Genomic DNA, 57,671 nt, shown 5'->3' with positions numbered 1-57,671 from the left:
TTTGGGTGGTAATTTTTCCTTTTTTATCCGAATTAAAGAGAGCAGAACGTTCCTTCTTATTGATCCAAAATCCATGAATCAATAATGCAACAATGACCAAGGACGCAACAACAATCAGAACAATACGTAAATTATCCATAATAACCATCTCAGAATTAAATTAAATATAGACTCAAATCATTCAAAAATATTATTGAACAAAAATGATTACGGAGTACAAATATATAAAATATTTACTATTTTTTAGTTAATTTAATCAAAATTAATTGACACAATCAACTTACAAGCTTTTAAGTATACCACTTTATTCAAGATACTTTTAACACTATAAATAAAATAAACGTATATTACTTTAATTTCCATAAATAATCATAATTATCAATATAATTTTTTCAAAAAGATAGCTGAGTTATTGAATTTTTAGAACTCTGTGCTATTAACATGTAAAGATACTTACAATCTATGCATAATTTTTGTAAAATCTTCGGTTACGTTTAAATAAGAATAATTCTTCTAGAACTAGAACAAAAATTATTATACTGAGGTCATTTGTATATGAGATTTAACAAACTATTACTAACAGTGCCTGTGGCGTTAACCAGCCTATTTTTATTAGCAAGTTGTGATAATAACAAATCGCAAGGTGGTAATAGTCAAATACCGAAAGTGACTGTATTCAAAGTGCAACCACTAAATTATACGTTAAAAATTGCGTTACCAGGCCGTGTTGTTGCTTCTCAAATTGCAGAGATTAGACCTCAAGTCGGCGGTATTATATTAAAACGAGAATTCGAAGAGAGTTCTAATGTTAAAGCTGGTCAGTCACTTTATCAAATAGATCCTGCTATTTATCAAGCTAACTATGATAGTGCTGTTGCAAGCGTAGCGAGTGCTAAAGCTAATGCAAATATTGCACAGTTGACTTTAAAACGTTACGCAGGTTTATTAACCACAAAATCAATCAGTCAACAAGATTACGATAAAGCAGCAGCCGATGCAAAACAAGCTGATGCCAGTGTACTTGTTGCGCAAGCAGCAGAACATACTGCCAAAGTAAACTTAGATTATACTAAAGTATATTCCCCTATTGATGGTTATATTGGTAAATCTAGTGTCACTGAAGGTGCTTTAGTTGCCGCAGGGCAATCAACACCGCTAGCTTTAGTGCAACAACTAGATCCGATTTATGTTGATATGACTGAGGCGGCAACTCGTTATAACAAATATCTGCAAGATGAAAATGTCATTTTTGAACCCGCTACGGGCAATAATGTAGATCTATTTTTTAATGACGGTTCTAAATATGCTTATCCTGGTAACATTAAATTCTCTGATATTTCAGTTAATGAAACAACAGGTACCGTTACGTTACGTTCAGAATTTCCAAATAAAGAAGGAAAGATTTTACCGGGTATGTTCGTTAAACCACAGTTAACGCTTGGTTATATTAAAAATGCGCTACTAGTTCCACAGCAGGGTATAACAAGTAACCAACAAGGACAATATACAGCCAAAATTCTAAAACCTGACAATACGATAGAATATCGTCAAAATATCCAAGTTTATACGGGTATAAGTGGTTATTGGATAGTAACTAAAGGTATTGATGTTGGAGAGCAAGTCATTATAACAGGATTACTTAATTTAACGTCTGTTGAATTGGGGCAAACTATTCAAGGTGAAATGGTTGGCGAACCGGCTACTCTATCTCAAGAACAGTTAGATAATATCACTAAAAACACTATGAAATAAAACAGGGGTAGATTGAATTATGGCTAAGTTTTTTATTGATAGACCTGTTTTTGCATGGGTAATTGCTATCATGATGATGCTGGGCGGCGCTTTATGTATTAAGCTTTTGGCCGTAGAACAGTATCCGGATATTGCACCACCAGCGGTGACCGTTACTGCTACTTACCCTGGCGCGGATGCGCAAACTATCGAAAATACTGTAACACAGTTAATTGAACAAAATCTTACTGGCCTTGATAACTTGATTTATATGAAATCAACCAGTAGCGCTCAAGGTGTGGTACAAACCACATTGACTTTTGCACCAGGGACTAATCCAGATTTTGCTCAAGTGCAGGTATTAAATAAGGTTGAGAGTATCAAATCTCGTTTGCCTGAAAGCGTGCAGAAAAATGGTGTGTCTGTTGCAAAAAATAATACTAACTTCTTGAAGGTTATTGGTTTTTACTCAACTAATCCACAAAAAACTCAGGCAGATATTGCTGACTTTGTTTATTCAACTGTACAAGATCCTATTCGCCGTGTGCAAGGTGTTGGTGATACTACTTTGTTCGGTTCTGAATATGCAATGCGTATTTGGTTAGATCCAAATAAATTAAACTATTTTAACTTATCCATTGAAGAAATTACGGCAGCAGTTCAAGCACAAAATGCGCAAGTAACAGCCGGACAATTAGGCGCATTACCTGCGACCAATGGACAATCGCTTAACGCCACTATCACTGCGCAATCTCGTCTAAAAACACCTGAACAGTTCCAAAACATCTTAGTTAGGGTTAATACGGACGGTTCAAATATTTTGTTAAAAGATGTGGCGAAAGTAGAAATTGGCGCATCGGATTATAATTTTATTTCACGTTATGATGGTAAAGCTTCTGCAGGTCTTGCGATTTATCTGGCAACGGGTGCTAACCAGTTAAATACTTCCGATCAAGTTGACCAAAAAATTGCTGAATTATCTAAAATCTTCCCGGAAGATATTCAATATGCATATCCATATGATACCACGCCATTTGTTAAGCTTTCTATCAGCAATGTGATCCATACATTGGTTGAAGCGATCATTTTGGTTGTTATTGTTATGTATGTATTTTTACAGAACCTTCGTTCAACATTGATACCAACCATAACAGTTCCGGTTGTATTATTAGGTACTTTTGCAATTCTGTATATTTGTGGATTTACCATTAACACATTATCAATGTTTGCTATGGTACTGGCTATCGGCTTATTGGTCGATGATGCGATAGTGGTTATCGAAAACGTTGAGCGAATTATGCATGATGAAGGGTTGTCCCCTTATGAGGCAACTGTAAAATCGATGGAGCAAATCACCTCAGCACTAGTCGGGATTGCTGTAGTGTTATCCGCTGTATTTGTGCCAATGGCATTTTATGGTGGTGCCGCAGGTGGTATTTATCGCCAATTCTCAATCACTATTGTAACAGCGATGTCATTGTCAGTAATTATGGCAATTGTGTTAACACCGGCACTTTGCGCTCAAATTTTAAAAGCACCATCTAAAAACAAAGTCCAGAAAAAATCATTTGCTGATAAGTTAGCATCAATTCCACCATTTAGTTGGTGTGCAAATTTCACTAAATGGTTCTTTGGTTTGTTCAATAGTTTTTACGAAAAAAGTCTACGTCTTTATGAAAAAGGTGTAATAAAAGTCATCCGTTATCCATTAATAACATTTGTTTGTTATGTATTAATTGTCGTTGGATTAGTATTTGGATTTAACCGATTACCTACCGGTTTCTTACCTGATGAAGATCAGGGGGTAATTATCATCATGGCAGAATTACCACCCGGTGCTACATTAGAACAGACTATGGGCGTTTTAAATAAAGCTTCTCAATATTACACCGAAAAAGAAAAAGACTCTGTTAAAGAAATATTTACCGTTGCTGGTTTCAGCATGGTAGGTCGTGGTCAAAACATGGGACTTGGATTTGTTCGATTAAAAGATTGGAATGAGCGACCACGAGCAGATCAAAAAGTGAAAGCGTTAGTTGGTCGCGGTATGAGGTATTTATCTACATTAACCGAAGCGCGAATCTTTGCATTGAATGTTCCAGCAGTACCATCATTAGGTATGGCTAATGGTTTCTCTTATATGTTAAAAGATAGTGCCGGTCAAGGTCATGATGCATTAGTACAGGCATTTTTCCAAATATTTGGTGAGGCCTCAAAACATCCTTCACTACAGCAAGTACGACCAGCTAGTATGCTTGATGTACCACAGTATAAAATTAATGTTGATTTTGAAACAGCTCAAGCTTTAGGTGTCTCAGTAGGTAGTGTAAATACGGTATTATCCACCGCTTTAGGTTCTGCATATATTGATGACTTTGTTTATAATAACCGAGTTAAAAAAGTCTATTTACAATCTGATGCACCTTATCGTATGTTGCCTGATGATTTTAGTTATTGGAATGTTAAAAACAAAAACGGTCAAATGGTACCTTATGATGCTTTTGCCACCACATCGAAAAGTTACGGTTCACCTTCACTTGTTCGCTATGATGGTGTTGCGGCAATGGGGATCAGTGGTCTAGCTGCTCCAGGTTTAAGTTCTGGTCAGGCTATGTCAATAATGGAAGAGTTGTCAAAAAAATTACCAAAAGGTTTTACTTTTGACTGGACTGATATCTCTTATCAAGAACGTCAAACTGGTTCACAAACAACTACACTTTACATTATTTCGCTTATTGTCGTGTTCTTATCATTAGCTGCATTATACGAAAGTTGGACGGTACCGATTTCGATACTATTTGTTATTCCACTTGGTATTTTAGGTACTGTGTTTGCAACTATGTTTAGAGGACTAGATAACGATATATACTTCATTGTTGGTCTATTAACGACTATGGGATTATCTGCTAAGAACGCAATTTTGATTGTAGAATTTGCAAAAGATGCTCTCGAAAAAGAAGGTAAATCTCTAATTGATGCTACTTTAGAGGCATGTCGTTTACGTTTACGCCCAATTTTAATGACCTCATTTGCCTTTATTCTTGGGGTATTACCATTAGCATTAAATAGCGGTGCAGGCTCTGCTAGCCAAAATGCAGTAGGTACAGGGGTAATCGGTGGAATGTTAACAGCTACATTTTTAGCTATATTCTACGTACCATTATTCTTCTTGTTTATTACTAAGATGTTCACTAAACATAAGAATAAGGTAGTCTTACCAAGTCAAAAATATTTACCTAAAGACTAGTAATTTAACGTGAAGATAGGTAATTAATTTTAAACAATGCGCTGATTTCGATTAGCGCATTTTTTTTAAGTAAATTCTTTAATTACTTGTTTGGTGTAGCTAAAAATAGCTACCTTGATAGATAAGATTGGTGTAATCAATTAAAGGTCAATAGCATATTAAAAGTGATTTAGTAAATAAATCATGAATCAGGTTATGAAGTGAAATTAAAGTCTCTGTTTTATTTATGAGATTTGATTAATTGTTGACTTATGTGAGCGTGAGTAATAGCAATAGCTAAGGCATCGGCAGCATCTGCCTGTGGACTTGCTGGTAATTTTAATAATAGCTTTACCATATGTTGGACTTGCTTTTTATCGGCAGCACCAGTACCAACGACACTTTGTTTGACTAAGCGAGCTGCATATTCAAAAACGGGGAGATCATTATTTACTGCAGCGACAATCGCAGCGCCCCTAGCTTGCCCCAGTTTTAAAGCAGAATCGGCATTATGAGCTAGGAAAACTTGCTCAATGGCAAACATATCTGGTTGGAATTGTAAAATAATTTCACTAACACCAGCATAGACACGTTTTAAGCGAGTAGGGAGATCTTCAACTGCGGTACGAATACATCCGCTACCAAGGTAGGTTAATTGACGTCCTGTTTGACGAATTACACCGTAACCCGTCAAACGAGAGCCTGGATCGATGCCAAGAATAATGGACATTAAAGTGTTGCTGCAACTTCGTCTGAAACTTCACCGTTATGGTAAACTTCTTGTACATCATCACAATCTTCAAGCATATCAATCAGACGTAATAGTTTTGGTGCAGATTCAATATCAAGATCAACCTTAGTTGCGGGGATCATTGATACTTCAGCCGCTTCAGCGACTAAACCAGCTGCATCAAGGGCATCTTTGATTTCGCCAAATGACTCAGGGGTAGTAAATACATCAATAGCACCATCATCATAGGTCACAACATCATCAGCTCCGGCTTCAAGTGCTGCGTCCATAACTTTATCTTCATCAGTACCAATAGGGTAAGAAATAACGCCTTTTTTGGTGAAAAGATAGGAAACTGAACCATCTGTACCTAAATTGCCACCAGTTTTGGTAAATGCATGGCGAACTTCAGATACCGTGCGATTACGATTGTCACTTAAGCACTCAACCATGACGGCTGTACCTGCTGGACCATAGCCTTCATAGATAATGGTTTCCATGTTGCTATCGTCTTCACCACCAACACCACGAGCAACGGCTCGATTCATGGTATCACGAGTCATATTATTCGATAATGCTTTGTCCATAGCTGCGCGTAAACGAGGATTTGACGCTGGATCGCCACCACCTATTTTGGCTGCTGTTACTAACTCACGAATAATTTTAGTAAAGATTTTACCGCGCTTTGCATCTTGTGCTGCTTTGCGGTGTTTGGTATTGGCCCATTTACTATGACCTGCCATAAAATTCTCCAGATTAAATAATTTAAAAATCATCGCATTTTAGCAAACTTTTACTAAAAATTCATTATCATTATAGTTATTCGTTTTTAATAAACAAATATCTTCAAAAAGAACAAGTAAATAGATTTAACAACTGGGTTAAAGATGCTTTTGTTAATTTAATTATGATCACCATTATTTGGACTTATAAAGGTTAGGGTATTGGGTTTTAATAACAGTTAATCACAGGCAATTTTTAACTCACCTCTTATAGATTAATAGAGAACGCTATCGATCAGAAGCTGGATAATCTATGTTGGGAAACGATTAAATCGATTAACTAATTAAACAGTTCTATGCCTGAATTGCTGTTAATTTTGGTAATTAAGCCTGTTTTGGCAGAGTACTTGACTCAAATGTAATTATCATCACTCATTATGTAATAATAAGGAGTAGGGAGATGTTAACATTAAGGTTGTCAGTAATATCATAAAATCATGGATAAAAATGAAAAAAATATTTGCAGTATTAATGCTAAAAGTTAACAGGGGTAACTAACACTTACTTATTGTTATTAAATGATATTTATGAAAGTAAAAAAGGTAACTATTAGTTAAAAATAAAAAGCACCATTTGAGTAAGGTGCTTTTATATATATTAACAAGATGTTAATAGTAATTAACTAACTCATTCCATATTGTTTTAATTTTTTGCGTAAAGTTCCGCGATTGATACCTAGCATATTGGCTGCTCGAGTTTGATTGCCACGTGTATATTGCATAACCATATCAAGGAATGGGTGTTCAACTTCAGCTAACACTAATTCATATAAATCAGTAGGATCTTCACCACTTAGTTGTGATAAGTAATTTTTTAAAGCCTGCTTTACTGAATCTCGCAAAGGTTTTTGTGTTATTTGGTCTTGTGAGTTTACAGTTGTAAATTTAAGTGCTGCAGCTGTAACGCGTTGTTCTGACATAGTATTTTTAACTCTTTTGGTTGTTTCTAATTTTACTAAAAAATGCTTTCAGTGCCTTAACTTGCTCACTTGTATCGCTAAGTACACTAAATAAGCGCCTAAATTGATCGCTATCAACATAATTCTTGGTATACCAATTTACATGCTTTCTGGCGATCCTTAATCCTTTGTATTCTCCATAAAATTGATAAAGATCTTCAAGGTGTGTTAACACGACTTGCTCTACTTCATCAATAGTTTTCTCTTTCTGTAACTTTCCATGTGTTAAATAGAATGCAATTTCTTCGAATATCCAAGGTCGCCCTTGAGCTGCTCGGCCGATCATTATAGCATCAGCTTGCGTATATTGAAAAACATCTTTTGCCTGTTCTGGGGTAGAAATATCGCCATTTGCAATTACAGGAATAGAAACACTTTCTTTTACTGCTTTGATTGACTGATATTCTGCCTTACCATTAAATAGGCATGCACGAGTGCGCCCGTGAATAGTAATCGCCTTTATTCCACAATCCTGCGCAATTTGTGCGATTTCAATGCAATTTCTATGATTTTTATCCCATCCAGTCCGCGTTTTTAAAGTTACTGGCACATCAACCGCACCGACAACTTTTTGCAAAATAGTTTCAATCAGTTTTGGATACTGCATTAAAGCAGATCCAGCCAATTTTTTATTGACTTTTTTAGCTGGGCAACCCATGTTGATATCAATCAACTGAGCGCCATGTTTGACATTAAATTCTGCCGCTTTAGCCATTTCGTCAGGATCAGAACCGACAATTTGTACAGCACGGATACCCACATCATTTGATGCAATCATCCTGAGCGCTGATTTATCGGTATGCCAAACATCTGAATTTGCTAAAAACATTTCTGAAATCGTCATGCCAGCACCAAAACGATAACACAAGTTACGAAATGGTTTGTCACTAATTCCAGCCATTGGCGCCGCAATTAAATTGTTAGTTAATGAGACCCCACCAATGCTTAGCAAATTGAGGCCGGCTATATTACGCATTTTTTCTCGAAGTTAAAAGGGGGTAATGTTAAATTTTTAATTTTTTTTGCCTGTAATCCGGCACCATTCTTGTTGTTCTATGACCGGATCAAGATCAAAATGTGGTTGATATGCGTTACAAACAGTCGCTGATTGCGTAGCTAAAATTCCCGATAATCCTAAATATCCTTGTGGTTTTACCAGTTTACTAATCTGAGGCTCTAACTCTTTAAGTGGTCCGGCTAGAATATTAGCCACGACCACATCAGCTTGTAAGTTATCAGGAATATCTTTGGATAAATAGAGCGCTAATTTTTCACTAACATTGTTTCGCTCAGCATTATCACGACTTGCTTGTATTGCCTGTGGATCAATATCAATACCAATGACTTGTTTAGCGCCAAGTTTTAAAGCGGCAATAGCTAAAATGCCAGAACCGCAACCATAATCTATGACTATTTTATTGGTAAGATCTAAACTATCGAGCCAGGTTAAGCATAAAGCTGTGGTTGGGTGGGTCCCAGTACCAAAGGCTAATCCGGGATCTAACATTACATTGACCGCGTTAGGATCCGGTACCTCACGCCAACTTGGACAGATCCAAAGTCGTTTGCCAAATTGCATTGGATGAAAGTTGTCCATCCATTCTCGTTCCCAATCTTTATCTTCCAATTGTTCAAATTTATAGGAGTATTGATCTAAGTTGAGTAGGGTCTTTAATTGATTGATATCGGTTTGTGCATCATATAAGCCGATAACATCAGTGTTGCCCCAAAGTTTCGTTTCCCCTGGTAATGGTTCAAAAACGGGGGTATCAAATGTGTCTTGAAAGGTGACAGAGACAGCACCAGATTCTTCTATTTGTTCACTAATTCGCTCAGCAAGATCGTTAGTAGTATTAATTCTGAGTTGGATCCAAGGCATAATTTTTTCCTGTTTTACCAAACATATTGGCAATAATAAAAACAATTAATCCGATGATTAAAGAGGGTACAATTGGGTGAAGCGAAAATAACTTAATGTTATAAACCGCTAATAACGTATAACTTATTGCACCGGCTAACATTGAACTAAGCGCACCAGTAGCATTAGCTCTCTTCCAATATAACCCCAATACAAGTGGCCATAAAAATACCGCTTCAAGCCCACCAAATGCAAGTAAATTTAACCAAATAATCATATCAGGTGGGTTTCTAGCGGCTAAAATGAGTGAACCACCAAAAATTAGCGTAACGGCTACAGATATGCGTGTTAAGGTTTTATCACTATATTTTGTGTGCGGTTTAATACTTAATAGTAGATCTTTAATAATCACCGATGATACTTGTAATAATTGAGCATTAATGGTTGACATAATAGCGGCTAAAGGTGCGGCTAAAAAGATACCTGCGGCTAATGGAGGTAATACCTTAATAATTAAAGTAGGTACAACTTGGTCGGGAATGGTCAGATCGCTTATAATAACTCGACCAAGCGCGCCAGAAAGATGCATAGTTAACATAATTACAGTGACCACAATGGTGCCAATAATTATGCCTTGATGCACCGCTTTGCTATCTTTGTAGGCCATACATCTTACGGCGGTATGGGGTAAACCAACCACACCAAAGCAGACTAATACCCAAAAGGAAGCCATAAATGGTACATCCATAAAGTCATTAGGACCTTGAGGCGTTAAAAGTGCAGGGTCGATCTCTTTCAAGCTTTCAATAATGGTTGTGATACCGCCGCCAGCATAAATGATTGCAGTTAAAAGTAAGATAGCGCCAATAATCATGACTAAGCCTTGAAAGGCATCATTTAAAATGCTTGCTCTAAATCCGCCGAAAGCTGTGTAGAGAACTGTGCCTACCCCAAAAATTAATAATCCAGTTTGATAAGGAATTCCCACAGAGGCTTCAAGTAATCGCGCGCCACCAATAAACTGAACGGTCATCGCGCCCACAAAAGCTACTACTAAAGCAATACTTGCAAACCAAACAATCATTCGGCTCTTATAGTGAGCATATAACATATCACTTAAGGTGATAGCATTATATTTGCGAGCTAAAATAGCAAATTTTTTGCCTAAAATACCTAGCGAAAGTAATACGGTAGGTACTTGGATCATTGAAAGTAATACCCAACCTAGTCCGTATTTATAAGCAGCTCCAGGACCACCGATAAATGAACTGGCACTTATGTATGTGGCAGCTAAGGTCATGGCAAGTAAGAAGCCACCCATTGTCCGATTACCAATAAAATAGTCGGTAAATTGATTTACCTTTTTCCTTTTTACATAAGCATAAATTGATAAAGCAAAGACAAAAATAAGGTAGATCACCAGCGGTGATATAATATCGTAGTTCATTGTCTGATCACTTATTTTATTCTAATGATATATTTTTGAATTGAAATTTCACAATAGCCCAGCATAGTAAAATAAAGCCAACTGGAACCATGATGCAAGAGAGTTCGAACCATAATGGTAGTCCTAAAAATCCTATTTTATCACTGACATAATAACCACTAATTACCCACGCAATGAAATAAATAATAGTTAACAATAATGAAATGATCGCTTCTTTATTAGCTTGTTTGTAACGTGTATCCATGTTGATTAGGTGAGTGATAATTTAAAGGTGTTCTAGAGTAAAAGAAACCGCAAAACATAGCAAGCATATTGCAATTTATGCAACATAATATTCTAAATATATCAATTTTAGCAATAATAGAATTACTATATAGTGTATAACAAATCGATTATAAATAACCCAAATCATGGAGAGAAGAATGTCAAACTATTTTAATACCCTAAATTTACGTGAAAAGTTAGACCAACTAGGTAAATGTCGTTTTATGGCACGTGATGAATTTGCATCAGAAGCGAGTTTTTTGAAAGGCAAAAAGATTGTCATCATTGGTTGTGGGGCGCAGGGGCTTAATCAAGGCCTTAATATGCGGGATTCTGGTTTAGATATTGCTTATACACTACGTAAAGAAGCGATTAATGAAAAACGAGCTTCTTGGAAAAAAGCAACCGAAAATGGTTTTAAAGTAGGCACGTATGAAGAACTAATTCCAACGGCTGATCTGGTAATTAACTTAACACCAGATAAACAACATTCAGCTGTTGTACAAGCTGTCCAACCATTAATGAAACAAGGGGCGGCTTTAGGTTATTCTCATGGTTTTAATATTGTTGAAGTCGGCGAAAAGATCCGTTCAGATATTACGGTTGTTATGGTTGCGCCTAAATGTCCGGGTACGGAAGTACGAGAAGAGTATAAACGTGGTTTTGGTGTACCAACCCTTATTGCAGTGCATCCAGAAAACGATCCTAAAGGTGAAGGATTAGCCATTGCTAAAGCATGGGCCGCGGCAACCGGTGGTCATCGAGCAGGGGTTTTACAATCTTCATTTGTTGCAGAAGTAAAATCAGATCTGATGGGTGAACAAACTATTCTTTGTGGTATGTTACAAACGGGATCTTTATTGTGTTTTGATAAGCTTGTTGCTGACGGTGTTGATCCTGCTTATGCATGTAAATTATTACAATTTGGTTGGGAAACGATCACTGAAGCGCTAAAACAAGGCGGTATCACATTAATGATGGATCGTTTATCAAATCCAGCTAAATTAAGAGCTAATGCATTAGCAAAAGAGTTAAAAGTGATCATGACCGATCTTTATCGTAAACATATGGATGATATTATCTCCGGTGAGTTTTCAGCTACCATGATGAAAGATTGGGCTAATGATGATGTTAATCTATTAAAATGGCGAAAAGAAACAGGTGAGACTGCCTTTGAAAAAGCGGCTGAATATCAAGGTAAAATTGATGAGCAAGCTTACTTCGATCAAGGTGTGGTAATGATTGCTATGGTTAAAGCTGGTGTTGAACTTGCTTTTGAAACCATGCTTGAATCAGGTATTTTACCAGAATCAGCTTATTATGAATCCCTGCATGAGTTACCGCTTATTGCTAATACTATTGCGCGTAAACGCTTATATGAAATGAACGTGGTTATTTCTGATACCGCTGAATATGGTAACTATCTATTTGCTAATGCCGCAGTGCCATTATTAAGAGAAAAATTTATGCCTATGTTACAAGCAGGTGATCTTGGTAAAGCTATACCAGAAGGTAGTGTTGATAATGCACAATTACGTGATGTGAATGAAGAGATTCGTCATCATCCAATTGAAGAAATTGGACGTAAATTGCGTAGTTATATGACCGATATGAAACGGATCAATGTTGCCAGTTAATAGACTCGGGCATTAAAAAATAAAAGGTGCTTTTAGCACCTTTTTTTATGCTTAAGATCTGTTGCAAAAATGTTTCAGGTTAACTATATGTTTTAGTATAAATTATTGAGCGATCTAAAAGGATCAAAAAGGCAAAAAAAGATTAAATTTAGATCTAAGTTAGATCGTTTTGATCTCACCAAAAAATTATTAAAATTTTTAAAAATTAAATAATTAAATCATTTTTATTTTATATTTTTATTTATTTTTTATCGAAGTTATGTTATCTTTTTGTGCAAATTTAATTCGATTTGCGAGGATAACATATCAATGAAAATGGCTTTTCGCCCAACCGATTGTTGGCGTTGGTATTTTGATAAGGAATATGACAGTTTAATGCTAGAAGTGTCAGATGATATGTTATTTCGTTCTAGTTATTCTAGTAAAATGTTAATCCCTGATGTATTTTGTGAGTTTCCTTTTTCTGTCAGTGATGCAACGGCTTACTATCTTTTTCATGATAGCAGTAGATCTTTGAACTTGACTGAACCACAACGAATTGAATTGTCAATTAATGCAATTATTGCCGCTAATTTTATTAAACCACAAATGCCTAAGAGCTGGTATTTCAGTCAACAATCGACGTTGTATGTGCCTAAAATTGCTGATATTGTCGAAGTTAATATGCAAGAAGGTGGGCAGAAAGTCTTTTTAATGGTGGTTGAGGCTGGTGATAACGCTTCACTGTGTATCATTGCACAACCTACATTTGTTGCGATGAATAAAACTTTTAATTTTGCTGAAGCTATCAAGGTGATGAATGATAGATTAGCACCAACAACATATAATTTTGTTGATAATATACAAGAAATAACCGATTTGAAGGCTATTCCCTAAAATTAAATCCCTATCTAATCAGCTTGGTAATTAAATAACCTAACCTGAAAAATTCATCGAACACATAAGCTCATACCTACGCTCATATCTATGGTAATACGATTTGGCTTCTTTATGACCTTGATCAGCTGCCAGTTTCAGATAATATAAGCCGGTAGTATATAATGCTACATCATCATATAGTATCTTTCCTAGGTTAAATTGTGCCTCCATATCGCCATTGTTAGCTTTAGTAATCAAATCGGAAGTTTCTTTTTCTTTTTCAATAAATGGGGAACAAGTATAAATGTAAGACTCATTTTCTTTAAACACATTACAATAACTGTTATACCAATATAGAGTTTTAGTAAAATCTTGTTTAATGTAACGTCCAGATTTATATTCGTCAGAGATTTTTAATTTTGCTAAAACATGTCCTGCTTCGGCTGCTTTTTCCAACCAGTACATACTTATCTTTTGTTTTTCTAAAACAGAATCGGAACTTCTTGATGAATAAAAGTAAAGTTCAAATATTTTATATTTAATTTCAGCATTATCAATATAACTATCATATTTAATATAGGTGTTAATTATTGCCATTTCTAGTTCTGACGAAAATTCTATATTCGCAGTTTCTAATAATTTCACCATTTTAAGTAATAGCTTAGGATCTTTATCCATAGCATATGAATAATAATAGATCGCGGTTAAATTTTTGCCTAAATCTTCATACCATTTTGCAATGGCTACACTCACCTTAATATCAGGATTATTCTTGTCAAATTTACGCAATAAAGAGTATATCTTATTTTTTTGGGGTTGTTTTAACTGTTGTTTATATAATTCACATGCTCTTGATGCTTCTAAAGTGCAAGCTATATCAAAATATTCGATCGCTCTATTTAACTTTTCATCCTCAGCATAATAAAAACTAAGCCTTAACATTGAAGGATAATCTTTAGGATCCAGATTTTCTTCGATTTGTTTTATAAGGTCATCATGGTTAGTCTTATTTTGATTTTCGTCATTTAAGAAAGAAATCTTACTAAGGCTTTCATCTTGTGATTCGATACCTTCTTCTATTTTTGCAAATGCAAGGTAATACCCTAAATCATGCTCCTGAATATCTCCAGCCGCTTTAAAATACTCTACGGCTTTTGTAGGATTTTTATTGACGAAGTAATCATCAATATATAATTGACCAATCAAAAATTTAACATATGGATTATCGTTTAAGTCTTTATCTTCCATTCTAGCGATTGTAATAAAATGACTTAAAGGAATTTCTTGTAATTTAAAGCGATTTAACAATATTGTCAGTGACTCAGTATCGCCACTTAATATGGCTGTTTTATATAACGAAACACCTTTACCGAATAACTTAGGTAATAAATTATAATTTATTTCATCATCCGTTAATGTATTACAACCAAATTTTTTATAATTACTAACTGAACCATCTTTTCCCTTATAATCGGAATAGGGGTCATAATCTAAGGCGAATGCTGTTTTTTTAGTTTTTACCAGATTATAAAGTTGTTTCAGCCTATTGCAATCTCTAGAAGAAAGGCTATTGGCTAAATTAATATAAGCGGTTGCTAATCTTCTAGTACTCTCTAAATTATCTTTACCTTTATTTGATTTGTTCTGATATCGGTTATTGTTACCATTGCCAAAACTACTCATTACGGTACTAAAATCATTAGACGAAAACGCGCAAGATGAAAATATGAATACAAAAGTAAACACACATATTTTTTGAATCATTAACACTAACCTTATATTTCTATTTATTTCTTTATTTCTTCATTTATTGTTATTATTTTTTTGTAAAACAATTATTACATAATGTCGATAATAAATGAATTTTTGTATCACTTCTTTAATAAGTTCAACTCAATATCACTTTTAGGTATACAGCTACAGGTTAAAATTCGATTTTTACTCTTTATTGCCGCTTGTGTCAGGGCTGTCACTTCTCCTTGTTTTAATATGACCTGGCAACGACCACAAACACCTGCTCGACAAGAGTAGGGAATAGGTATTTGATGTTGTTCTAACTGCTCTAAAATAGTTTGCTGATTGTTACCATTAAATGATTGACCTTCAAAGGTTATAATACAAGTTTGTTGCTGGTTATCTGTTTTTTTCGGAAAAGATTGAATATATTTTTTAGCGTTTTGGCGCTCTAACACTTCTATGTGATCTTTTATGCAAATAGTTCCAGAATTACGAGCAATCATATTCATGCCAAAATCGATTTTGCCTTGATCATCGGATCTAAAATAGCCTAAAGTGGTAAGCGGTTCGTTATTGGCTAAATAATTGGTTGAATTAACATTGATTGTAGTCAATACACAGCGCGTACAAGGTTTTACAATATCAAATACGACATCACCAATTTTAATAGTTTTCCAGCCATCTTCGGCGAAAGGTAATGCACCGTTTATAATGATATTGCCACGAAATTGTCCAATATCAAGTCTTTCCGGACACTGTTGTTGTAGGTAGTTGAATGATGCTTCGTTTAATAAAAGGTAAGGGTAACCATCGGCAAAGCTAACAGGGACATCAGGATAACGTTTAGTTCGTCGGGATAAATGACGACCAAGCCAACGTAACTGCACATCTTTATGTAAATATTGGCTAAAAAATTGATTTACTTTAATTGATGCAATATGCGATGTAAAGTTTGATCCCCATACGTGTGTTGATTCTTGACTACTGGAAAAATCGTCGAGATCAATACAGAGTGATTCGCCCGTAGGTAAACTAATATGTACTTGGTTGTCGCTAACCGATGTTTTAATCTTTAACAACTGAGGGAATTGCCTCGCTGTAATGAATGTTCCGTCAGGTTCACTAATCATCAAAATGCGATCGTGTTCAAATCCGCCTTGTGATACTGTTGCTTGTGTAACAGCAATGCCTTGCATTGATTTAATCGGATAAATAAAAAGCTGATTTACGCAGATCATAATAACTTAAGTTAATAAAAAAAGTTGGCATGATTATATACTAATTATTGCGTATTATAGAGTGCTAATTTAAGGCATTACTATTACTTAGTTATTTGTTTTTTCGATATAAAAATATCAACTATTTTATTAATAGGCATCTAAAAATAAGAGTGTAACTAAACACTTTTCTTTTTTTTGTTAAACAAACAGCATGAATCAAGCCGTGTTATAATCGACGTTCGATAATATTTTGGATTGGATGATATTCAGCTTTTATATATGAAACATTATGTTCGCATGGTGTATCGTCTTCCAGATAGGTGATCTCTTCAAGTTTCAATAGCGCTTTATTTTTATCTACATTTAATGACGTCTCAACTTTTTCATCATCGATATTGATCGCCATAATATTTTGTATTCTTTTTTTAACTTTTTTACCTGTCATCTCTTCAATATAACCAAATTTAGAAATTTCTAGTTGGCTAAATTCAAATTGATTGAACAAATTAGTTGGGATCAGTGTAAACTCAATCGATACGGGAATATCATCAAAAAACATAAGTCTAACAATTTTATAGACAAAATCAGTTCGTTTTAACCCTAATGAATTTGCAATTTGTTCATTAGGTACCGGAACAATACTTGCAGAAAGCACTTTTCTGGAGCCTTTATACCCTTGTTTTTTGGCTTGATAATCAAAATGAGAAATAACATTAAATTTTCCGGTTAAATTAATATTCCTTTCTGATGAACCCACATGCAAACCTGATTTTCTAACACGATAAACTAACCCTTCATCTAAAAGATGTCTGGTTGCTTCCCTAACGGTGGTACGAGTGACATCAAGAATTTTAGCAATATTAACTTCAGTATCAATTTTTTCACCCATAGAGAGATTTTTTTCCTCTATTAGGTTAGTAATATAATTAATAACTTGTTGTTGTTTAATTGTTACATTACCACTCATTTTTACCTCTCTACGGATTTAATTTATCATTTTGATTCAAGGATAAGCACATATCAACATTTCTGCAAGATATTGATGATTATTATCATTTTCGAATAATGATTTTAACTCTACACCAGTAACTATTCTCGCAAATTGTACAACAAAGCCCGATAAATTTGTTTTCACTAAAAAATATGTATATTCATAAAATAGTTAGAAAATAAAGTGTGATTTACTTAACATTATGAATAAAAATATATATACATATTGCCTCGATTAAATATTATTTAAATGCCATTTAATATGTGTACTCATATTAAATATGGCTACATATTTTAACTTTCGAGGAACTTTACGATGAATAAAAAACTATCATTGAGAGCTAAAATTCAAAGTTTTGGTGGATTTCTCACGGCCATGGTGATACCTAATATTGGTGCTTTCATGGCTTGGGGTTTTATTACCGCACTTTTTATTCCGGCCGGTTGGTTACCTAATGAACAGTTAGGTAGTTTAGTTAGTCCTATGATTACTTACATGTTACCGATGCTTGTTGGTTATACCGGCGGTGACATGGTGGGTGGCAAACGGGGCGCAATAATTGGCACCGTCGGTACTATGGGGATTGTTGTTGGATCGGATATCCCTATGTTGCTCGGAGCAATGGCAATGGGGCCATTAGGAGGTTTTTGTAGTAAAAAACTAGATAAATTGTTAGAAAACCGTTTACCAAACGGATTTGAAAATATTATTCAAAACTTTGCATTAGGCTTTTTAGGTATGGGGCTAGCTATTTTAGGCTACTATTTTATTGGCCCATTCATGCTGTCTATTACCAATATTATTGCTGCTGCTATTGATGCACTATTACAAACCGGATATTTGGCTTCTTTGGCGTTATTAATCGAACCAACCCGCGTTCTGTTTCTTAATAATGCCATCGATCAGGCTATCTTTTATCAACTGGGCATGAAAGATGCTTTGGCTAATGGTTCATCTGTTTACTTTATGGTATTTGCAAGTCCCGGTCCTGGATTAGGACTATTATTAGCATTCTGCTTTTTTGGCAAAGGGATGAGCAAAAAATCAGCGCCTGCCGCCACAATCATTCATTTCTTTGGTGGTATTCATGAAATGTATTTCCCTTATGTATATATGCGTCCACTTATGATATTTCCATTAATGTTAGGTTCTGCTGCCGGCATTATGGTTTTTTCATTAATGCATGCAGGATTAGTTGCTGGTGCAACACCTGGCTCTATTTTTGCTTTTCTAGCCTTAACTCCTCCGGGTAAACATCTTGCTACTATCTGCGGTATTGGTGCAGCGGCTTTAGTTTCTTTTATCGGCTGTAGCTTGTTACTTAAGATTAATCCAGGTACAGAAAAGGATGAGGATTTCTCTAGTTCAAAACAAGACGTTATCAATACTAAATTAGAAGGAAGCAGTGCTTCTTATTTAAAAGCGAAAGCTGAGATGAAACTGGGTAATAACACAGCAGAATCAACAGCAGATCTTGATCTAAAAAATATTCAATTTATTGCGTTCGCTTGTGATGCAGGAGCAGGTTCAAGTGCTATGGGGGCAACGCGATTTAAAAAATTATTAAAAGAGCGCGGTGTTGATAAAGACATCGTAGTGAAACATTTTTCAATAGAGAACGTACCGCCAGAAGCTGACCTAGTGGTTATTCAAGAAAGGTTAGTCGAACGAGCCAGTCATACATTAACGCAACCAATTATCAGTATTAAAAACTATATAGGTGATGCGAAGTTAGATGAACTTATTGACGATATAAAAACAGCTTTGTCTTAAATGTTTCCTGTTGAATTTATTAAAAAATAATTTTATCACTTTATTAATCAAGAGATGCGAAATGAAAGTACTAAAAATAACAGACATAAAAAAAGCTGAAGTGATGGAACAAAATGTTCCATCCTTAACTCAAGGACATGCCATTGTAAAAATTTTATATAGTGGTATTTGTGGTTCAGATACTCACTTCTATTTGGGTATGCACCCCTCCTTAAAACCGCCTACAGGCTTTATCCAAGGTCATGAAGCGGTAGGGATTATTGAACAGATTTCACCTAATCAACAAGGGTTGTCAGTCGGTGATAAGGTTGCGATTAATCCTTTAGTTGGTTGTGGCGAGTGTATTAACTGTATCACTGGCTTCCCTAATATTTGTCGTGTCAATCGCCGGGTAATGGGATTTAGGTTAGATGGCACATTAGCGCAATATATATCAATCGATATTAATCAATTAGTAAAATTAGATAGTAAAATTGATATGAAAATCGCTGCCACCTTTGAACCTTTAGCAGTTGGTTATCATGCTGTCAATTTGTTAAAACCTATTCCCTTGAAAGATCACCCAATCATTATCACCGGAGGTGGCACTATTGGAGTAGTCACTGGATTAGTTTTAAAACATCTTCATCATCTCAAACCAATAATTATTGAAAATAATCAATCAAGAGTGGCATTACTCAATCAGTTAGGTTTTAGTGTAAAAAGCAGTATTTCAGAAGTAGAAATATTAGATTCTAAAACAAGGCCGATTATTTTTGAATGTTCAGGTGTTAGAAAGGTACTTGATGAGATCATTGAAGCACCAAGAAAACCTGAATATTTAGTGATTATCGCCCAATACGCTCGAGGCAATAGTATTAATCTTCACGAGTTACAATCTTCTGAAATAGCAGTTATTTCTAGTCATATGTATACGCCTTGTGATCTACAAAATACAGCAAAACTATTAAGTTTGAGTGAGGTACAGGCAGACTTATCCAAAATTATCTATGAAAACATATTTCCTTTAGATGAAGCAGATAAAGCCTTTAAACAGGCTATATCTGGTGATCTCAATGGAAAACTAAAGGTACTCATAAAATGTTAAGTTTGATTGTTATAAAAAATAAGTGAGGAAATAATGAATTTAGAACAGTTATGTAAGTCAGCAAAACAAGCTAGGCGTGATATTGTTACGATGATATATCGCTCTGGAGCAGGGCATCCGGGTGGTGCATTATCGATTACTGATATCATGACCTATCTTTATCATAATGAAATTGATTTTAATCAATGGCCAAGATCGCGTTTAGTGATGAGTAAAGGACATGCCGTTGCCATTCAATATGTATTACTTCATCAATTAGGATTGATTAAAGATGATGAGTGTTACAGTTTTCGCAATATTAATTCGCGATTACAAGGTCATCCGAATATTAAAACCATTCCACAAGTTGATGCTAATACCGGTTTATTAGGACAAGGCTTATCTATTGCTTTAGGTATGGCGGCAGCTAAAAAATTAAATAAAGATCCTAATAAAGTTTATGCCATTATTGGTGATGGTGAAATGCAGGAAGGGCAGATCTGGGAAGCACTACAACAAGCCGCGCATATGAAAATGGATAATTTAATTGCGGTTATTGATTATAACAAACTATCCTCACATGATGAGGTCAATACAGTTTGTAACTTGGAGCCTTTAGCTGATAAATTGCGAACGTTTGGTTGGTTTGTTATCGAATTACTTGATGGCAATGATATGCAACAAGTTATAGACGGTTTCTCTTTTGCTCGTCATTGTAAAGGTAAACCGGTAGCTATTTTGGCTCATACCGTTAAAGGAAAAGGTGTAAGTTATATGGAACATAATGGTGATTGGCATTCTAAAACGCCAACAGATGCGGAATATAAACAAGCTATGGAGGAATTACAATGATAGAGATGAAAGCTCCCCGCGATCTTATTGGCAAGGCTTTAATTACTTTAGCTGAAAAAAATTATCCTATAACCGTTATTGATTGTGATTTAGCCAGTTCAACACGTGCAGATCAGTTTGCAAAAGTTTATCCTGAACGTTTTTTTGAAATGGGAATAGCTGAAGCATCTTCATTAAGCTTTGCTGCTGGTCAATCTTTTGAAGGCTTGATCCCTTTCTTTATTGATTTTGCTATTTTTTCAACAGGTACAGTATGGACACAGCTAAGGCAATCTTGTTATGCCAATGCCAATATTAAAATTGTTGGTACACATCCTGGTGTTGATGGCGGGTTTGATGGTGCATCACATCATGCTTTAGAAGATATCGCGTTGACCAGAGTGCTGCCTAATTTGACCATTTTATCTCCCGCAGATGCTGATGAAGTTTTTGCAGCTTTTGAACAAGCGACCAAAATTAAAGGGCCTGTGTATATAAGAGTAGCACGAGAACCAATGCCTGTTCGTGACAAAACAACAATACCAAGAATAAGTGATATAGGTGCAATTGCCGATGAAGGCGATGACTTTGCTATTATTTTTGAAGGGGCTAGTTATGAACAAGCTGATGATGGTTATCGTAAATTAAGCGCACTTGGTTATAAAGGTAAACTCATCCATTTAGCCTGTATAAAACCTTTCAATACCGATAAATTCACACAATTATGCCGATCAGCTAATGTTTTAATTACCGTTGAAAATCATAGTGTAAATTGTGGAGTTGGCGGGTTAATTGCTGAACAGAGCATGCAACATAAAATTCTTAAACCACTTATCAGGATTGGTATCCAAGATACTTTCACTGAATCAGGAAAGAGTAGTCAGTTAAAGGAGAAATATGGACTCAGTGGTGATAATATTTGTCAGCAGTTTTTAAAAACAATAGCTTAAAATATAAGTGGTTACAATAATGATTGTTTGTAACCACTTTTTTTTAGGTTATCCATGCACTGATAGCGAAATTGATAAATTAAACATGGAATGATTTTAATTAAAATTTAAAGGTTTATTTAAGTATGTCTAAATATGTACATCCTATTTTTGAACAGCATTGGCAATTTACAGAACAAACTTTAGATTGGAAAACGGCGATTGAATTGGTTGGAAAACCTCTAATTGATAGTAAATATATTGAACAAAGATATATCACTTCGATTATTGATAATGTCAATCAAATAGGCGCTTATTTTATTATTGCCGACGGCTTTGCTCTTCCTCATAGCAGATCGGAAAATGGTGTGCTGAGTATGGAAACTAAATTTTCATTATTGAAATGTAAAAATCCGGTTACTTTTCCGGAAGGTGAATCTGTATCTTTGTTGATTATGTTAGCAGCAGGTGATAATGATAGACACTTGGAAGCGATTACAGATCTGATCACTTGGTTAGAAGAGGAAAATCGATTAGACAATCTGGTTAATATCAAAACAGAGTCTGAATTTGAGCAATTATTATTTAGTGAGTAAATTAAGCAATGAGGTTATGCCATACATAACCTAAACCCATTAAGCTTAATGGGTTTTATAGCTTGAATTCAAGTACTAAGTGCATCATCTTAAATGAGTTAAATTATAATATAATCCTGTCAAGAAGTTTCAGGTTAGCTATATGTTTAAATATAAAGCTACACTATTTTTTAATACCACTATGATTTTAATGGTTGATAAGTTATTTCGGTAATGGAATATATTATTTAGTGAGTAAATTAAGCAATGAGGTTATGTATGGCATAACCTAAAGCCATTAAGCTTAATGGCTTTTATAGCTTGAATTCAAGTACTAAGATGCATCATCTTAAATGAGTTAAATTATAATATAATTCTGTAAAGAAGTTTCAGGTTAGCTATACGTTTAAATATAAAGTCGCACTATTTTTTAATACCACTATGATTTTAATGGTTGATAAGTTATTTCGATAATGGAATATATTATTTAGTGAGTAAATTAAGCAATTAGGTTATGCCATACATAACCTAAAGCCATTAAGCTTAATGGCTTTTATAGCTTGAATTCAAGTACTAAGCGTATCATCTTAAATGAGTTAAATTATAATATAATCCTGTCAAGAAGTTTCAGGTTAGCTATACGTTTAAATATAAAGTCGCACTATTTTTTAATACCACTATGATTTTAATGGTTGATAAGTTATTTCGATAATGGAATATATTATTTAGTGAGCCAATTAAGCAATGAGGTTATGTATGGCATAACCTAAAGCCATTAAGCTTAATGGCTTTTATAGCTTGAATTCAAGTACTAAGTGCATCATCTTAAATGAGTTAAATTATAATATAATCCTGTCAAGAAGTTTCAGGTTAGCTATACGTTTAAATATAAAGTCGCACTATTTTTTAATACCACTATGATTTTAATGGTTGATAAGTTATTTCGATAATGGAATAAAATGTTTTTCCATTTGGGGTCATAACGGAGATTTCATCATCAATTTTATGTCCAATTAAAGCTCTGGCTACAGGACTATTGATTGATATCCAATTTTTCTTGGGATCAAATTCATCGGCACCAACAATACGATAAACCTGCAAGTTACCATTTTCATCTTCGAGTTTAACCCATGCCCCAAAAAATACTTTGCCTTCTTGTCTTGGATCGGGATCGACAATGGTGAGTGATTCTAGTCGTTTAGTTAAAAAACGTACTCGCCTATCAATTTCGCGCAAACGACGCTTACCGTAAATATATTCGGCATTTTCACTACGATCGCCAAGAGCCGCAGCATCTGATACTGCTTGAGTTACGCGGGGTCGTTCTTCTTTCCATAGATATTTCAGTTCACGATCAAGTGCTAAATAGCCTTCTCTGGTTATGTAAATTGGTTTATCCATTTGCTTAATTCATATCTTAAATGATCACCTAGGCGCTTAGTATGGTTTATTCTCGCTTTTAACACAATTGCTATCTAAGATTTTTGTTTAGCATCAACAGAGCATCAAACCGGGTGACTAATAGTAACATTGATAATCTTTACTTTATTCTGTAACTCAGTGAATAGGCCTTTATTTTCGATTTTTCCCAAAAAAGTTAATAAATTTACTTAAAGATAGTTGCCCGATAAGATTTATTTTTTAATTTGTCAGATTGTAAATAGAGCTTAATTGCAACCGCAAACCAGATAGGTATATAATTACGTCCTGCTTAAAAATAGACAAAAAATTCATGATAAACAATCAAATTAGCCAAATTATAGCGGGTGAATTAACCGTAAAACCAGAACAAGTATTAGCTGCAATTCAGTTATTAGATGAAGGTAGTACAGTTCCTTTTATTGCGCGTTATCGAAAAGAGGTAACCGGCGCATTAGATGATACACAACTGCGGACACTTGATAGCCGTTTAAGTTATTTGCGAGAATTGGAAGATCGCAAACAAACAATCTTAAAATCGATTGAAGAACAAGGGAAACTAACCCCAGAATTAAAAAATAGTATCATCTCCACACTTAGTAAAACCGAACTTGAAGATCTCTATTTACCTTATAAACCTAAACGTCGAACACGCGGACAAATTGCCATTGAAGCAGGTCTTGAACCACTTGCTGATGATTTATGGCAAAATCCTACTTTAGATCCTGAAAGTGAAGCTGAAAAATATTTAAATGCAGACAAAGGGATCACCGATACTAAAACAGCCTTAGATAGTGCGCGTTATATTTTAATGGAACGTTTTGCTGAAGATGCAGGCTTGCTTGCTAAAATTCGTCATTACCTTTGGAATAATGCCCACTTAGTCTCGCAAGTTATTAATGGTAAAGAAGAAGAAGGTGCTAAATTCCGTGATTATTTTGCCCAAAGTGAGTTAATTGCTAAAGTACCTTCTCATCGTGCTTTAGCTATGTTTCGAGGACGTAACGAAGGCATTTTACAACTTTCATTAAATGCAGATCCTCAATATGATGAAGTTCCAAAAGAAAGTTATTGCGAACAGATTATAACCGAATATTTGGGTATACATTTTAATGATGCACCCGCTGATAAGTGGCGAAAAGCGGTGATTAATTGGACATGGAGAATTAAGATTTTAATGCACATGGAAACCGAATTAATGACCACATTGCGAGAAAATGCCGAACAAGAAGCAATAGATGTTTTCGCTGCCAATTTACATGATATGTTAATGGCTGCACCAGCAGGTATGAAAGTGACTATGGGTATGGATCCCGGCTTACGCACAGGTGTCAAAATTGCGGTGGTCGATGCAACAGGTAAATTAGTCGCGACTGAAACTATCTATCCTCATACCGGTCAAGCTGATAAAGCAGCAATGATTGTGGCAGCACTTTGTATCAAATACCAAGTGGAATTAGTGGCAATTGGTAATGGTACTGCTTCAAGGGAAACTGAACGTTTTTATCTGGATGTACAAAAAAAATACCCTGAGGTAAAAGGGCAAAAAGTAATTGTTAGTGAAGCTGGTGCATCGGTTTATTCAGCATCTGAGCTGGCAGCACAAGAATTTCCAGATCTTGACGTGTCGATTCGTGGTGCCGTATCTATTGCTCGTCGTCTACAAGATCCACTTGCGGAATTAGTTAAAATCGATCCTAAATCGATAGGTGTAGGTCAATATCAACACGATGTAAGCCAAACCTTATTGGCTAAAAAGCTCGATGCGGTAGTAGAAGACGGTGTAAATGCCGTTGGTGTAAATCTAAATACCGCCTCTATGATGTTATTAGCCCGGATTGCAGGACTGAATAAAGTCATTGCTCAAAATATTGTTGATTGGCGTAATGAAAATGGACAATTTGCGGATCGTAAACAATTATTAAAAGTCTCTCGTTTAGGCCCTAAGGCTTTTGAACAATGTGCTGGATTTTTACGTATTATGGATGGAAAAAATCCACTTGATGCTTCAGCTGTACATCCAGAAGCTTATCCTGTTGTTGAACGAATACTGGCAAAAAATCATAAATCATTAAAAGAGATTTTAGGTGATACTACCTATTTAAAATCACTTAATGCTGTAGATTATGTTGATGAACATTTCGGGGTACCAACCGTGACCGATATTATCAAAGAACTCGATAAACCAGGTCGTGATCCAAGACCTGAATTTAAAACTGCGCAGTTTGCTGATAATATCGAAACAATGGAAGATTTAAAAGTTGGTATGATCATGGAAGGGGCGGTGACCAATGTGACAAACTTTGGTGCATTTGTTGATATTGGTGTACATCAAGATGGTTTAGTGCATATATCAGCCTTATCAGATAAATTTGTAGACGATCCAAGAACAGTAGTAAAAGCTGGAGATATTGTTAAAGTTAAAGTTGTAGAAGTGGATATTGCACGAAAACGTATCGCATTAACGATGCGACTTGATGATAACGTTACAGCTACGAAATCAGGGCAAAATAAATTTTCATCAAACGGTAACGGAAAAGAAGCTTCATCTAAGCAACAAAGTGAACGTAATTCCCCATTCAATAGTGCAATGGGTAATGCATTTGCAGCAGCGTTTAACAAAAATAAATAGAAATTATAACTGATTAATAAGTAACAAATATGGTTCCGTTAATTAAGAGTAACGGAACCATATTATGTGATTAAGTTTAATGCCGTTTAATGTATATTAATCATCTGTATTTAATAAATATTGTAATCCTTCAGCCAATTCGCCTTGCCAATGTAAGTAATCGTGTCCGCTCGCAGTTTCATGATAAAAGAAGGTATAGCCTTTGGCTCTCAAAATATTACTAAAATGACGATTACTGGTTAGTAAGTTGCCTTCAAATAAACCTGCATTTAGGTAGAATTTAATTGGTTTAGTTGATTGTTGCGCAAATTGTTCACTGAGCCATTCACCGGTATGATTTTTAGGCGCCCACCCAAACGAACCTGACAAACTTAAGACATTGGGGAAATATTGTGGATATAAAAACGCAATATACGATGAGGCAAGTCCACCGAAACTAGAGCCAGCAATTACGGTGTGATTTGGTTTAACCTCAATATGGTTTTGCTTTAACCAAGGTAAAAATTCTGTTACCAGCATATCAGCCAGCTTAGTTGAGTAGGGGGGTAATTCTTGTGATCGGGTTTCACTATCTAAGGTATCAATCATCACCATAATAGTAGGCGCAATTTTTTTGTGAGCGATCAAATTATCCATGATCGTGATAATAGCTGTTTTTTGTTGATATTGTTTACTATCAAATAGAATGACTAAATTTAACTCAGCCGGTGGTAACGCTTGGCTATTTGCCGGCCAATAGATAGTAATATCTCTTTCATTATTTAAAATATGGCTATTAAAACGATGCTCAGTTAACTTGCCTTTAGGTGAACTAGCTTCAGGTTTAATACCAAATTGTACTTTTGCATCGGCTAATTCTACATAAGATTGACGATGAAATTTATCGCTACTATTTAGCGGATAAAAATGTGGATTAAGTGGATCTTGCTGTGCAGTAGCCACAATAGAACGCCTTTGTTCGGATAATGGTTTCGCTGTAATTGGGATATTAGGTGCAAGTTGGTAACTGTAGCGAGTTGTTTTAGGTACGATGTAACTACGAAACCAGACATCACTATTAGCTAAATGGTATAGATCATCGTGATCACCTGTTGGCGAGCCGAATATTTTGATATTTTGCAGTTGCCCACGCCATAAAAATGTCATTATCACATTATTTTCGTCATAAGGTTCGATTAACGGAGTACCTTGCTTAGCGATTTTTTGCCAAAAAATCGATGTATCTTTATTCGTTGATAGTGATTGCTCTAGTTTAATTAGTTCCGGACTAATTAGCGTATAAGCTTTAGGTATACCGGGAGGTGTGCTTTGCCAAATTAGCTCAAAAGGTTGTTTGGGTTTTCCTTTAGCAACAAATTGATAATTATCACTTTTTGGTACCGTAAAAAGGAATTCATTACCATTACCACTCAATTGACGTAAGTGTTCATGTTGGATTGTATAGAGATCTAAATTATCCAGTGAATCAAACTTACCTTGAATTAAATCGCCCTGATTAAAATAAAGTTGCAAACAAAACGATCCGCTTTCGTCCAAGTATTGGTTTGTCATCATCTCTCCTGTAGCAAGTGATGCACAAGATTGATCGGCATTACCGCAAAGCGGTAATGCCAATAAAGCAACTCCATATAAACAAAATTGCTTTATTTTGCCAAATGAACCCTTACCAATCATAATTTAAAACAGCTGAAAATTGACGTTCTACCCCATAGAAACATGCTGATTCACCTGCACATGAGGAAACATAATGTTTGTTAAATAAATTATTAGCATTAACTTGCAAAGATAATCCTTTCATACTTGGCATTTTAGCAGATAAATCATAGCGCAAAGTCCAGTCATATAATGTATAGGAAGATACGGCAAAACGATATCTATGACTATTATTATTTTCAAAGCCACTAGAACTACCCGTATGACGTATACCAAAACCACTGGATAATCCATTCAGTGCGCCATCGATAAATTTATAATCACCCCATAAAGATACTTGATGCTTAGGTGTCTGCTCAATAGGATTTCCTTTTAGACCAACTACTGTTGTTTTTTTGTATTCAGTATCAGCATAACTATAAGAAGCTATTAAGTCTATATTAGGTGTTAATTCAGAATGTGCTTCAAATTCAAAGCCTTGAGAACGTACTTTACCTGTTTGTACATTCCACCCATATTTTCCAACAGAACTATCATAGGTTAACACATCTTTTTCATTCAGATGATATATGGCTGCAGTTAATAAGGTTTTACTATTTGGAATTTGATATTTTATCCCAGTTTCAATTTGAGCTGATTTAGATGGTTTAAATGCTTTCTTATTAATATCAAGACTAGCATTAGGTTGGAATGAAGTACTGTAACTAACATATGGCGATATACCATTATCGAAAGCGTATAATATCCCTACACGTGTAGTAAAAGCATTATCGTCAATTGCTGTTCGTTTATCTTTACCAGTTGCAAGACGATTTTTGATATTTACTTTTGATTTATCATAACGTCCGGCTAATAAAATATTCCATTTATCTATTTCAAGTTGATCTTGTAGATAAATGCCAATTTGTTTTAATGCTTGTAAATTATCATTTTGAGCTGTAAATTTATCGCCAGCTTTAGGAACAGAAATATGATAACGCGGGTGTTTCCAGTCAATAACGTAATCTCTATGCTCGGGATCAATGCGATTTAACTGAGAATCATCGCGATTCCATTTATAATCGAAGCCTAAAGTAGCATTATGTGTCACTATACCAGTATCAAATAATGATTCAAGACGATTATCCATAGTTAATTCTTTGTTATTAATATGTTCTGTTTGTGGTCTACGGTGGATGCTAGTATTAGACTTATCATCATAAGTGTATAACATATATTTAAATCGTTGAGTATTTTTAGTGTAGCGTAAATTTTGCCTGAAGGTGAGATTATCATTAAAATCATGATCCAAAGCATACCCTACAGAATATTGTTCACGCCAAGAGTCAAAGAAATTAGGATCACTAACGGCAAAATCATAGGGGATTTTACCATGACTTTTATCAACAGTGCCACGTTTAGGTAAGAAGTTACGTTCGTTTGCATCAGGATCTTTTTGATAGTTAGTTAATAAGGTAAAAGTAGTATTTTCTGATGGCATCCAAGTTAGTGCTGGAGCAATAGCAATACTTTCTTCTCGCACAAATTTAGGTTGGGCATCACGTTCTGTACCAATACCATTTAGGCGGAATAATACATTATCGGTTATAGCCCCACCAAAATCGAACGCCGCTTCACGTAAACGTTGGTTACCAGCGCGAACTTGTACATGACGAATCGTTTCAGCTGTTGGGCGTTTACTGGTCATCCCAATTAACCCTGCAGGAGAGGATTGACCATATAATGCTGATGATGGTCCTTTGATTACTTCAACCCGTTCAAGTAACCAAGGATTTAGAGCGACATTACGAGAGTTTAATGTTCCAGAGTAATTAAGCCCATCTAAATAACGTGACGCATAACCAAAACCTCTAACTCTTACTTCATCCGCTCTATTTGAATCACCACGATATTCGGTAAATACACCGGGTGTATAACGCAACGCTTGCGAAACTGATGCGGCATTTTGCAGATCCATTTGATCGCGCGTAATGACAGAAACCGATTGAGGTGTTTTAATTAATGGAATATCACTTTTCGTCGCTAACATACTTCGTGTTGCTACAATACCTTTGACTCGGCCTGTGGCATATTCAGTTTTACCTTCCACATATATGGTATCGGTATTATTTGCTGAATCATCTACTGTTTCTTCTGCAACAGCAGGATTAACAAATATGGCTAGTACTATTAATGCTGAAATCTTACTAAATTTTAATGGCGATATAGACATTTTAGCCCCTCTCAATTTGATTAAATCTTGCGCAGTTTAAACTAAATGATAATCATTTACAATTGATTATTTGATAAAAAACAATAATTACAAAATTATTAATTTAATAACAATGAGTTAATTTATAGGTGTAGCGATTGTTTTTGGAGTGATGTCATAAAGTGAACTAAAATCGCAAAATGCAAGCGGTTAAATTTTTAAGAGGATTTAGAGATTATAGGTTATAGATTATAGATAAATAGTTGGTGTGGTTATCTGCTGTAAACCATACTGTTTTAATTCATTGGCAAAAATCTCAACTTGCTGTTGAGTCGCGGCTGGCCACTGTTTTGCCACTCCGTGAACTCCATGATTATGAAAGGCATTGATACGAATCCGTATTTTAGGATCTAACGCTATCAAAAATTTAGCGATATTTTCAGCATTGTTTTGTAGATCGGTTTGCTGGGGAATAAGTAAAAATCTAACTTCGTATAATTTGTTAACCTTGGCTAGATATTGAATGGTTTCCTTAACTCGTTGATTGTCGCGTCCGGTTAATTTTTTGTGAACACTACTATTCCATGCTTTAAGATCAATCATTGCCCCATCCATAACGTTTTCTACTTTTTGCCAACCTTTTTGCGATAAATAACCGTTGCTGTCGATAAAACAAGTAAGATGCTTTAAATCATCAGATTGTTTTATCTGGTCAAATAGCGATTGAATAAAAGGTAGCTGTAAGGTCGCTTCCCCACCACTAAAGGTAATGCCATTAAGAAAGGGGAGGTATTTGCGGATAGTTTGTAAAATATCATCAACACTATATTGGTAAGTCATTGGTATTGATTGATATTGGCATGAATTAATACAAGTATCACACTGTTCACAAATTGATGATTGCCAGATCACCTGATGATTTCGGAAAAGTAATGCTTGATGAGGACATTGCTCAACACAATGTCCACAATTTCGGCATAATGATATCGTGTAGGGATTATGGCAATTTAAACAGCGAAAATTACATCCTTGTAAAAAAATAACTAAACGGTTTCCCGGCCCGTCAACACAAGAGAAAGGTAAGAGCTTATTAACGATTGCCCATGACTTGCTCATGACTAATTACTCTCGGTGTTCGGCATAAATAGCTATTACCTTCAGTATCATCCGCTGCTTCACTACCTAAAAAGGTCGTATTAATTCGGGAACCTTCTTGTTTATATTTAGCAATATCTGATAATCTCACCATATAACCAGTTACACGCACCAGATCATTACCGCTGATATTGGCAGTGAATTCCCGAAAACCATATTGGAAGGCCGCTTTACAAATTTGTTGCAAGGCTGATTGGTTATTTACGATAGTTTGATCTATGGTTAAGATGTCGCTTATACCAGAGCTATAATATTTATGATGTTTGAATAAAGCCATAATATGACTGACTGGATCTGGTTCATGTCCATAAGGAATTCTCAATCCGGGCGTGGTTCCTCGATCGGTGCTAATTCCTGATTGGGCATGTAACATAGCTTTACCTTTCCAAGCATGTTTAATTGTATGGTTATCAACAAATTGAGCCAGTTGCTTAGAAATGGTTAAAGCAAGTTCATTGGCATCTTCGTCTTGTCCATAACGTCCGGCAAGGTTTGTTTTTTCTTGTAAAATATTGACTGCTTCAGCCATGGCATAAACCCCGAACATTGGCGCGAATCGATTCGCATCAATTAATCCTTCTTTAACCAAAAAACTACTATTAAAAAAGTTAGATTTTTCATAGAGAAAGTTAGATCTTGCTTGGATCAACTTTAATTGTAGCTGACAATAATAGGGGAGAGTGTTTTGTAAAAAATCATCAATATTTTTACTTCGTAGTGCCACTTCTTTTAGATTGATTCGAGAAAGCGTGCTTCCGCCTCCAGCAACAGGCAAAGAGTTATAGCAACTTACTACACCATAGCCTTTATCATCAAAATCTTTTTTGATCATCTGATTATTGGCAATATGAGGTTTAGCGGTTTCACAAATATTACCAATGGCTAATGATAATAAAGGTTCAGGTGTTAGATTTTCATCGTATATAAATGTTAAATTCGGTGCTACTTGCTTGAGTTCTTTATCAACGCGTAACACTAATCGACAAATAATGTTATCTGTCGGTCCAATATTGGCATGCATAAAGGCATCAGGTAAATTACGATCGAGCATGATCCAAAAATGTTTTAAGCGATCATAGAGTTCATTTTCACTAAGATCACCAACATAAGGGAGTAATAATTCATCTAAACAGCCTAAATAAACGGGCATACTTGTGACAGATGGAACATGATGATAAGCAATCGTCAGCATATTTATGGCATCATCAAAGGTTTTCGCTGGCTTAAGTTCTAACCATTTAGAACCCTGTTTTAGCAATTTAGCATAATCGGGTAAAACATAACGAGGTTTGTAGGGAGCATGTCCTTCGTACATATCACAAATGACTCGTTCATTTAAGGCTTTTTCTGTGTCGCTATCAAGCTCCACATAAGGCAAATTATTTTCAGCGGCTAAGGCGAGTAAATTGGCTTTTTGCTTAGGGGATAAATTGGGATCGGTGACGATTTTATAACAATCGCTTTGAAATTCTGTCATGTTCATAATAACCTCAGTGCTAACAGCAAATATCGATGAATTATTTTAAACTTAAATTCATTAGGTTTGTAAACAAAAAGAGATAAAAAATAGATTTAATTTATCTCTTTTATCCAGAGCTTTACACTCTTGGTTTCCATTTATGTTTGGAAAATCTTAAATCTTTTTTAACAATTAAAACCGTTAATTATCGAAAATAAATGGTACTGGCTCATATTCAGATGCATTAATTGGCGTGTGTGCCTCAAAATATTGTTTAACTGCATCTGCATCTCGATAACCGGTATCAACATAAGTTGATAAGGTATTGGTTACTGGGTATCCGTCTCCTCCCGCAGCTAAAAAATCTAATGTGGCTATGCGATAGCTCTTTTGTAAATCGAGCGGTTCATTATTAATTTTTACTTCAGCTATTTTATCACCAACTTTGGTTATGGTGAGATTTTTAAAGTGTGCATAAGCACCCGAACCCGGTTTTTTACTTATAGCTACATTTAAATAATCAATTAATTGCGCACCAGTTAAATCAAAATAGACAACACTATTACCAAAAGGTTCGACTTTTAATATATCGCGATAAGTAATATTGCCCTCTATTAAAGAATCGCGAATCATTCCACCTGACATTATGCCAATATCGGCATTAGTTTTTTCAACAAAGGCACTGAGCAAGAATTGCCCCATATTACTTTGTTGATATCTAACAACATTTCGATCACCTTCAAGACGACCGGTTAATTCTCCACTTTTGACCAGTAACTGTTGTTTACCTTGCTCTTGGTAAGGTTTCAAATGCTCTAATAGTTGTTTATTTTGGGGGATCTCTTGGGTGTAATATTCTAACCGCTTAGTACCATTACCATTATCGACTTCTTTTTTCAAATTGATTGGAATTAATTGGTAATTTTGTAAGGTCAGCGTTCCATTTAAAAAGATGAAATCGGCTCTACCGACATATTTACCCCATTCATGCGCTTGAACAATCCAAGTTCCATTTTGTTGATCCGGCGCACAAGGTGTACCCGGTACATATTCAGTAATTCGTTTATTGGAACTTGCCATGCAAACTGGATTTTGGGAATGTCCACCAACTATCATATTTAAATCTCCCGCGGGTAATCCTCGGGCTAATTCGACATCACCCGGCGCCATTGAACCATGTTCGCCATTTTCATAATGCCCCATATGGGTAACGGCAATGATCACATCAGGGTTTTCATTGGCTTTTAATTGTGCTATCACTTTTTCAGCTTCGGGTAATGGTTTACGAAACTCGATGCCATCGGTATTTTTAGGTGAAGCCAGAAAAATCGTATCGTCAGTTGTTAAACCAAAAACAGCTATCTTAACGCCATTTAAATTAAATACTCTATAAGCATCAAAGACACGATTATTACTATCTTTGAAGTAAGTATTGGCTGATAAGAAAGGGAATGTAGCCCATTTTTGTTGTTCACGAATGACGGGTAGCGGATGATCAAATTCATGATTACCTACCGCCATTGCATCATAACCGATTTCACTCATTCCGATAAAATCGGGTTTTGCTTGTAACACATCGGATTCAGGAACACCAGTATTAATATCTCCGCCGGATAGTAACAGTAATTTGCCACCTTGGGCGGTGACTTCTTGGCGAATTTGATCTACAACTGTTTTTTGTGCTGAAAGTCCATATTCTCCAATATCATTTTGCCAAAAACGACCATGATGATCGTTAGTATGTAAAATAGTAATTTGGTAGGGTTTATTTTTTTCCCAAGCTGTCGCAGTTGAGTTTTTGGTTGAAACTCCAGCTATTGAGGAAGCTGAAAATAGACTCAAGCAAACAAGCAATGACAAATTCTTTTTAAGATTAAAATGATACATGGTGTCTCCTAAATCCTTAAATTGCTACTCAGTGATTACTTTATAAATAAGCTGAGGTTGTTTAGCACTTTCTCCAATCATGATATTGTCATAGAGTTTTTGTTTAATATCATCAAGTTTATCTTTATTTGCATGAATAGTTAATAGCGATTCACCTTTAGTGACTTTATCCCCCACTTTTTTATGTAATACAATACCAACAGCAGGATCTATGATGTCTTCTTTGGTTGCACGTCCAGCACCTAGTTGCATAGCTGCGATGCCGATTTGATCCGCTATGATTTTAGTCACATAACCTGATTGCAGAGCAGGTAATTCAATTTGATAAGGCGCGCTGGCAAGTTTTTCAGGGTGATCAACAATGGAACTATCTCCCCCTTGAGCCTCAATCAGCGTTTTAAATTTTTCGATAGCTTGTCCATTTTTAATAGCTGCTTGCAGTTTTTCTCTGGCTTCATCAAGTGTTTTCGCTTTGTTAGCAAGTACCACCATTTGGCTACCTAAGGTTAATACAAGTTCGGTTAAATCAGCCGGACCTTGACCTCTTAATGTATCAATTGCTTCTTTAACTTCTAACGCATTACCAATAGCAAATCCAAGAGGTTGGGACATATCGGAGATGATTGCCATCGTTCTTCGGCCAATTTGATTACCAATGTTCACCATTTCATGAGCAAGTTTTTCAGAGTCAGCCATATTTTTCATTAATGCACCGTCGCCCGTTTTGACATCTAAAACAATTGCGTCAGCACCAGCAGCTAATTTTTTGCTCATAATTGAGCTGGCGATTAATGGAATTGAGTTAACCGAACCGGTTACATCACGTAAGGAGTATAGCTTTTTATCCGCAGGTGTTAAGTTACCTGATTGACCAATTACAGCGACACCTTTTTGATTAACTTGATTAATAAAATCTTGTTTATCTAACTCAATTTTAAATCCTGGAATTGACTCAAATTTATCATTGGTACCGCCAGTATGCCCAAGACCACGTCCTGACATTTTAGCAACAGGAATATCTAAAGCAGCAACTAATGGTGCAAGAACTAAAGTAGTGGTATCACCAACGCCGCCAGTTGAATGTTTATCAACTTTGATGCCTTTGATCGATGATAAATCAACGGTATCACCTGAGTACATCATTGCTTGCGTTAAGTCAGCACACTCTTTTGAGGTCATGCCTTGGAAATAGATAGCCATAAGTAAAGCACTTACTTGATAATCAGGAATAGTGCCATTGGTGTAGTTGGTAATAAAAAATTGAATTTCTTCTGTTGATAAGGCTTTTCCGTCGCGTTTTTTTTCAATAATATCTACAAATCTCATTATAATTCTCTCTTAAAATTAATCTCTTTTGTCTATATATAGCTAAAATTATATATAAATTATTAAAATACCGTTTTGCCAATTGTGATATACGTTATTTATCATATAGATAACATAAGTAACTTAACTGGTTGTATTGGTTTATGTTTCTAGTTTACTGTTGGTTCGTGCCGTCAATTAATCTAAATCACTCGGTGAAAAAGACCAAGGTAACAACTCACCAACTGTTGTTTCTTGTATTTTGCCATTTAAATTAGTCAAGATAACCGGCATGTCTTTAGCACAAAACTCACTTATCACTTGGCGACATGCTCCACATGGTGAAATAGGTCCTTCGGTATCACCAATTACCACCAGTTTTTTAAATTTACGTTTACCTTCTGAAACTGCTTTAAAAATGGCCGTTCTTTCTGCACAATTTGCTAATCCATAAGAGGCATTTTCAATATTACAGCCTAAAATAGCTTCATCATCTTCGGTAATTAAAACAGCACCTACCTGAAATTTAGAATAAGGAACATAGGCTTTGGAACGCGCGGTTTTGGCAAGTTCAATCAATTTTTCAATTTTCATAGTGATAATCCTTTAGGTTATTAATGACATTATTTAACGGGCGACTGTAAGTTGAGACGATATACCCCAAAACCTATCTGGTCTTTGTCTATATAGCTTATTGGATAATGTGAATGTTTCCCAATAAATGCTTTTGCTTCATCACTCGGTGATGATTCAAAGCGAATGTCTAATTTTGTAGCACTCTTAATTGGTGCAATCTGCCAGTTATTATCAACTGTCACATTGACTGCCCCTTGTTTCTTCGTCGTATTTGTTATATAAGCGGAAAGAATCACTCTCATATCATCCGGTGAATTAAATTTCACATTTTTTTCTCCTGTACCGGGAAATATTCCGGTGTAGGCGCGATAGTTATTTGTGGCAATAAGAAACGCTTGCTTTGGATCAATCGGTTTTTGTTGATAAGTGAGATCTTTTATTCTTTCAGCATTAGGATTGATTAATTGACAGTTTCCGTCATAACGTGGCGGTTGGGTTATATCAATTTGGTAATTGACACCGTCAATAGTATCAAAATTATAGGTTCTAAATTTATCCCAATTGATGAGGTATTGTGGTTGTGACGAATGAATATCGATTTGATTATAGACGCCAGCCGAGCATTCAAGCCACTCTTTTACCTCTTGTCCTGTGATTTTTACTGCTGATAGTATATTAGGGTAGAGATAGATATCAGCAGCATTACGGAAGGTAAGATCGCCTTTTTTGACATCGACAAAGGCACTTGGATCATTTTTCCTTCCACCAGCTTTAAATGGGGCAATAGCTGATAACACTGGTAGGTCATCAAGATCTGGATCTCCTTGGACAAAGTGTTTGACATAATCCATTTGGGCATCACTAATAATTTGTAAAGCAGAAGTATCTTCAACCAATGCTAAATAACTATTAATATCGGTTGAGACTTTACCAATCGGCTTACCCACAAATTCACGAGTTGCTTGATGATCTTCTTTTAAAATTTGTGTCATATTTTGGTCAGCATCAATAAGGGCTTTTTTGTTTTTAGCATCAAAAATTGGGCGAGCTTGAGATTTACCCGCTGTGACTTGCCAATTTGATTTATCTCCGTCAAGGACTAAATCAACCACACCAAGATGACTTCCCCATTGACCGGGCATGACCGCAGGAACATTGTTGATTTTACCGGTTTGCAAGTCCGTATTGGGTAATGATTTAAAGTTGTCACTAGGGAATACACCGTGAGAATGTCCAAACATAATGGCATCAATCCCTTTGATTTGACTTAAATAGTAGACTGAATTTTCGGCTAAGGCTTTGTAGGGATCGGCTGAAACACCAGAATGAGGAATCGCAATAATGACATTTGCCCCTTGTTTTTTCATCTCAGGAACAAGTTTTTGGGCGGTTTCAGTAATATCTTTTACCGTTACTTTACCGTCAAGGTTTAGTTTATCCCATAACATAATTTGTGGAGGTACAAAGCCAATATAACCAATTTTGATTGTCTGCTGTTTGCCGTCTCTATCTATAACAGGAGTATCAACAATGAGGTATTGTTTGAAATAAGGTTTATCGGTTTTAGCATCATAAACATTGGCATTGATATAAGGATATTTAGCACCAGCTATGCTTTTTTGTAAGAAGTCTAAACCAAAGTTAAACTCATGATTACCTAAATTGCCTACAACGTAATTAAGTGTATTCATTGCTTTAAAAACAGGATGAATATCCCCTTTAGATAGTCCTTTATTTACTGCATAATCTGCCATAGGACTACCTTGAATAATATCCCCATTATCGACAAGAACACTATTTTTAACTTCACTTCTGGCTTGATGAATTAAATTTGCTGTTTTCACTAATCCAAAGGTATCAACATATTGATCTTGAAAGTAGTCAAAATTCATCATGTTGCCATGTAAATCTGTTGTTTCAATAACTCTTAAATCGACAGTTGCTGCATTAAGTGAACCAGAAATTAATAGGGTTAGGCAGGTTAAAGTTAACTTATTTTTGTTCATACAAATCTCCTATTTATTTCTACGATTGTTATTGATTAACTGGCGTTAATAATAACAATCTTTGGTATTCTAAAAATCTTGCAATTATTGCTGGGTGATAATGTTGGCTAGTTATCGCTTGTTGCAGTTCATTTTTATCATCCGATGTAAAAAATGAAAGAACATAGTGCGTTAAATGCTCTTTTATCGCCTTTTCCACAAAGGCTGCATAAATTCCACATAAAGTGATATCGAGTAATTCTAATCTTGAAAAATGGAATATCGATTGCGCGATGTGGTGCTCTTTTTCGATATCTGTACCAAAAATACCCGCATCATCGGTATTGAGTGTCACTCTTACACCTTGCTCATAGAGCTTTCTCACCGGATGATTATAGATGTTGCCATGAAGTTCATTAACTAAAATACGGTTACTTGTTAGGGCTATTTCTAACGTAATATTATTTTTGACCAGTTGTTGAATAAGATTTTCATCCTCAATAGCCCGAATACCATGCCCAATTCTTACTGCACCATGTTTAAGTGCTTGAATAATACTTTGCGCTGATTCAATTTCACCGGCATGATAAGATTTTTGTAATTTTAGTTGTGAAGCTAATTGATGCGAATCTTGAAAATCGTCAAAATGACCGGCTTTTTCATTGCCAGCTATATTAAAGCCAGTAATAAAATGGTGGGGATTATGTTGAATAAAGCGTAAAGTTTCATGAACAATTTTAGCACCCAGATGACGAACGCCTATTACATGATATCTGACTGTTATTTGATGTTGCTTTTGGACATCAACGATAGCCTTATCCATTTGCGTGAGTGTTTGATGAAATTTCTCTTTATGCCAAATAATTTCACCATTATTTTCAGTCGTACAAATATGGTATGGCGATAAAAATAGTTCGCAGTAAATAAGTCCTTGCCGGGCGTTTCTGTTTAAAAAATCAAAAGTAATGGCGTAATAATCTTCCGGGGTTTTTAAAAAATTGGAGACGGTATCATAAGTTTGAATAAATTGGTTAAAATTGGTTTCATCATACCGATAACGGCCATTTTTATATTCGTTCGCATCGTATTCTCCGGTTGGATAACATAGCGAATCAGGGAAGGGAATATGATTTTTCTCAGCTAATTTTTGAGCCATAAAAGGAGTAATACTACCTTCAATATGCTCATGTAATATTACTTTGGGAACAATTAGTTTATTCATATCATGTTTCTAGCTAATTATATTTATGCATATCTTTATAATGATAACATTTCTTATGTATTTTGGTGTGATTTACGTAATTTTTATTATGGTTAATATCACATTTTTATATTATAAATCGAAGACTTTTATTAAAAAGATCACAAGTGTGATGGTTTAGCTTTTTTCCTGATCTTAATCAAAATAATAAGTTACTTACTTATCACTGAATAAATATCTAGGTTTTGAAAAAGCCTTAAGATCGTTAAATGTAATTGTGCAAATAATTACATTTAATTAACATGTCCGATCTTAAGCTTCTATTAGTTACAATTCATACTGTTAATTATTTTTTATCATTTTTAAAAATTAACATAAATACAATGGCTAACACTAAGGAGTAACTCGCAAAAACAAGCCATACGGATCGCCACTCTATAAAACCTTCAACAGAGGTAAAACGATCAACCACGATGCCACTAATGACCGAACCCAAATAGGCTCCCAGACCGTTTGTCATGGTCATAAATAGACCTTGAGCGCTGTTACGGATACTTGGTGATACTGATTTTTCAACATACATTGAGCCAGAAATATTATAGAAATCAAAGGCGCAACCATAAACTATCATTGAAAGTAGTAATAAAATAAAGCCAGTTGGTGACGGATCGCCATAAGCAAATAATCCGAAACGGGCAACCCAAGCTAGCATACTAATTAGCATGACATATTTGATGCCTAAACGTTTCATAAAAAACGGTACAAACAGGATAAATACGACTTCTGATATTTGCGAAATTGATAAGAGTACAGAAGGATATTTGACCACTAGGCTATCGGCATATTCAGGTATTCTTTCGAAGTCATGTAAAAATGGGTTACCGAAGGTATTGGTAATTTGTAAAATACCACCAAGTAAAAGTGCAAATAGAAAAAAGACCGCCATTCTTGGTTGTTTGAACAATACAAATGCATCTAATCCTAATGAGCTAATCAGTGTTTTTTCTTGATTATTATTTTTTGCAGTTGGAATTAATGGCAGGGTTAGAGCGTAAAGGCTAAGTAAAATTGAACATATGGCTGCAATATAGAGTTGTATATTACTTAATTCTAATTTCAAGAAGCTCACTAACCACATCGCGACAATAAAACCGATAGTACCAAAGATTCTAATTGCCGGGAATTGTGAGATAACATCAAATCCTTTAGATTCTAGGCAACAGTAGGAAATAGAATTTGAGATAGCAATGGTTGGCATGAATGCTAAGCAGTGAATTAACATGATAATCATCATCAAAAATGGTGATGTTATTGAGGCTGCACAGAATAATGTTATTGCACCAATTAAGTGACAAAGCATATATAGACGATTGGCGGGTATCCACCTATCGGCCACAATACCGAGTAGACTAGGCATAAATAATGAGGCGATCCCCATTGTGCCATACACCGATCCCACTTCAATACCGGTAAATTTCAATTCACGCATCATGTAGGAACCTAGTGTGATTAACCAGCTTCCCCAGATGAAAAATTGCAGAAAAAATATAATTTTTAATTGTAACTTGATATTCATTTTGAATCCTTATTAAATCAGATCTTTTAATAACCTATTACATAAATATTAATGAATAAATTCAAAAAATTTACTGTCACTTAGACATTAAAGTTAAACATGTTCACTATTGGAATAGTCGAGTTAGATAACGCAATGAAATGACTATCCCAATCATTAATGTTATTTCTACTTTTATAAAATCTTAACACTAACATAAATAGCGTTTTGCAGCTTTTTATTGTTCGTTATTGATTTAATAAAACCGATTCTAATGCAACAGTGATCATCTCTTTGAAACCAAGTTGACGTTGTTCAGCGGTCATTGCTTCCCCTTTACGGATATGATCTGAAACTGTACAAATTGCTAGCGCTTTGGCTCCATATTCAGCAGCAACACCGTAAATACCCGCCGCCTCCATTTCAACACCTAAAATGTTGTATTTTTCCATTACATCAAGTATGGTTGGATCGACAGTATAAAAAAGATCGGCCGAAAAAAGATTACCAACTTTAACTGGAATACCTAATTTATTGGCAGTATCAACAGCATTGCGGGTTAAATCAAAATCAGCAATCGCTGCAAAATCATTATCATTAAAACGTATGCGATTTACTTTTGAATCAGTACAAGCACCCATTCCGACAATAATATCACCAAGATTAACATTTGGGCTAATTGCACCGCATGAGCCTATGCGAATGATATTTTTCACACCATAAAACTTGATAAGTTCGGTGGTATAAATTGAGCAAGATGGAATACCCATTCCATGTCCCATAATAGAAACTTTTTGACCTTTGTAATAACCGGTAAAACCTAACATAGCTCTTACATTAGTTACTTCTTGGGCTTTTTCTAAAAAGGTTTCTGCAATAAATTTTGCTCGTAAAGGGTCGCCTGGCATCAAAACCGTTTCGGCGAAGGCATTGTCAACAGCATTAATATGTGGAGTTGGCATATCGTTCTCCTGAAAGTTTGTTACTAAAAAAATAATTATTTCATTCCATGTTGTGAGCTATTTTTTAATAAACGATTTACCATAATCCATAGGAGATAAATCGAAATAATCAGCTACACTTTGTCCTATATCTGCAAATGTTTCACGATGTCCTAAAGATCCAACCGGAACACAATCACCGTAGGCTAAGACAGGTATGTGTTCACGCGTATGATCTGTACCAGTCCAAGTCGGATCGCAACCATGATCGGCACTGATAATCAGTAGATCACCGGGTGAAACAAGCGCCAACATTTCAGGAAGTCGGCTATCAAAATATTCCAAAGCTACTGCATAGCCTGATACATCACGTCTATGACCATATGAAGAGTCAAAATCTACAAAATTTGTAAACACAATGGTGTTATCTTTGGCTTGTTTGATTTCTTCAATTGATGCATTGAAAAGGGCTTCAATACCTGTTGCTTTAACTTTTTTGGTAATGCCAACTTGAGCATAGATATCAGCTATTTTACCGATTGAAACCACATTACCTTGTTTTTCCTCAACCAATTTTTTCATCATTATTGGTGCAGGTGGCTCTACAGCTAGATCGTGACGATTACCTGTGCGAATAAATTCACCGGCCTTTTTACCAATAAATGGTCTTGCTATTACTCGTCCGATATTGTAATTACCTTTGTTAAGTTCATCTCGAGCAATTTCACAAACTTCATAAAGTTTATCTAAACCAAATGTTTCTTCGTGGCAAGCTATTTGGAAAACAGAGTCAGCAGAGGTATAGAAAATAGGTTTGCCTGTTGCCATATGCTCTTCACCTAGTTCATCAAGAATGACAGTACCGGATGAATGACAATTGCCGAGGTAACCTGGCAGATTGGCTCGTGAAACTATTTTGTCGAGTAATTCTTGTGGGAAGCTATTGGTGGTATTGGTGAAATATCCCCAATCAAATAATACCGGTACGCCGGCAATTTCCCAATGTCCTGATGGCGTATCTTTTCCTGAAGAGATTTCGCTAGCATAACCATAGGCACCAATAATTTTGCCTTCCGTTTTCATGCCTTGTGGATAGTGACCAGTTGATTCATATGCTGCTTCAATTAGTCCTAATTTGGCTAAATTAGGTAATTTTAGTGGTCCACTACGTCCTTTTTCTGCTTTGCCTAATGCACAAGCTTCCGCGATATGACCTAATGTGTTAGACCCTTCATCACCATATTTTTTTGCGTCTTCTGCACCGCCGATCCCAAAGGAATCAAGGATCATAATAAAAACTCTTTTCATAATTTCCTCTAATTTTAAATAAAACCAAATTCACAATTAATTTAAGGAATAAAACTTCTTAAAAATGTGATCTAACACTCATTTGTCATTTTTATAACCACTATCGGATTAAAAACTACTACTTTATGTTGGTTAACGTCAGCTTTTAATGTAATTTATAAAAATAAATCGTTTGTGAGCTATGATACATGATAAATAAAAACAAAAAAGATTTAAGCGTTGCTTTAGCTGATTATTTGATTAATGCTAACGTTTGTAAAAATGATCGTTGCGATAATTTTGCGGTAAATGACGCTAAAGAATATGTTTCACCTTCACATTATTTAGGATTTCCTGCACTACATTGTAGCCGATGTGGCAGTAATGCCTTACTACTGAGTAATGAAGATATTAACCGAATCTTATTACCAAAAATTGATTTTTATTTAACTAAGATTACCAAGGCATGTCCTAATTGTTATAGTTTGAAAAGTATTAGTTATGGTAAAACACAACAACACACTTTACGACGTCAGTGTAAGGTGTGTCAGACTGTTTACAATGATGATAGTTGTTTAACTCAACAGCAGTTACAGCAACAAAAAAAGCTAATCTTGTTATGCCAGTTGTTATTTGCTGATAACGGACTGGATTTTAAAACTATAATAGCTGAATTAGGTATCAGTTATAGCTATTTTTATCATTTATTACAGCAACTTGAATATATTATTGCAAAAAATAGTTTGATGATTTTTAAACAGAAATTATGGAAAAAGGTTTATCATATCAGCACGCAATCTTTGATTGTTCCGGCAAAAAATAATGTTTCCTTGTGGGGTATTACTTCTGTTCTATCAGATAGTGGTTATGTATTATTAAATAGCCTTAATTACACCGAACAAGTTATCTCGTTACAAAGTCGTTATAATGGTAAAAATACTCAGATTTTATCCTCTGAATCGAAATTGAGTGATATAGATCAGATATTGTTGAAATATGATCGCTTTTTTGAACGTAAAAGTTTCGATCTTTTGATTTATCATAGTCTACCGTTTACTACCGATAAATATACCCTTGTTGAACCGGTGGTTTGTGCATATGTTCATTTTCATGCATTGAGACAGTTTTATCATGGCTTGAGAACCAACCACTATTTAGAGCATGAAATTGTGTTGCGTAGTGCAGCTATGACCAGCTACAGTCAAGCTATTAAACACAATCATTGTGCGATTTATTATTTGCATGAATTACAACCAGCAAATGCTGATATATTGTCGATTGCTAAATATAAAGTAGGATGGTGGTCGAATCCTTGGTATGAGTTAAAAAATGCGCAACATAAAACCTGTCGCTTTATGGGTTTATTGACGAGTAAGAATAAGGTGTCAGAATCTGAGATAGCAAGTTTGCCCGCTTCATTTCAGATGAATGAGCGCTTTTATACTCGCTTTTATCAATATTTCCCAGCTGCAAAATTACGTAAATTATCGCCTAAATATCTCATACAATTACTCAATATTTTCACTGGGTTTTATAATTTTTGTTTGCTTGATGCTGAGCAGGAAACACCTGCTCAAAAAGCGGGGATAACGATTAAGCCATTAAGCATCGAAGAATTGATAAAATATCCGGTATCGTTGTGATAACATATAGGGTTTATAAGCTTTATAATCCAACTAGCTAAGTTTACTATTTTCTAAGCAATTTTTTGTAAGCGTAAGGGTAATGTTATGCATTCATCAACCTCAATGGCTCTTACTTTAATTTTTAGAGTTTTAAACCGAGTTTAGTTAATTATCTTGTTATTTAATTTTGTGTATATCTTTTATTATGAAGATGAAGGTTGTGATTAATGAAACAGAAGATCCCCAATACTTTTGCCCTTGATGTATTTGCTAATAATGTGATCACCGTTACCAGTGTAGATCAACTTAAACAGGTGTGGAAAAATAATCCATTAAATCAACCAATAATGATAATAGGTGAGGGGAGTAATACTCTGTTTACTTGTGATTTTGCAGGTACAGTAGTGGTGAATCGTATAAGAGGGGTAACGATAACCGAGACAGATGATGAGTGGCACTTAAGAGTTGGGGCTGGCGAGATTTGGCATGAAGTTGTCGCTCAGTCTATACAGCAAAATATTCCTGGACTTGAAAACCTTGCTTTAATTCCTGGTTGTGTCGGATCGGCGCCCATTCAAAATATTGGCGCATATGGTGTTGAGTTTCAAAAAGTCGCTGATTATGTGGAATTACTTGAATTAGCAACCGGTAATATTATTACAGTAACTGATGGGCAGTATGGTTATCGGGAGAGTATTTTTAAGCAAAAATATTCAATAGGTTATGCGGTTATTTATGTTGGTATTAAACTGACAAAACAGTGGCAACCGATATTAACTTATGGTGAATTAAGGAATTTTGATGCAAATAAAGTCACAGCTAAAGTCATTTTTGATAAAGTCTGTGAAATTCGGCGCAGTAAATTACCCGATCCTAAAGTGTTAGGTAACGGTGGTAGCTTTTTTAAAAATCCCGTGGTAGATAAAAAAATTGCCGACTCTTTACTTGAAAAGTATCCGAACATGCCTATATATCCACAAGCAAATAACCAAATAAAGTTAGCTGCTGGTTGGTTAATCGATCAGTGTGGCTTAAAAGGTTATCAAATTGGTGGGGCAGCCGTACATGAGCAACAAGCTTTAGTATTAGTTAATAAAAACAGAGCCACAGCTCAAGATGTAGTGGAATTAGCTCGTTATATTCACAAGACAGTATTACAAAAATTTTCGGTTAATTTGTCGCCAGAGATTCGCTTTATTGGTCGTACCGATGAAATTGATGTAACTCACTATTTATAATTAATCAGACAATGAAACACTCTTATTCATTTCCTATTTTATTGACGAGTTTGTTATTTGTAACAATCTCATTGTCAGCATTGAATACACAAGTACCATTATGGCTAGTACATAATCAGTTTCCCGTTTGGCAAATCGGTTTAGTCGGGTCAAGTTATTTTGTTGGTAATCTTATTGGTACCATCGTAGCTAATTGGTTTATTAATAAATTCAATGCCAGACATACTTATAGCTATAGCTGTATTATCTTTGCTATTGCAACGATTGGATTAAGTTTTTCAATGGATTTTTATAGTTGGGCGATATGGCGATTTTTTATCGGTATTGCCTGTGCAGTCACTTGGGTAGTGATTGAAAGTTGTATTTTAGTGACTGGTACGGCGCGGACTCGTGGGAAAATGCTCGCTGTTTACATGACAACTTACTATTTAGGGACAGTGTTTGGACAAGCACTATTACAATATTTTCCACAAGATGTACTCTATTTCGGTTTAGTTGTTTTAGTGTTAATGGGACTTGCGATCTTATTTATTTTAATGACTCACTATAAACTTCCAAAAAGGAAGAAGAGTAGTTTTAATATCATGCCAATGATATTACATAAACCGTCTAGGCTTGGATTAATCGGTTGTGTAATTGCCGGTATGTTGATTGGTTCTTTATATTCTTTAATGCCGGCTTATTATTCACATTTGGGATACAGTGATAACCAAGTTGCTAATTGGATGATTTTATTAATTTTATCTGGAGTGATCGCGCAACTTCCAGCTAGCTGGTGTTCAGATAAATATGGACGGCGAGTTGTCTTACTCGTTGAATCTTTGTTAGTGGTGGTGGCTTGTGTATTGCTGGCTTTCAATCTTTTTGCTGTCTGGGCGATTATTTTGTTAGGTTCAACAATTTATACGATCTATCCTATTTCTATGGGCTGGGCATGTTCATGTGTCAGGAAACAAGATATTGTGGCTATGAATCAAGCGATGCTTCTCACTAATACTTTAGGTAGTTTAATCGCACCAGCGATTATTTCTTACATCATGGATAAAATTAGTAATGATTACTTATTTGTCAGTTTTGCTATAATCTCATTCTATTTTGTTATTTTATTAGTCAAAAAGAGGGGAGCAGATGCGCATCAACCAAAATCTACTCAAACTAATTGAAATTTTAGCTGACGGTCAGTTTCATTCTGGTGAAGAACTGGCTACATATTTTGACATAACGCGTGCAGGTATTAACAAGTATATAAAAGTACTTCGCGAATGGGGCTTAGTATTATCTTCGATACAAGGCAAAGGTTATTGTTTAGCTTCTAAGTTAGATCTGCTCAATGAAGTTAAGATAAAACAATATTATCAATCCGATAACCGTATTGAAATATTACCGATTATTGATTCTACTAATCAATATTTGCTCGATAGAATTGATTCACTAAAATCGGGTGATTGTTGTGTTGCTGAATTTCAGACTCAAGCAAGAGGAAGAAGAGGTCGTCAATGGTTTGCCCCATTTGGAAGTAATCTCTATTTTTCAATGTATTGGCGATTAGAACAAGGGATAGCCGCTGCTATGGGATTGAGTCTGGTGGTGGGTATTGTTGTTGCAGATATACTTCGTGAATTATCCGGACAAGATATCAAGGTTAAATGGCCAAATGATCTTTATTTGCAAGATAAGAAATTAGCAGGCATTTTAGTCGAATCAGCCAGTAAAACAGGTGATTGCGCACATGTGATTATTGGTATCGGTGTGAATTTAATGATGACTCAGCCTGACACAAATATTGTGAATCAAAAATGGATCAATTTAGGTGAAGTAGATCGTAACTTACTCGTGGCTAAAATTGCACAGATCTTAAAGGTGAAGTTACTCGAATTTGAGCAGAAAGGTTTGGCACCATTTATTAAGGATTGGAGTCGTTTAGATAATTTTGCTAATCGTCCGGTTAAATTGCTAATTGGTAATGATATTATTCGAGGTATTGCTAAAGGCATTAACGAGCAAGGCGCTTTATTGTTAGAACAAGAAGGCAAAATTAAGGCTTATATTGGTGGTGAAATATCTTTAAGAAGCGATGAGTAATTCTACATAAAACCAACCCTATTTTGCTTAGGGTTGGTTATTGATATACAGCTATTTTTTAAATTTTAACAAACGTAGTGCATTGATTGTAACAATTGCAGTGGTACCAGAATCGGCTAGTACAGCGAGCCAAAGTCCGGTAAAGCCAAGTAAACTGGTTACCAAAAAGATAGCTTTAATGCCTAATGCAATGGTGATATTTTGTTTAATATTACGATTAGCAAAGCGAGTTAGACGGATCAATTTAGGTAAACTCAATAAACTGTTTTTAGTGAGTGCCACATCGGCAGTTTCCAGCGCCACATCACTACCACTTCCCATAGCAATCCCAACGGTAGCAGCTTTCATCGCAGGTGAGTCGTTAATGCCGTCACCTACCATAGCTATGGATGTTTTATGACTTAAGGTTTCAATCGCAGTCAATTTATCCGCAGGCAATAGCTCTGCGCGATAATCCATATTAAGTTGACCAGCTATAGCTTTTGCAACACGCTGGTTATCACCTGTTAGCATTATGCTTTGTAGTCCTAAGTGATGAAGTTCATTAATCGCCGTCTTTGCATCAGTTCGTAATATATCTTGCAAAGCAATAATACCAAGAAGTTTAACTTTGGTGACGACGACCACCACTGTTTTACCAGCACTTTCAAGTTGATGAATGATCTGTTGATTTTCATCACTTATTGCTTCCGATACTGTCTGGATTTTATTCGGAGAAACGATATAGAAGGTCTCTTGATTAATATTACCTTGAATGCCAATACCAGCAATTGCTTTACGATTATCAGCCTCAACAAAACTAATCTGATTTTGTTTGACATAATCGACAATAGCTTTAGCCAAAGGGTGATGTGAACCACTTTCGATAGCTGCTGCAATTGAAAGTAACTGCTCTTGGCTTATATCATGGCAACTAATATCAGTCACTTGTGGCTTGCCAGCCGTTAAAGTCCCTGTTTTATCAAAAGCCATCATTTTAACCGAACCTATACGCTCTAAAGCTGCACCACCTTTAATCAGTACACCTTGTTTAGCTGCACTAGACAGCGCTGAGGTGATCACTGCCGGCGTCGAAATGACCAGTGCGCATGGACAACCAATTAATAGCAGCGTTAATCCTCGATAGATCCAAGTATACCAATCAGCGTGCATAAATAGCGGTGGTATAATAATAACTAAAAGCGCAAATAGAGCGATTGACGGTGTGTAATAACGGCTAAATTTGTCAATAAAGCGTTCTATTGATGCTTTGCGATCTTGGGCATCTTCAATAAGTTGTAAAATGCGATCAACCGCATTTTGTCCTGTTTCTGATATGACTTTCAGTTCAATGGTGGTATCGACAACCAAAGATCCGGCTAAGATTTTGTCTCCACGCAGATAATTAACAGGAATTGACTCACCAGTTAAAGCACTTTCATCAATACTGGCTTGTTCGCTCATTAGTATTACATCGGCAGGCAGTCTTCCACCTGAGGATATTTCAATAATATCGCCCGGTTTTAAACTATGGCTTGCAACCGTTTGTCGTTTACCGTTAGTAATAATTATGGTCTCTTCGGGCATTAACTTTATCAGTGATGAAATCCCGGTTTTCGCTTTATAACTAGCAACACCCTCTAGCATTTCACCTATCATAAAGAGGAAGATAACCATCGTGGCTTCTTCAGCTGCTCCAATAAATAATGCCCCGATAGCTGAAATACTCATTAACGTTTCAATAGCAAATGGCGTACCGTTACGCATCAGAGTAAAGGCTTCTTTAGTAATTGGTAGCAATCCTATGATTGCAGTGATAATGAAGGCATACTCGCCCACATTATGATTAAACAACAAAATGAGATAACTTATCACAATTAGACCAGCTAAAATGGCTAACGGTATCAAAGCTGCCTTGTCAAAAATCTCAGTGTGTTCATGTTGGTGGATAGGTTGTGACGTGGTTTCAAAGATTGGTTTATAACCAAGTTCAATAATTTTATCTTCGATTTGTTTGATAAATTCTTCGTCACTGTGGTTCACAACGACAATCAATTTTTCAGTGGCAAAGGTGATTGTTACTTGAATGATATTGGGTAGTGTTTTAAGTCCATTTTCTATTTTCTGGGCGCAATGCGCACAGTCCATACCTTGTATTTTCCATATGAGTTTTGGATTTTGGCTTTGCCGCTCAGGCTCCTCAGGGGGATCATTAAATTCATTCGTTTGGGTAGGATTATGGCTATCTCCACCACAGCAATGAGTTGTTTCTTGACTGCAACAGACATCATGTGGGGTATGGTTATGATTGTGAGCAATATTGTGACAAACATCGTGACAATTATGGTGATGCTCATGGTGGTGATAAATGGATTTGTTATTATATAACATAACGTTATCTCCTTTTGTTGATGATATTGATTCTACTCCTTACTGGCTAAAAAGGAATCATTTTTTATTAGAATTAAATAAATTGAGAGCAATTTAATAAACCAAAATGCGAATTGAGTGATTTAGTATTGAGTTTGTTTAGTAGGTATTTACGATATTATCAAAGAAAATAGAGGGTTATACTAAATTGAAAGTGATTATATCAATAATCATCAGAAACACCTTATCAAGCCTTTTATTAATTTGATTCGCCCTTAACTGTTGGATTTAGCGCGCTAAGAAAAATGAAACGGTATAGACTCCTGAATATTTTTTACAATATAGGCATCATTTTATAGACAAACAAATCCTGTTATCACTCGCTTCGCTGTTGGATTTAGCGCGCTAAGAAAAATGAAACGGTATAGACTCCTGAATATTTTTTACAATATAGGCATCATTTTATAGACAAGCAAATCTTGTTATCACTCGCTTAGCTGTTGGATTTAGCGCGCTAAGAAAAATGAAACGGTATAGACTCCTGAATATTTTTTACAATATAGGCATCATTTTATAGACAAGCAAATCTTGTTATCACTCGCTTAGCTGTTGAATTTAGCGCGCTAAGAAAAATGAAACGGTATAGACTCCTGAATATTTTTTACAATATAGACATCATTTTATAGACAAGCAAATCCTGTTATCACTCGCTTCGCTGTTGAATTTAGCACACTAAGAAAAATGAAACGGTATAGACTCCTGAATATTTTTTACAATATAGGCATCATTTTATAGACAAGCCAATCCTGTTATCACTCGCTTCGCTGTTGAATTTAGCACACTAAGAAAAATAAAACGGTATAGACTCCTGAATATTTTTTACAATATAGACATCATTTTATAGACAAGCCAATCTTGTTATCACTCGCTTCGCTGTTGAATTTAGCTGTTATATGATACTTAAACGCATAGCTGACCTGAAATATCTTTACAAGTCATAAAAAGTGAAATCGTTTAAATCAAAAGATAAGAATGAGTTTAAATGCTAATCGTTTTTTATTTTTTCCCTCTCTATAGATTTTGAGTATATAATTGTCGATCCCTATATGATTGAGATTAAATATGCCTAGTTCTCCTTCTTTTCGTAAACTAAAAACCGTTATTTTTACAGCCTTTCTATTTACTACTTTTATTGTTGGTGTTGCTGGCGCACTGCAATCGCCAACTTTGAGCCGTTTTTTAACGTTTGAAGTACATGCATCGGCAGATAAAGTCGGTATTTTTTATTCCATTAATGCGATTGCCAGTATTGTTGGTAGTTTTTTATTGGCTAAATATTCTGATAGTAGCGGTGATAGAAGAACAATCGTTATTTTTTGTTGTTTAATGGGGATTATTAATAGTGTCATTTTTGCTTTTTCTCGCCAATATTTAGTGTTAATTACTCTCGGTGTTTTGTTTGCAGCATTATCATCAGCAGCGATGCCACAAATTTTTGCATTAGCACGTGAGTATGCCGTTAAAACGGGGCGTAATGTTGTAGCGTTTAATTCTTTAATTCGAGCGCAATTATCGCTTGCTTGGGTTATTGGACCTCCTTTGTCTTTTGGTTTGGCAATTCATTATGGTTTTACTACCATGTATCTTACGGCTATGTCGATGTTTATCGTTGCCATTATTTTTGTGGCTATTTTTCTTCCTTCGGTTGAAAAGAATCCGATTTCATCCCTGAATTCGGCAAATATAGCTATGGCGAATCAGTCTGTTTTTAAAAATCGTAATGTAGTTTTTCTGTTTTTATCTACTATTTTTATGTGGACAGCGAACATGATGTATATCATTGATATGCCTCTTTATGTTGATTCAGTATTACATCTTTCCAGTTCATTACCCGGACAATTAATGGGGTTAGCAGCAGGGATTGAAATTCCTGTTATGATCATTGCCGGTTATTTAGTACCGATCTTAGGTAAACGAAATCTATTTTTTATTGCTATTATTTGTGGGGTACTATTTTATATAGGTATAATTTTCTTTACCAATGAACTAGCGCTATTTAGTTTACAAATATTAAATGCACTTTTTATTGGAATTGTCGCTAATATAGGCATTATTTACTTTCAAGATCTTCTGCCAACGCAAATGGGCGTAGCTTCAACTTTGTTTAATAATGGTATCACTTGCAGCATTATCGTTGCAGGTCTGCTTCAAGGTTTTTTATCGGATTTATATGGTCATGAAATCGTGTATTGGGTTGCCTTAGTTATGGTTTCTGTCTCATTTCTGTTTTGTGCGTTGGTTAAAGATGTTAAAGAACCTGTCACAAGCAAGTAATGTGATGCACAAAGCTCGTCTTCCTAAAAGGAGGAAGACGAAAAGGCTTTTTAATTGAGATCAAACTTTGCTAATAACTGTTCATAGAATGGATAATGCGTTCTTTCATAACTAATCGGTGAAATAGCAATGTAACCACTGTTAGCAGCATCCAATTCCTTATTTTCATCATAGACTTCTTGATTCCGTTTGGCTCGAAACCAGTAATATTCATTTCCTTCCGGATCTTTGGTTGGTGTGATCTTAAAATTACTGACATCAGCGTCACCTTGTTTGGTGATTTTAATGCCTTTGACCTCCTGTGCATTACAAGCAGGAAAATTGATATTAAAACAGATATTATTAGGTGTAGTTAATGATAATAATTGTCGAACAACTTTTTCGGCACAATGTTTTGCCACATCCCAATTCGTTGGCTCATTATCTTCAGAAGAAACTTGGCTAAGCGCTATTGCTGGTATGCCTAATGTCATTGCCATTATTGCGCCACCCACTGTGCCGGATAGTATTGTTTCAAATCCAACATTTGAACCGTTATTAATTCCTGACAGAACTAAATCAGGTGGGCAATCTGTCATTAAATACTTAAGGGCAAACAGCGAACAATCAGCCGGTGTGCCATAAACGGCATATTCTCTATCTGAACGTTTAGCAACTCGAAAAGGTGCTTTTAAACTGACCGCACAAGACACGCCACTTTGATCAATCGCTGGTGCAACTACCCACACTTCGTGAGCTAGCTTTTCGGCAATAGTTTTTAATAAAATTATTCCCGGCGCATCAATACCGTCATCATTGACTAATAAAATGCGGTTTAGTAATTTTTTAGACATATAATTTCCTTATTCAGTAAAAGTATTACATTGATTAATTGAGCCACTGTCAAATCCTCGTTTAAACCAATTGTAACGCTGTTGTGAGGTTCCATGAGTAAAACTATCAGGGACTACGTAACCATTACTTTGGCGTTGCAGGCGATCATCCCCAATGGCTTCAGCTGTTTTTAATGCTTGTTCAATATCACCCACTTCGAGGATATTTTGTTTTTGCATAGCATTGCCCCACATACCGGCATAACAATCGGCTTGTAATTCTAATTTGACAGATAATTGATTATTAGTTTTTTCTGTTTGTCCTTGCTGTAATTGTTCAACTTGATTAAAAGTTCCCAGTAAATTTTGCACATGATGTCCAATTTCATGCGCAATGACGTAACCTTGTGCAAAGTCACCGCCACCACCGAGTTGTTGTTTCATCTCTTGATAAAATGACAGATCTAAATAAACCGTTTTATCGTTACTGCAATAAAATGGACCCATAAAGGTTTGTCCTGTTCCACAAGATGTATTGGTTGAGCCAGAATAGAGTACTAATTTAGGCGCTATATATTGTTTACCTAAGCGTTGAAATTCACTACTCCAATAATCTTCTGTACTTGCTAAGATCACTGAAGTAAATTTGGCTACATCTGGATCATCTTGGGGGTAACTGCTGGGTGAGGATTGGGTACTGTCAGTATCTACAAAGTTTGAGTTAAGTAAAGGTGTCAAATCAACGCCATAATAACCCGCAACTAATACAACAACAAATAGAGCGATTTTACCTTTACCACTTAGTGGGATTCTTGTTCCTGTTTCACTTCCTGATTGTGAGCGACGATCTTCAATATTATCACTTTCTCTCTGGTCTCTCCAACGCATGGGAATTACCTCATCAGTCTCAGTTAAGTTATTTTAAAGGATAAAAACTATGGATTCTAGATTAAGTTTATTTAAGAAACTAATCATCCAATATCCCATTTTTTAGATAATGTCTGCTTTTTTGGCTGTTTTATTTTTGGATTTGTTATCCGTTATAATAAATCAAATTATCAAATTTTAACAATCTAGGATTAGGTTTTGCATTTTCATAGATTAGTTAACCTTGTTTTGATTACCAACAAACTTTGCTTAATAGATATGCAATTGTACTAAATCAGATACAGTAAAAAAGCTATATCTCATCAATGGCAAAGATCACTTCAACGATAATCTAAATAATTGATGTGATTTTACAATATAGAGTTATTTTGCTAGAATTAGCGCCGATTTTTTAAAAAAAAGAGTAGTTTTGTCGTTATCCGCTTCTGATTGTGCTTAATGACAATGCCTTAGTATTTTATTTTTTATCCTCTAATTTATATCTTTACCCGTTTTTTGCTTCACCTTTATTGAGTTCAGCGACATATGTTTAATGTGTCAAGTGAATAATTATTTTGTCTATAAGTAATAAGTTTATCTCGTTGCATTTTTGCTTTCTCTTATTTATATAAAAATAGGTACTATTTTATGAAGAAAATAAGTAAGTCTGGAAATAAACCATTAAATATTAATGATATTACGATAATTGATGATAGTAAGTTAAAAAAAGCAATTACTGCTGCTGCGCTTGGTAATGCAATGGAATGGTTTGATTTTGGGGTATATGGTTTTTTAGCTTATATATTAGGACAAGTCTTTTTTTCTGATGCTTCCCCCAGTGTACAAATGGTAGCGGCATTAGCAACTTTTTCTGTACCATTTTTATTTCGACCATTAGGGGGATTAGTTTTCGGGATTTTAGGTGACAAGTTTGGGCGTCAGAAAGTGCTTTCAATTACTATTGTAATTATGTCTTTGAGTACTTTTTGTATTGGTTTAATTCCCTCTTATGCCACAATTGGTATTTTTGCACCTATTTTATTATTACTCGCTAAATTAGCTCAGGGTTTCTCTATTGGGGGGGAATATTCCGGCGCGGCAATTTTTGTTGCAGAGTACTCGCCTGATCGTAAACGTGGATTTATGGGAAGTTGGTTGGATTTTGGCTCTATTGCTGGTTTTTTAATTGGTGCGGGATTAGTAGTACTATTATCCGCTCTACTAGGTGAAGAGAACTTTCATGCTTGGGGTTGGCGTATTCCTTTCTTTTTTGCCTTACCGTTAGGATTGATAGGTCTTTATTTACGTCATGCATTAGAAGAAACACCAGCTTTTCAACAGCAAACGGATTTAAAGGATGATAAAGATCATAATAAAACACCACCGAAAATTACGTTAAAGCAGATCATATCGCAGTATTGGCAAAGTTTTTTGATCTGTGTTGGATTAGTTATTGTCACAAATGTCACTTATTACATGTTATTAACCTATCTGCCTAGTTATTTGTCACATAATCTAAATTATCACCCAGATCATGGTGTATTAATTATTATTGCAATCATGATTGGAATGTTATTTGTACAACCAATGATTGGATTAATCAGTGATAAAATAGGACGAAGACCCTTTATCATCGGTGGTAGTATTGGTTTATTAATACTGGCTTATCCCGCTTTTGTGATGATTAATAGTGATGTAATTTTACTAATTTTCTTAGGATTATTAATTCTCGCTATACTACTTAACTGTTTTACTGGCGTTATGGCATCAATTCTACCGGCGATCTTCCCTGTTAGTATTCGTTATAGCGCTCTAGCAATTGCCTTTAATATTTCAGTATTAATCGCAGGTGCAACACCGACAGTAGCAGCATGGTTAGTTGAGGTAAGTAATAATTTATACATGCCAGCCTATTATCTAATGATTGTAGCGTTAGTTGGATTAATCACGGGATTAGGAATGAATGAAACAGCGAATAAACCGCTTCGAGGTGCTACTCCTGCTGCATCTGATCGTTCTGAAGCTAAAGAGATTTTATCTGAACACTTTGATTCGATAGAACAAAAAGTTGAAGATATTGAACAACAGATAGAAACACTACAAGAACAGCGTCAAGAATTAGTGGATCAACATCCTAAGTTAGATTAATTGTAGAAACTTAACGTAAAAAAGTTTCAGGTTAATCTAACGTTTGACTATTAATTTAGCCAATACACTAGATAAACAGCTCGAATTTAAGCTTGTGTATTGGCTTATTCTCGATCTATTTTTTCATGATTAAATTGATATGCGATGAAGTAATATTTTACCAATTTCAAAAATCAATTTAGCTAAAATGCATAATTTATTGATCATCATCGATCTAAATTAAAAATCTGTTTTTATTTGAATATCCATTTATGATATCAAACAAATAAAAACTTAAAAAAACAGTTAACTACATACTATTTAGCTGTAAATTAAAAGTTAATAGAATCATTAACTAAACTACCTAGGATCAATTTT

General features: G+C 35.3%; 43 protein-coding genes (1 of these 43 running past the window's edge). 16 read left to right on the top strand and 27 right to left on the bottom strand.

All coding sequences use genetic code 11. From position 1 onward, the window contains the following. Positions 1 to 139: the 5' portion of a cell division protein ZipA gene (gene zipA / locus A9G11_RS00395; protein WP_176701214.1), read on the bottom strand. 785 nt of this gene lie to the left of the window's left edge; only the first 139 of its 924 coding nucleotides appear in the window; its start codon is at positions 137 to 139; its stop codon lies off the left edge, out of view. A 416-nt stretch (positions 140 to 555) separates the two neighbouring features. Here zipA and A9G11_RS00390 point away from each other — a divergent pair, with 416 nt between their 5' ends. Next, a complete protein-coding gene (locus A9G11_RS00390; protein ID WP_065617562.1) occupies positions 556 to 1,752 on the top strand; it encodes an efflux RND transporter periplasmic adaptor subunit in 1,197 nt (398 codons plus the stop codon). A gap of 19 nt (positions 1,753 to 1,771) precedes the next feature. Continuing rightward, entirely contained in the window at positions 1,772 to 4,978 is a 3,207-nt protein-coding gene (locus A9G11_RS00385; RefSeq protein WP_065617561.1) for an efflux RND transporter permease subunit, read from the top strand. A 220-nt stretch (positions 4,979 to 5,198) separates the two neighbouring features. On the opposite strand, the gene ruvC is transcribed toward A9G11_RS00385, so the two are convergent. The 7 genes from ruvC to A9G11_RS00350 all read right to left on the bottom strand — a co-directional run bounded on the left by ruvC (position 5,199) and on the right by A9G11_RS00350 (position 10,976). Further along, on the bottom strand, positions 5,199 to 5,687 hold the full coding sequence (gene ruvC, locus A9G11_RS00380; protein WP_065617560.1) for a crossover junction endodeoxyribonuclease RuvC: 489 nt from the start codon (positions 5,685 to 5,687) through the stop codon (positions 5,199 to 5,201). Beyond that, positions 5,687 to 6,430: a YebC/PmpR family DNA-binding transcriptional regulator gene (locus A9G11_RS00375; protein WP_065617559.1), complete on the bottom strand. Its 744-nt coding sequence runs from the start codon at positions 6,428 to 6,430 to the stop codon at positions 5,687 to 5,689. The genes ruvC and A9G11_RS00375 overlap by 1 nt, the downstream gene beginning before the upstream one ends. A 661-nt stretch (positions 6,431 to 7,091) precedes the next feature. Continuing rightward, positions 7,092 to 7,388, bottom strand: coding sequence for a DNA-binding transcriptional regulator Fis (gene fis, locus A9G11_RS00370; protein ID WP_065617558.1), 297 nt, complete (start codon positions 7,386 to 7,388; stop codon positions 7,092 to 7,094). Between the two features lie 7 nt (positions 7,389 to 7,395). After that, on the bottom strand, positions 7,396 to 8,403 hold the full coding sequence (gene dusB, locus A9G11_RS00365; protein ID WP_065617557.1) for a tRNA dihydrouridine synthase DusB: 1,008 nt from the start codon (positions 8,401 to 8,403) through the stop codon (positions 7,396 to 7,398). 36 nt (positions 8,404 to 8,439) lie between these two features. Beyond that, a complete protein-coding gene (gene prmA / locus A9G11_RS00360) occupies positions 8,440 to 9,306 on the bottom strand; it encodes a 50S ribosomal protein L11 methyltransferase (RefSeq protein WP_065617556.1) in 867 nt (288 codons plus the stop codon). Continuing rightward, positions 9,281 to 10,732: a sodium/pantothenate symporter gene (gene panF / locus A9G11_RS00355; RefSeq protein WP_065617555.1), complete on the bottom strand. Its 1,452-nt coding sequence runs from the start codon at positions 10,730 to 10,732 to the stop codon at positions 9,281 to 9,283. The genes prmA and panF overlap by 26 nt, the downstream gene beginning before the upstream one ends. Before the next feature lie 16 nt (positions 10,733 to 10,748). Then, the gene (locus A9G11_RS00350; RefSeq protein WP_065617554.1) at positions 10,749 to 10,976 is read right to left on the bottom strand and encodes a YhdT family protein; all 228 of its coding nucleotides are present in this window, start codon (positions 10,974 to 10,976) and stop codon (positions 10,749 to 10,751) included. 178 nt (positions 10,977 to 11,154) lie between these two features. On the opposite strand from A9G11_RS00350, the gene ilvC reads away from it, so the two are divergent. Both ilvC and A9G11_RS00340 read left to right on the top strand, forming a co-directional pair. Continuing rightward, positions 11,155 to 12,633: a ketol-acid reductoisomerase gene (gene ilvC / locus A9G11_RS00345; RefSeq protein ID WP_065617553.1), complete on the top strand. Its 1,479-nt coding sequence runs from the start codon at positions 11,155 to 11,157 to the stop codon at positions 12,631 to 12,633. Between the two features lie 309 nt (positions 12,634 to 12,942). Continuing rightward, on the top strand, positions 12,943 to 13,509 hold the full coding sequence (locus A9G11_RS00340) for a cell division protein ZapC (RefSeq protein WP_081298359.1): 567 nt from the start codon (positions 12,943 to 12,945) through the stop codon (positions 13,507 to 13,509). A gap of 39 nt (positions 13,510 to 13,548) precedes the next feature. Here A9G11_RS00340 and A9G11_RS00335 read toward each other — a convergent pair whose 3' ends face one another. The 3 genes from A9G11_RS00335 to A9G11_RS00325 form a co-directional block, all read right to left on the bottom strand. Next, on the bottom strand, positions 13,549 to 15,174 hold the full coding sequence (locus A9G11_RS00335; RefSeq protein ID WP_141674307.1) for an SEL1-like repeat protein: 1,626 nt from the start codon (positions 15,172 to 15,174) through the stop codon (positions 13,549 to 13,551). A gap of 188 nt (positions 15,175 to 15,362) precedes the next feature. After that, entirely contained in the window at positions 15,363 to 16,466 is a 1,104-nt protein-coding gene (locus A9G11_RS00330) for a YcbX family protein (protein ID WP_065617551.1), read from the bottom strand. Between the two features lie 208 nt (positions 16,467 to 16,674). Further along, positions 16,675 to 17,415, bottom strand: coding sequence for a GntR family transcriptional regulator (locus A9G11_RS00325; protein WP_065617550.1), 741 nt, complete (start codon positions 17,413 to 17,415; stop codon positions 16,675 to 16,677). A gap of 339 nt (positions 17,416 to 17,754) precedes the next feature. On the opposite strand from A9G11_RS00325, the gene A9G11_RS00320 reads away from it, so the two are divergent. The 5 genes from A9G11_RS00320 to A9G11_RS00300 all read left to right on the top strand — a co-directional run bounded on the left by A9G11_RS00320 (position 17,755) and on the right by A9G11_RS00300 (position 22,634). Further along, a complete protein-coding gene (locus A9G11_RS00320) occupies positions 17,755 to 19,212 on the top strand; it encodes a PTS mannitol transporter subunit IICB (RefSeq protein WP_065617549.1) in 1,458 nt (485 codons plus the stop codon). 61 nt (positions 19,213 to 19,273) lie between these two features. Next, complete coding sequence (locus tag A9G11_RS00315) at positions 19,274 to 20,299, top strand: zinc-dependent alcohol dehydrogenase (RefSeq protein ID WP_065617548.1); 1,026 nt, start codon at positions 19,274 to 19,276, stop codon at positions 20,297 to 20,299. A gap of 33 nt (positions 20,300 to 20,332) precedes the next feature. After that, positions 20,333 to 21,130: a transketolase gene (locus A9G11_RS00310; protein ID WP_065617547.1), complete on the top strand. Its 798-nt coding sequence runs from the start codon at positions 20,333 to 20,335 to the stop codon at positions 21,128 to 21,130. Positions 21,131 to 21,135: 5 nt separating this feature from the next. After that, positions 21,136 to 22,059 carry a transketolase family protein gene (locus tag A9G11_RS00305; protein WP_065617583.1) on the top strand — a complete coding sequence of 308 codons (924 nt, stop codon included), beginning with the start codon at positions 21,136 to 21,138 and terminating at the stop codon, positions 22,057 to 22,059. Between the two features lie 125 nt (positions 22,060 to 22,184). Beyond that, complete coding sequence (locus tag A9G11_RS00300) at positions 22,185 to 22,634, top strand: PTS sugar transporter subunit IIA (RefSeq protein ID WP_065617546.1); 450 nt, start codon at positions 22,185 to 22,187, stop codon at positions 22,632 to 22,634. An 894-nt stretch (positions 22,635 to 23,528) separates the two neighbouring features. Here A9G11_RS00300 and greB read toward each other — a convergent pair. Continuing rightward, positions 23,529 to 24,014, bottom strand: coding sequence for a transcription elongation factor GreB (greB, locus tag A9G11_RS00295; protein WP_065617545.1), 486 nt, complete (start codon positions 24,012 to 24,014; stop codon positions 23,529 to 23,531). 331 nt (positions 24,015 to 24,345) lie between these two features. Here greB and A9G11_RS00290 point away from each other — a divergent pair, with 331 nt between their 5' ends. Then, positions 24,346 to 26,664, top strand: coding sequence for a Tex family protein (locus A9G11_RS00290; protein WP_065617544.1), 2,319 nt, complete (start codon positions 24,346 to 24,348; stop codon positions 26,662 to 26,664). A gap of 96 nt (positions 26,665 to 26,760) precedes the next feature. Here A9G11_RS00290 and A9G11_RS00285 read toward each other — a convergent pair whose 3' ends face one another. The 12 genes from A9G11_RS00285 to A9G11_RS00230 form a co-directional block, all read right to left on the bottom strand. Continuing rightward, positions 26,761 to 28,338 (bottom strand): alpha/beta hydrolase-fold protein, encoded by a 1,578-nt coding sequence (locus A9G11_RS00285; RefSeq protein ID WP_065617543.1) that lies wholly within the window; start codon positions 28,336 to 28,338, stop codon positions 26,761 to 26,763. Then, the gene (locus tag A9G11_RS00280) at positions 28,328 to 30,529 is read right to left on the bottom strand and encodes a TonB-dependent siderophore receptor (protein ID WP_065617542.1); all 2,202 of its coding nucleotides are present in this window, start codon (positions 30,527 to 30,529) and stop codon (positions 28,328 to 28,330) included. The genes A9G11_RS00285 and A9G11_RS00280 overlap by 11 nt, the downstream gene beginning before the upstream one ends. Positions 30,530 to 30,757: 228 nt before the next feature. Next, complete coding sequence (locus A9G11_RS00275) at positions 30,758 to 31,624, bottom strand: YjjW family glycine radical enzyme activase (RefSeq protein ID WP_065617541.1); 867 nt, start codon at positions 31,622 to 31,624, stop codon at positions 30,758 to 30,760. Beyond that, a complete protein-coding gene (locus A9G11_RS00270; protein ID WP_141674306.1) occupies positions 31,599 to 33,146 on the bottom strand; it encodes a YjjI family glycine radical enzyme in 1,548 nt (515 codons plus the stop codon). The genes A9G11_RS00275 and A9G11_RS00270 overlap by 26 nt, the downstream gene beginning before the upstream one ends. 177 nt (positions 33,147 to 33,323) lie before the next feature. Beyond that, the gene (gene ushA / locus A9G11_RS00265; protein WP_065617539.1) at positions 33,324 to 35,009 is read right to left on the bottom strand and encodes a bifunctional UDP-sugar hydrolase/5'-nucleotidase UshA; all 1,686 of its coding nucleotides are present in this window, start codon (positions 35,007 to 35,009) and stop codon (positions 33,324 to 33,326) included. A gap of 24 nt (positions 35,010 to 35,033) precedes the next feature. After that, the gene (locus tag A9G11_RS00260; RefSeq protein WP_065617538.1) at positions 35,034 to 36,335 is read right to left on the bottom strand and encodes a pyrimidine-nucleoside phosphorylase; all 1,302 of its coding nucleotides are present in this window, start codon (positions 36,333 to 36,335) and stop codon (positions 35,034 to 35,036) included. A 177-nt stretch (positions 36,336 to 36,512) separates the two neighbouring features. Further along, positions 36,513 to 36,908: a cytidine deaminase gene (locus A9G11_RS00255; RefSeq protein ID WP_065617537.1), complete on the bottom strand. Its 396-nt coding sequence runs from the start codon at positions 36,906 to 36,908 to the stop codon at positions 36,513 to 36,515. A gap of 29 nt (positions 36,909 to 36,937) precedes the next feature. Continuing rightward, positions 36,938 to 38,896 carry a bifunctional 2',3'-cyclic-nucleotide 2'-phosphodiesterase/3'-nucleotidase gene (locus A9G11_RS00250; RefSeq protein ID WP_065617536.1) on the bottom strand — a complete coding sequence of 653 codons (1,959 nt, stop codon included), beginning with the start codon at positions 38,894 to 38,896 and terminating at the stop codon, positions 36,938 to 36,940. 28 nt (positions 38,897 to 38,924) lie between these two features. Next, a complete protein-coding gene (gene add / locus A9G11_RS00245; protein ID WP_065617535.1) occupies positions 38,925 to 40,097 on the bottom strand; it encodes an adenosine deaminase in 1,173 nt (390 codons plus the stop codon). A 325-nt stretch (positions 40,098 to 40,422) separates the two neighbouring features. Beyond that, the gene (locus A9G11_RS00240) at positions 40,423 to 41,652 is read right to left on the bottom strand and encodes a nucleoside permease (protein ID WP_065617534.1); all 1,230 of its coding nucleotides are present in this window, start codon (positions 41,650 to 41,652) and stop codon (positions 40,423 to 40,425) included. Between the two features lie 227 nt (positions 41,653 to 41,879). After that, on the bottom strand, positions 41,880 to 42,593 hold the full coding sequence (deoD, locus tag A9G11_RS00235; protein ID WP_065617533.1) for a purine-nucleoside phosphorylase: 714 nt from the start codon (positions 42,591 to 42,593) through the stop codon (positions 41,880 to 41,882). A 57-nt stretch (positions 42,594 to 42,650) separates the two neighbouring features. After that, positions 42,651 to 43,880 carry a phosphopentomutase gene (locus tag A9G11_RS00230; protein ID WP_065617532.1) on the bottom strand — a complete coding sequence of 410 codons (1,230 nt, stop codon included), beginning with the start codon at positions 43,878 to 43,880 and terminating at the stop codon, positions 42,651 to 42,653. A gap of 188 nt (positions 43,881 to 44,068) precedes the next feature. Here A9G11_RS00230 and A9G11_RS00225 point away from each other — a divergent pair, with 188 nt between their 5' ends. The 4 genes from A9G11_RS00225 (at position 44,069) to birA (ending at position 48,804) form a co-directional block, all read left to right on the top strand. Then, entirely contained in the window at positions 44,069 to 45,502 is a 1,434-nt protein-coding gene (locus tag A9G11_RS00225) for a helix-turn-helix domain-containing protein (RefSeq protein WP_065617531.1), read from the top strand. Between the two features lie 209 nt (positions 45,503 to 45,711). Further along, complete coding sequence (gene murB / locus A9G11_RS00220; RefSeq protein WP_065617530.1) at positions 45,712 to 46,722, top strand: UDP-N-acetylmuramate dehydrogenase; 1,011 nt, start codon at positions 45,712 to 45,714, stop codon at positions 46,720 to 46,722. A gap of 11 nt (positions 46,723 to 46,733) precedes the next feature. After that, positions 46,734 to 47,885, top strand: a complete 1,152-nt coding sequence (locus tag A9G11_RS00215; protein ID WP_065617529.1) for an MFS transporter — start codon at positions 46,734 to 46,736, stop codon at positions 47,883 to 47,885. Continuing rightward, positions 47,851 to 48,804: a bifunctional biotin--[acetyl-CoA-carboxylase] ligase/biotin operon repressor BirA gene (gene birA, locus A9G11_RS00210; RefSeq protein ID WP_065617528.1), complete on the top strand. Its 954-nt coding sequence runs from the start codon at positions 47,851 to 47,853 to the stop codon at positions 48,802 to 48,804. The genes A9G11_RS00215 and birA overlap by 35 nt, the downstream gene beginning before the upstream one ends. Before the next feature lie 51 nt (positions 48,805 to 48,855). Here the strand turns inward: birA and A9G11_RS00205 are convergent, their stop codons facing one another. Continuing rightward, positions 48,856 to 51,174 carry a zinc/cadmium/mercury/lead-transporting ATPase gene (locus tag A9G11_RS00205; protein WP_065617527.1) on the bottom strand — a complete coding sequence of 773 codons (2,319 nt, stop codon included), beginning with the start codon at positions 51,172 to 51,174 and terminating at the stop codon, positions 48,856 to 48,858. Between the two features lie 1,101 nt (positions 51,175 to 52,275). Between A9G11_RS00205 and A9G11_RS00200 the strand changes: the two genes are divergently transcribed. Next, positions 52,276 to 53,487, top strand: coding sequence for an MFS transporter (locus A9G11_RS00200; protein ID WP_065617526.1), 1,212 nt, complete (start codon positions 52,276 to 52,278; stop codon positions 53,485 to 53,487). Positions 53,488 to 53,537: 50 nt separating this feature from the next. Here A9G11_RS00200 and surE read toward each other — a convergent pair whose 3' ends face one another. Together surE and ypfJ are read right to left on the bottom strand one after the other, a co-directional pair. Further along, positions 53,538 to 54,320, bottom strand: a complete 783-nt coding sequence (surE, locus tag A9G11_RS00195) for a 5'/3'-nucleotidase SurE (RefSeq protein ID WP_065617525.1) — start codon at positions 54,318 to 54,320, stop codon at positions 53,538 to 53,540. 9 nt (positions 54,321 to 54,329) lie between these two features. Then, positions 54,330 to 55,187, bottom strand: coding sequence for a KPN_02809 family neutral zinc metallopeptidase (ypfJ, locus tag A9G11_RS00190; protein WP_065617524.1), 858 nt, complete (start codon positions 55,185 to 55,187; stop codon positions 54,330 to 54,332). A 627-nt stretch (positions 55,188 to 55,814) separates the two neighbouring features. Between ypfJ and proP the strand changes: the two genes are divergently transcribed. Next, positions 55,815 to 57,314, top strand: coding sequence for a glycine betaine/L-proline transporter ProP (gene proP / locus A9G11_RS00185; protein WP_065617523.1), 1,500 nt, complete (start codon positions 55,815 to 55,817; stop codon positions 57,312 to 57,314). The last annotated feature ends 357 nt before the right edge of the window (positions 57,315 to 57,671 follow it).

The organism is Gilliamella sp. wkB108 (assembly GCF_001690195.1).
Lineage (GTDB): Bacteria > Pseudomonadota > Gammaproteobacteria > Enterobacterales > Orbaceae > Gilliamella > Gilliamella apicola_L.
This window is presented reverse-complemented; position numbering and strand designations above follow the sequence as displayed.

What these genes read in the sequence shown, in the direction of transcription:
- deoD (WP_065617533.1), bottom strand. Translation starts at nt 42,593, where the DNA reads ATGCCAACTCCACATATTAATGCTGTTGACAATGCCTTCGCCGAAACG.
- A9G11_RS00285 (WP_065617543.1), bottom strand. Translation starts at nt 28,338, where the DNA reads ATGATTGGTAAGGGTTCATTTGGCAAAATAAAGCAATTTTGTTTATAT.
- ushA (WP_065617539.1), bottom strand. Translation starts at nt 35,009, where the DNA reads ATGTATCATTTTAATCTTAAAAAGAATTTGTCATTGCTTGTTTGCTTG.
- A9G11_RS00350 (WP_065617554.1), bottom strand. Translation starts at nt 10,976, where the DNA reads ATGGATACACGTTACAAACAAGCTAATAAAGAAGCGATCATTTCATTA.
- A9G11_RS00325 (WP_065617550.1), bottom strand. Translation starts at nt 17,415, where the DNA reads ATGAGTGGTAATGTAACAATTAAACAACAACAAGTTATTAATTATATT.
- A9G11_RS00315 (WP_065617548.1), top strand. Translation starts at nt 19,274, where the DNA reads ATGAAAGTACTAAAAATAACAGACATAAAAAAAGCTGAAGTGATGGAA.
- A9G11_RS00320 (WP_065617549.1), top strand. Translation starts at nt 17,755, where the DNA reads ATGAATAAAAAACTATCATTGAGAGCTAAAATTCAAAGTTTTGGTGGA.
- ilvC (WP_065617553.1), top strand. Translation starts at nt 11,155, where the DNA reads ATGTCAAACTATTTTAATACCCTAAATTTACGTGAAAAGTTAGACCAA.
- panF (WP_065617555.1), bottom strand. Translation starts at nt 10,732, where the DNA reads ATGAACTACGATATTATATCACCGCTGGTGATCTACCTTATTTTTGTC.
- A9G11_RS00290 (WP_065617544.1), top strand. Translation starts at nt 24,346, where the DNA reads ATGATAAACAATCAAATTAGCCAAATTATAGCGGGTGAATTAACCGTA.
- A9G11_RS00390 (WP_065617562.1), top strand. Translation starts at nt 556, where the DNA reads ATGAGATTTAACAAACTATTACTAACAGTGCCTGTGGCGTTAACCAGC.
- murB (WP_065617530.1), top strand. Translation starts at nt 45,712, where the DNA reads ATGAAACAGAAGATCCCCAATACTTTTGCCCTTGATGTATTTGCTAAT.
- ruvC (WP_065617560.1), bottom strand. Translation starts at nt 5,687, where the DNA reads ATGTCCATTATTCTTGGCATCGATCCAGGCTCTCGTTTGACGGGTTAC.
- A9G11_RS00280 (WP_065617542.1), bottom strand. Translation starts at nt 30,529, where the DNA reads ATGTCTATATCGCCATTAAAATTTAGTAAGATTTCAGCATTAATAGTA.
- A9G11_RS00330 (WP_065617551.1), bottom strand. Translation starts at nt 16,466, where the DNA reads ATGATCTGCGTAAATCAGCTTTTTATTTATCCGATTAAATCAATGCAA.
- dusB (WP_065617557.1), bottom strand. Translation starts at nt 8,403, where the DNA reads ATGCGTAATATAGCCGGCCTCAATTTGCTAAGCATTGGTGGGGTCTCA.
- A9G11_RS00215 (WP_065617529.1), top strand. Translation starts at nt 46,734, where the DNA reads ATGAAACACTCTTATTCATTTCCTATTTTATTGACGAGTTTGTTATTT.
- A9G11_RS00250 (WP_065617536.1), bottom strand. Translation starts at nt 38,896, where the DNA reads ATGAACAAAAATAAGTTAACTTTAACCTGCCTAACCCTATTAATTTCT.
- A9G11_RS00270 (WP_141674306.1), bottom strand. Translation starts at nt 33,146, where the DNA reads ATGAACATGACAGAATTTCAAAGCGATTGTTATAAAATCGTCACCGAT.
- A9G11_RS00230 (WP_065617532.1), bottom strand. Translation starts at nt 43,880, where the DNA reads ATGAAAAGAGTTTTTATTATGATCCTTGATTCCTTTGGGATCGGCGGT.
- A9G11_RS00260 (WP_065617538.1), bottom strand. Translation starts at nt 36,335, where the DNA reads ATGAGATTTGTAGATATTATTGAAAAAAAACGCGACGGAAAAGCCTTA.
- A9G11_RS00300 (WP_065617546.1), top strand. Translation starts at nt 22,185, where the DNA reads ATGTCTAAATATGTACATCCTATTTTTGAACAGCATTGGCAATTTACA.
- A9G11_RS00275 (WP_065617541.1), bottom strand. Translation starts at nt 31,624, where the DNA reads ATGAGCAAGTCATGGGCAATCGTTAATAAGCTCTTACCTTTCTCTTGT.
- A9G11_RS00375 (WP_065617559.1), bottom strand. Translation starts at nt 6,430, where the DNA reads ATGGCAGGTCATAGTAAATGGGCCAATACCAAACACCGCAAAGCAGCA.
- A9G11_RS00205 (WP_065617527.1), bottom strand. Translation starts at nt 51,174, where the DNA reads ATGTTATATAATAACAAATCCATTTATCACCACCATGAGCATCACCAT.
- A9G11_RS00340 (WP_081298359.1), top strand. Translation starts at nt 12,943, where the DNA reads ATGAAAATGGCTTTTCGCCCAACCGATTGTTGGCGTTGGTATTTTGAT.
- ypfJ (WP_065617524.1), bottom strand. Translation starts at nt 55,187, where the DNA reads ATGCGTTGGAGAGACCAGAGAGAAAGTGATAATATTGAAGATCGTCGC.
- surE (WP_065617525.1), bottom strand. Translation starts at nt 54,320, where the DNA reads ATGTCTAAAAAATTACTAAACCGCATTTTATTAGTCAATGATGACGGT.
- A9G11_RS00225 (WP_065617531.1), top strand. Translation starts at nt 44,069, where the DNA reads ATGATAAATAAAAACAAAAAAGATTTAAGCGTTGCTTTAGCTGATTAT.
- A9G11_RS00335 (WP_141674307.1), bottom strand. Translation starts at nt 15,174, where the DNA reads ATGAGTAGTTTTGGCAATGGTAACAATAACCGATATCAGAACAAATCA.
- A9G11_RS00305 (WP_065617583.1), top strand. Translation starts at nt 21,136, where the DNA reads ATGAAAGCTCCCCGCGATCTTATTGGCAAGGCTTTAATTACTTTAGCT.
- A9G11_RS00240 (WP_065617534.1), bottom strand. Translation starts at nt 41,652, where the DNA reads ATGAATATCAAGTTACAATTAAAAATTATATTTTTTCTGCAATTTTTC.
- A9G11_RS00200 (WP_065617526.1), top strand. Translation starts at nt 52,276, where the DNA reads ATGCCTAGTTCTCCTTCTTTTCGTAAACTAAAAACCGTTATTTTTACA.
- A9G11_RS00385 (WP_065617561.1), top strand. Translation starts at nt 1,772, where the DNA reads ATGGCTAAGTTTTTTATTGATAGACCTGTTTTTGCATGGGTAATTGCT.
- fis (WP_065617558.1), bottom strand. Translation starts at nt 7,388, where the DNA reads ATGTCAGAACAACGCGTTACAGCTGCAGCACTTAAATTTACAACTGTA.
- birA (WP_065617528.1), top strand. Translation starts at nt 47,851, where the DNA reads ATGCGCATCAACCAAAATCTACTCAAACTAATTGAAATTTTAGCTGAC.
- prmA (WP_065617556.1), bottom strand. Translation starts at nt 9,306, where the DNA reads ATGCCTTGGATCCAACTCAGAATTAATACTACTAACGATCTTGCTGAG.
- A9G11_RS00310 (WP_065617547.1), top strand. Translation starts at nt 20,333, where the DNA reads ATGAATTTAGAACAGTTATGTAAGTCAGCAAAACAAGCTAGGCGTGAT.
- proP (WP_065617523.1), top strand. Translation starts at nt 55,815, where the DNA reads ATGAAGAAAATAAGTAAGTCTGGAAATAAACCATTAAATATTAATGAT.
- A9G11_RS00255 (WP_065617537.1), bottom strand. Translation starts at nt 36,908, where the DNA reads ATGAAAATTGAAAAATTGATTGAACTTGCCAAAACCGCGCGTTCCAAA.
- add (WP_065617535.1), bottom strand. Translation starts at nt 40,097, where the DNA reads ATGAATAAACTAATTGTTCCCAAAGTAATATTACATGAGCATATTGAA.
- greB (WP_065617545.1), bottom strand. Translation starts at nt 24,014, where the DNA reads ATGGATAAACCAATTTACATAACCAGAGAAGGCTATTTAGCACTTGAT.